Annotated in this window: 48 protein-coding genes and 2 pseudogenes (2 of these 50 cut by a window edge); 22 read left to right on the top strand and 28 right to left on the bottom strand. The window is 71.1% G+C overall.

The window, feature by feature from the left end; genetic code table 11:
- Positions 1–1,059, top strand: the 3' portion of a protein-coding gene (locus tag ACWD4J_RS06665) for an amino acid permease (RefSeq protein ID WP_451394208.1). The gene continues 516 nt to the left of window position 1, outside the view; the window shows 1,059 of its 1,575 coding nt (coding positions 517–1,575); its start codon lies beyond the left edge, outside the window; it ends in the stop codon at positions 1,057–1,059.
- 10 nt (positions 1,060–1,069) lie between these two features.
- On the opposite strand, the gene ACWD4J_RS06660 is transcribed toward ACWD4J_RS06665, so the two are convergent.
- On the bottom strand, positions 1,070–1,669 hold the full coding sequence (locus ACWD4J_RS06660) for a GNAT family N-acetyltransferase (RefSeq protein ID WP_451394207.1): 600 nt from the start codon (positions 1,667–1,669) through the stop codon (positions 1,070–1,072).
- 137 nt (positions 1,670–1,806) lie between these two features.
- Between ACWD4J_RS06660 and ACWD4J_RS06655 the strand changes: the two genes are divergently transcribed.
- Complete coding sequence (locus ACWD4J_RS06655; RefSeq protein ID WP_451394206.1) at positions 1,807–2,799, top strand: RluA family pseudouridine synthase; 993 nt, start codon at positions 1,807–1,809, stop codon at positions 2,797–2,799.
- Between the two features lie 61 nt (positions 2,800–2,860).
- On the opposite strand, the gene ACWD4J_RS06650 is transcribed toward ACWD4J_RS06655, so the two are convergent.
- The 6 genes from ACWD4J_RS06650 to ACWD4J_RS06625 form a co-directional block, all read right to left on the bottom strand.
- Positions 2,861–4,381 carry a cytochrome P450 gene (locus ACWD4J_RS06650; protein ID WP_451394205.1) on the bottom strand — a complete coding sequence of 507 codons (1,521 nt, stop codon included), beginning with the start codon at positions 4,379–4,381 and terminating at the stop codon, positions 2,861–2,863.
- A 25-nt stretch (positions 4,382–4,406) separates the two neighbouring features.
- Positions 4,407–5,021, bottom strand: a complete 615-nt coding sequence (locus ACWD4J_RS06645; RefSeq protein ID WP_451394204.1) for a GTP-binding protein — start codon at positions 5,019–5,021, stop codon at positions 4,407–4,409.
- On the bottom strand, positions 5,002–5,376 hold the full coding sequence (locus ACWD4J_RS06640; protein WP_451394203.1) for a DUF742 domain-containing protein: 375 nt from the start codon (positions 5,374–5,376) through the stop codon (positions 5,002–5,004). The genes ACWD4J_RS06645 and ACWD4J_RS06640 overlap by 20 nt, the downstream gene beginning before the upstream one ends.
- The gene (locus ACWD4J_RS06635) at positions 5,373–5,780 is read right to left on the bottom strand and encodes a roadblock/LC7 domain-containing protein (RefSeq protein WP_451394202.1); all 408 of its coding nucleotides are present in this window, start codon (positions 5,778–5,780) and stop codon (positions 5,373–5,375) included. Before ACWD4J_RS06635 ends, ACWD4J_RS06640 begins: the two co-directional genes overlap by 4 nt.
- Positions 5,781–7,400 (bottom strand): ATP-binding protein, encoded by a 1,620-nt coding sequence (locus ACWD4J_RS06630; protein ID WP_451394201.1) that lies wholly within the window; start codon positions 7,398–7,400, stop codon positions 5,781–5,783.
- Between the two features lie 369 nt (positions 7,401–7,769).
- Entirely contained in the window at positions 7,770–8,402 is a 633-nt protein-coding gene (locus tag ACWD4J_RS06625) for a TetR/AcrR family transcriptional regulator (RefSeq protein WP_451394200.1), read from the bottom strand.
- A 157-nt stretch (positions 8,403–8,559) separates the two neighbouring features.
- Here ACWD4J_RS06625 and ACWD4J_RS06620 point away from each other — a divergent pair, with 157 nt between their 5' ends.
- The 6 genes from ACWD4J_RS06620 to ACWD4J_RS06595 all read left to right on the top strand — a co-directional run bounded on the left by ACWD4J_RS06620 (position 8,560) and on the right by ACWD4J_RS06595 (position 18,496).
- Positions 8,560–9,384 carry an urea amidolyase associated protein UAAP1 gene (locus ACWD4J_RS06620; RefSeq protein ID WP_451394199.1) on the top strand — a complete coding sequence of 275 codons (825 nt, stop codon included), beginning with the start codon at positions 8,560–8,562 and terminating at the stop codon, positions 9,382–9,384.
- Positions 9,381–10,007, top strand: coding sequence for an urea amidolyase associated protein UAAP2 (locus tag ACWD4J_RS06615; protein ID WP_451394198.1), 627 nt, complete (start codon positions 9,381–9,383; stop codon positions 10,005–10,007). The genes ACWD4J_RS06620 and ACWD4J_RS06615 overlap by 4 nt, the downstream gene beginning before the upstream one ends.
- Positions 10,004–13,570, top strand: coding sequence for an urea carboxylase (uca, locus tag ACWD4J_RS06610; protein ID WP_451394197.1), 3,567 nt, complete (start codon positions 10,004–10,006; stop codon positions 13,568–13,570). Before ACWD4J_RS06615 ends, uca begins: the two co-directional genes overlap by 4 nt.
- A gap of 77 nt (positions 13,571–13,647) precedes the next feature.
- Complete coding sequence (gene atzF, locus ACWD4J_RS06605) at positions 13,648–15,312, top strand: allophanate hydrolase (protein ID WP_451394196.1); 1,665 nt, start codon at positions 13,648–13,650, stop codon at positions 15,310–15,312.
- A gap of 136 nt (positions 15,313–15,448) precedes the next feature.
- The gene (locus ACWD4J_RS06600) at positions 15,449–17,776 is read left to right on the top strand and encodes an MMPL family transporter (protein WP_451394195.1); all 2,328 of its coding nucleotides are present in this window, start codon (positions 15,449–15,451) and stop codon (positions 17,774–17,776) included.
- Positions 17,777–17,887: 111 nt separating this feature from the next.
- On the top strand, positions 17,888–18,496 hold the full coding sequence (locus tag ACWD4J_RS06595; protein ID WP_451394194.1) for a response regulator transcription factor: 609 nt from the start codon (positions 17,888–17,890) through the stop codon (positions 18,494–18,496).
- A gap of 35 nt (positions 18,497–18,531) precedes the next feature.
- Here ACWD4J_RS06595 and ACWD4J_RS06590 read toward each other — a convergent pair whose 3' ends face one another.
- On the bottom strand, positions 18,532–19,713 hold the full coding sequence (locus ACWD4J_RS06590; protein WP_451394193.1) for a sensor histidine kinase: 1,182 nt from the start codon (positions 19,711–19,713) through the stop codon (positions 18,532–18,534).
- Between the two features lie 216 nt (positions 19,714–19,929).
- On the opposite strand from ACWD4J_RS06590, the gene ACWD4J_RS06585 reads away from it, so the two are divergent.
- Complete coding sequence (locus ACWD4J_RS06585; RefSeq protein ID WP_451394192.1) at positions 19,930–20,817, top strand: AfsR/SARP family transcriptional regulator; 888 nt, start codon at positions 19,930–19,932, stop codon at positions 20,815–20,817.
- Entirely contained in the window at positions 20,814–21,647 is an 834-nt protein-coding gene (locus ACWD4J_RS06580) for a thioesterase II family protein (RefSeq protein WP_451394191.1), read from the top strand. Before ACWD4J_RS06585 ends, ACWD4J_RS06580 begins: the two co-directional genes overlap by 4 nt.
- Before the next feature lie 170 nt (positions 21,648–21,817).
- Here the strand turns inward: ACWD4J_RS06580 and ACWD4J_RS06575 are convergent, their stop codons facing one another.
- Together ACWD4J_RS06575 and ACWD4J_RS06570 are read right to left on the bottom strand one after the other, a co-directional pair.
- Entirely contained in the window at positions 21,818–22,552 is a 735-nt protein-coding gene (locus ACWD4J_RS06575) for an MFS transporter (protein WP_451394190.1), read from the bottom strand.
- A gap of 28 nt (positions 22,553–22,580) precedes the next feature.
- A complete protein-coding gene (locus ACWD4J_RS06570) occupies positions 22,581–23,834 on the bottom strand; it encodes an FAD-dependent oxidoreductase (protein WP_451394189.1) in 1,254 nt (417 codons plus the stop codon).
- 150 nt (positions 23,835–23,984) lie between these two features.
- Between ACWD4J_RS06570 and ACWD4J_RS06565 the strand changes: the two genes are divergently transcribed.
- From ACWD4J_RS06565 to ACWD4J_RS06515, 11 genes are read left to right on the top strand one after another with little or no spacing between them, the layout of a single operon-like run.
- Positions 23,985–25,919 carry an HAD-IIIC family phosphatase gene (locus tag ACWD4J_RS06565; protein ID WP_451394188.1) on the top strand — a complete coding sequence of 645 codons (1,935 nt, stop codon included), beginning with the start codon at positions 23,985–23,987 and terminating at the stop codon, positions 25,917–25,919.
- Positions 25,916–27,769 (top strand): fatty acyl-AMP ligase, encoded by a 1,854-nt coding sequence (locus ACWD4J_RS06560; protein WP_451394187.1) that lies wholly within the window; start codon positions 25,916–25,918, stop codon positions 27,767–27,769. Before ACWD4J_RS06565 ends, ACWD4J_RS06560 begins: the two co-directional genes overlap by 4 nt.
- Positions 27,766–29,565: an acyl-CoA dehydrogenase family protein gene (locus ACWD4J_RS06555; protein WP_451394186.1), complete on the top strand. Its 1,800-nt coding sequence runs from the start codon at positions 27,766–27,768 to the stop codon at positions 29,563–29,565. Before ACWD4J_RS06560 ends, ACWD4J_RS06555 begins: the two co-directional genes overlap by 4 nt.
- Positions 29,562–31,412, top strand: a complete 1,851-nt coding sequence (locus tag ACWD4J_RS06550) for an acyl-CoA dehydrogenase (protein ID WP_451394185.1) — start codon at positions 29,562–29,564, stop codon at positions 31,410–31,412. Before ACWD4J_RS06555 ends, ACWD4J_RS06550 begins: the two co-directional genes overlap by 4 nt.
- A gap of 25 nt (positions 31,413–31,437) precedes the next feature.
- On the top strand, positions 31,438–31,734 hold the full coding sequence (locus tag ACWD4J_RS06545; RefSeq protein ID WP_451394184.1) for an acyl carrier protein: 297 nt from the start codon (positions 31,438–31,440) through the stop codon (positions 31,732–31,734).
- Entirely contained in the window at positions 31,731–35,072 is a 3,342-nt protein-coding gene (locus tag ACWD4J_RS06540) for a type I polyketide synthase (protein ID WP_451394183.1), read from the top strand. Before ACWD4J_RS06545 ends, ACWD4J_RS06540 begins: the two co-directional genes overlap by 4 nt.
- Positions 35,069–36,100 carry a 3-oxoacyl-ACP synthase III family protein gene (locus ACWD4J_RS06535; protein WP_451394182.1) on the top strand — a complete coding sequence of 344 codons (1,032 nt, stop codon included), beginning with the start codon at positions 35,069–35,071 and terminating at the stop codon, positions 36,098–36,100. Before ACWD4J_RS06540 ends, ACWD4J_RS06535 begins: the two co-directional genes overlap by 4 nt.
- Position 36,101: 1 nt before the next feature.
- Positions 36,102–36,347, top strand: coding sequence for an acyl carrier protein (locus ACWD4J_RS06530; protein ID WP_451394181.1), 246 nt, complete (start codon positions 36,102–36,104; stop codon positions 36,345–36,347).
- Positions 36,344–37,360 (top strand): 2-oxo acid dehydrogenase subunit E2, encoded by a 1,017-nt coding sequence (locus ACWD4J_RS06525; RefSeq protein WP_451394180.1) that lies wholly within the window; start codon positions 36,344–36,346, stop codon positions 37,358–37,360. The genes ACWD4J_RS06530 and ACWD4J_RS06525 overlap by 4 nt, the downstream gene beginning before the upstream one ends.
- Positions 37,361–37,397: 37 nt before the next feature.
- A complete protein-coding gene (locus tag ACWD4J_RS06520; RefSeq protein WP_451394179.1) occupies positions 37,398–38,036 on the top strand; it encodes a 4'-phosphopantetheinyl transferase family protein in 639 nt (212 codons plus the stop codon).
- Positions 38,033–39,163 carry an alpha/beta fold hydrolase gene (locus tag ACWD4J_RS06515; RefSeq protein ID WP_451394178.1) on the top strand — a complete coding sequence of 377 codons (1,131 nt, stop codon included), beginning with the start codon at positions 38,033–38,035 and terminating at the stop codon, positions 39,161–39,163. Before ACWD4J_RS06520 ends, ACWD4J_RS06515 begins: the two co-directional genes overlap by 4 nt.
- 10 nt (positions 39,164–39,173) lie before the next feature.
- On the opposite strand, the pseudogene ACWD4J_RS06510 reads toward ACWD4J_RS06515, so the two are convergent.
- From ACWD4J_RS06510 to ACWD4J_RS06450, 13 genes and pseudogenes are all read right to left on the bottom strand, one after another.
- Positions 39,174–39,884, bottom strand: a pseudogene (locus ACWD4J_RS06510) (AfsR/SARP family transcriptional regulator); the annotation flags it as partial.
- Positions 39,885–40,194: 310 nt separating this feature from the next.
- The gene (locus ACWD4J_RS06505) at positions 40,195–43,008 is read right to left on the bottom strand and encodes a DEAD/DEAH box helicase (RefSeq protein WP_451394177.1); all 2,814 of its coding nucleotides are present in this window, start codon (positions 43,006–43,008) and stop codon (positions 40,195–40,197) included.
- Between the two features lie 85 nt (positions 43,009–43,093).
- Positions 43,094–43,993 (bottom strand): diacylglycerol kinase, encoded by a 900-nt coding sequence (locus tag ACWD4J_RS06500; RefSeq protein ID WP_451394176.1) that lies wholly within the window; start codon positions 43,991–43,993, stop codon positions 43,094–43,096.
- Between the two features lie 33 nt (positions 43,994–44,026).
- On the bottom strand, positions 44,027–44,980 hold the full coding sequence (gene tatC / locus ACWD4J_RS06495; protein WP_451394175.1) for a twin-arginine translocase subunit TatC: 954 nt from the start codon (positions 44,978–44,980) through the stop codon (positions 44,027–44,029).
- 47 nt (positions 44,981–45,027) lie between these two features.
- A complete protein-coding gene (tatA, locus tag ACWD4J_RS06490; RefSeq protein ID WP_451394174.1) occupies positions 45,028–45,315 on the bottom strand; it encodes a Sec-independent protein translocase subunit TatA in 288 nt (95 codons plus the stop codon).
- A gap of 242 nt (positions 45,316–45,557) precedes the next feature.
- Positions 45,558–45,749, bottom strand: a complete 192-nt coding sequence (locus tag ACWD4J_RS06485; RefSeq protein ID WP_451394173.1) for a hypothetical protein — start codon at positions 45,747–45,749, stop codon at positions 45,558–45,560.
- A gap of 10 nt (positions 45,750–45,759) precedes the next feature.
- Positions 45,760–46,002, bottom strand: a complete 243-nt coding sequence (locus tag ACWD4J_RS06480; protein ID WP_451394362.1) for a hypothetical protein — start codon at positions 46,000–46,002, stop codon at positions 45,760–45,762.
- 476 nt (positions 46,003–46,478) lie between these two features.
- Positions 46,479–47,453 (bottom strand): annotated as a pseudogene (locus ACWD4J_RS06475) (helix-turn-helix transcriptional regulator); the annotation flags it as partial.
- A gap of 17 nt (positions 47,454–47,470) precedes the next feature.
- A complete protein-coding gene (locus ACWD4J_RS06470) occupies positions 47,471–48,424 on the bottom strand; it encodes a helix-turn-helix transcriptional regulator (RefSeq protein ID WP_451394172.1) in 954 nt (317 codons plus the stop codon).
- Between the two features lie 189 nt (positions 48,425–48,613).
- The gene (locus ACWD4J_RS06465; protein WP_451394171.1) at positions 48,614–48,988 is read right to left on the bottom strand and encodes an FKBP-type peptidyl-prolyl cis-trans isomerase; all 375 of its coding nucleotides are present in this window, start codon (positions 48,986–48,988) and stop codon (positions 48,614–48,616) included.
- A 43-nt stretch (positions 48,989–49,031) separates the two neighbouring features.
- Positions 49,032–50,024 carry an FKBP-type peptidyl-prolyl cis-trans isomerase gene (locus ACWD4J_RS06460; protein WP_451394170.1) on the bottom strand — a complete coding sequence of 331 codons (993 nt, stop codon included), beginning with the start codon at positions 50,022–50,024 and terminating at the stop codon, positions 49,032–49,034.
- A gap of 115 nt (positions 50,025–50,139) precedes the next feature.
- Entirely contained in the window at positions 50,140–51,501 is a 1,362-nt protein-coding gene (gene pafA / locus ACWD4J_RS06455) for a Pup--protein ligase (protein ID WP_351290085.1), read from the bottom strand.
- A 9-nt stretch (positions 51,502–51,510) separates the two neighbouring features.
- Entirely contained in the window at positions 51,511–52,770 is a 1,260-nt protein-coding gene (locus tag ACWD4J_RS06450) for an MFS transporter (protein WP_451394169.1), read from the bottom strand.
- 206 nt (positions 52,771–52,976) lie between these two features.
- On the opposite strand from ACWD4J_RS06450, the gene ACWD4J_RS06445 reads away from it, so the two are divergent.
- Positions 52,977–53,987, top strand: coding sequence for a LacI family DNA-binding transcriptional regulator (locus ACWD4J_RS06445; protein ID WP_451394168.1), 1,011 nt, complete (start codon positions 52,977–52,979; stop codon positions 53,985–53,987).
- A 79-nt stretch (positions 53,988–54,066) separates the two neighbouring features.
- Here ACWD4J_RS06445 and prcA read toward each other — a convergent pair whose 3' ends face one another.
- The 5 genes from prcA to dop form a co-directional block, all read right to left on the bottom strand.
- Positions 54,067–54,825: a proteasome subunit alpha gene (gene prcA / locus ACWD4J_RS06440; protein ID WP_451394167.1), complete on the bottom strand. Its 759-nt coding sequence runs from the start codon at positions 54,823–54,825 to the stop codon at positions 54,067–54,069.
- A 76-nt stretch (positions 54,826–54,901) separates the two neighbouring features.
- Positions 54,902–55,747, bottom strand: a complete 846-nt coding sequence (gene prcB / locus ACWD4J_RS06435; RefSeq protein WP_451394166.1) for a proteasome subunit beta — start codon at positions 55,745–55,747, stop codon at positions 54,902–54,904.
- The gene (locus tag ACWD4J_RS06430) at positions 55,699–56,211 is read right to left on the bottom strand and encodes an endonuclease domain-containing protein (RefSeq protein ID WP_451394165.1); all 513 of its coding nucleotides are present in this window, start codon (positions 56,209–56,211) and stop codon (positions 55,699–55,701) included. Before ACWD4J_RS06430 ends, prcB begins: the two co-directional genes overlap by 49 nt.
- A gap of 128 nt (positions 56,212–56,339) precedes the next feature.
- Entirely contained in the window at positions 56,340–56,558 is a 219-nt protein-coding gene (locus ACWD4J_RS06425) for a ubiquitin-like protein Pup (protein ID WP_060902297.1), read from the bottom strand.
- Positions 56,559–56,745: 187 nt separating this feature from the next.
- Positions 56,746–57,671, bottom strand: partial view of a depupylase/deamidase Dop gene (gene dop, locus ACWD4J_RS06420; protein WP_451394164.1) — the 3' portion only. The gene runs 586 nt beyond the window's last position; only the last 926 of its 1,512 coding nucleotides appear in the window; the start codon falls outside the window, past its right edge; its stop codon occupies positions 56,746–56,748.

Here is a 57,671-nt window from a genome sequence, read left to right as displayed (position 1 = left end):
CTGCTGGCCCTGACCACCCTGGTGAACATCGTCGACAACCGCGTGATGTCCGCGGTCAACCGGATCGGCGTCACCGCCGAGATCATCGGCGCCGTCCTGATCATCGTGCTGCTGCTGACCCACTCCAAGCGCTCGCCGGGCATCACGTTCCACACGGGCGACGGCGCCCAGGGCGGCCTGCTGGGCGCGCTGCTCGTGGGCTCGTTCATGGCGGCGTACGTGATGATCGGTTTCGACAGCGCGGGCGAGATGAGCGAGGAGACCCACAACCCGCGGCGCACCGCGCCCCGCACGATCCTCACGGCGCTCGGTGCCGCGGGTCTGCTGGGCGGCCTGATCGTCCTCGGCGGTCTGCTCGCCGCGCCCAGCCTGACGAACGGACACCTGGCCGTCGACGGCCTGAGCTACGTCCTGACCAGCAGTCTGGGCGACGGCGTCGGCCGGTTCCTGCTCGCGGACGTCGTGGTGGCCATCGCGGTGGCGACCCTCGCGATCCAGACCGCGGCCTGCCGGATGCTCTTCTCGATGGCCCGCGACGGACAGCTCCCCGGCTCGAAGCTGCTCGCCAGGGTCAATCCGCGCACCGGCATGCCGAGCGCCCCCGCCCTGGTCGTCGGCGTCCTCGCCGCGGCCCTGCTGCTGCTCAACTTCGCGTCCCCGGAGGCGTTCCTGGCGATCGGCACCACGTGCATCGTGATGCTGTACCTCGCGTACGCCATGGTCACCGGGCCGATGCTGGTACGGCGTCTTCGCGGACAGTTCCCCGGTGCCGCCGCCGACGCGGTGGACGAGGAGGGCCGGCCGCTCTTCTCCCTCGGCCGCTGGGGCGTACCGGTCAACGGACTGGCGCTCGTCTACGGCCTGTTCATGACGGTCAACCTGGCATGGCCCCGCGCCGACGTGTACGACCCGGCGGGCGGGCACTGGTACTTCCAGTGGTTCACGGTGCTGTTCCTGGGCGTGACGCTCGCCGCCGGTGCGGGCTACCGGCTCTACCGGAGCCGCGTTGTCGGGCAGGCGTCCGCCGCGGAGCCTCAGCCGGCCGCCGCGGGCGCCTAGAAGGCTCCGGCTAGCGGGGCCCGGGAGCCGGGTCGCCCTGGACCCGTGCGTGCAGGTGCATGTCGTGCCAGCCGTCGGCGTGCAGCTCAGCGCTGCGCTTGGTGCCTTCCAGGGCGAAGCCCGTCTTGGTCGCGACGCGGCAGGAGGCCCCGTTGCCGGTGGCGTGGGTGAGTTCGAGGCGGTGCAGGCCCAGCTCGTCGAATGCCCAGCGGGTGAGTGCGGTGACGGCTTGAGGAGCGACGCCGCGGCCGCGGGCGGACGGCATCGTCCAGTACGCGATGTAGGCCACCCCGTCGGCGAGTTCGATGGAGCGGAGCGCGACCCGGCCCACCAACTCGTCCGAGTCCGCGTCGGCGACCGCCCAGAACGCGTCGCGCTCGCCGTGCCAGGCCTGCCGCCACTCCTCGATCCAGGCGACGGTCTCGGCCTCCGACTCTGCGGTGTGGGCGTGCCACTGGTGCATCACGGGATCCTGGAACGCCTCCAGTACGGCGGGCGCGTCGGTGTCCGCCCAGGGGCGCACGACGAGGCCGGCGTCTGTGGTCAGGGTCGGCTGCGTACGCCCGGCCAGTGTACCGGGAGCCACCACGTCAGAGATCAAGGAAGGCATGGGGCGCATCCTGCCAGCGGGTGGGATGGGCGCCCAGTGGATTTCCGGTCCGGAGGCCCCCAGCGCCCGGAGGGCCCCGGCGTCCGAGGGCCACCGACATCGGAGGACCTCCGACGCGGCGGTTACGCTCGATCGTGATGAGACGCAGGCCCCGCATTCCCCCCGCCCCGCTGCCGCAGCGCCACGGTGTCGATCCCGTGCGGGTCCGGCTGCCCCTCGGCGGCGAGTGGGCGACTGTGCGGGATCACCTCGTGGAGCGGCTGGCGGCCGGGCCCGGGGTGATCGACCGGATGCTGCACGACGGGCTGATCGTCGGGGCGGACGGCCGGGCCGTGGCGTGCGATGCGCCGTACGAGCCCGGGATGTTCGTCTGGTTCCACCGGGAGCTGGCGGCCGAGGTGCCCGTACCCTTCGCCGTCGACGTCGTGTACCGCGACGAGCACATCGTCGTGGCCGACAAGCCGCACTTCCTCGCCACCACCCCGCGCGGCAGCCATGTCTCCGAGACGGCGCTGGCACGGCTGCGGCGCGAGCTGGGCATCCCCACACTGGGCGCCGCTCACCGCCTGGACCGCCTGACGGCCGGTCTCGTGCTGTTCACGGTGCGGCCGGAGGAGCGCGGCGCGTATCAGACGCTGTTCCGCGACAAGCGGGTGCACAAGGAGTACGAGGCCGTGGCCGCGTACGATCCCGAGCTCGCGCTGCCCCGTACCGTCCGCAGCCGTATCGAGAAGGAACGCGGGGTCATGGCCGCCCGCGAGGTGGCGGGTGAGCCGAACGCCGAGAGCCGGGTCGAACTCGTGGCGCACCGGGGCAGGCTCGGGCGATACCGGCTGCTGCCGAGGACCGGGCGCACCCATCAGCTGCGAGTGCACATGAACGCGCTGGGGGTGCCGATCCTCGGCGATCCCGTCTATCCGGTGGTGGCCGACCCCGTGCCGGACGGTGATTTTCGGCGGCCGATGCAACTCCTGGCCCGGGTACTGGAGTTCACGGATCCGGTCACGAGGCGGTCGCACCGGTTCGTCAGCGAGCGTGTCCTCGGGGCATGGTCGGACTCCGACGCGTGGGGCGGCGGACCGGCTGGTCAGAACACGGGCGACAACAACGGGCCGCAGCCCAGCGGGTAAGCGCTGGGCTGCCACGGAACGACGAGCCGCCCGGTCACCGCCGGGAGGCCGGAAGCCGCCCTCAGGCGCCCCGCCACCACCGAAGCAGGCGCTGCAGCGCTCCCTTGGGCTGCTCTTGCTCGTCTGCGGGCGGGGGCGGTGGCGTCGGTAGCGGTCGCCGCTCGGACCGGTCCCCCGCCGTGGCCTGCGCCGGGATGTCGACGGCCGGGCGCCGGGCCTGGGCCGCCGGCGGCGGGGACGACACTTCCCATTCCGTGCGCGGCGAGGGCACCCTGCCCATGCTGGGCCGGAGCTTCGCGTCCTGCGGCGGGCGCGGTGTGAACGTCACCGGCAGGTCGACGAGGTGCCGGGACGTGATGGTCTGCCGGAAGCTCAGCTCCTTCTCGTCCACGGCGAGCTCCGTGTCGGGCAGGCGCATCAGCAGCGCATCGACGCCGACGTCGGCGATGGCGCGGGCGATGTCCTGACCCGGACACTCGTGGGCGCCGCCACCGAAGGCGAGATGGGCGCGGTTGCCCGCCATGCTGGCCTTGAGGTCGGGACGGACCACCGGATCGAGGTTGCCCGCCGCGGCGACGAAGATGAGCGAGTCGCCGGCCTTGATCTGCTGGCCGCCCAGCTCCGCATCCTGGATGGCGGCGAAGCCCAAATGCGCGCTGAACGGAGGCTCGTCCCACAGAGACTGCTCGATCGCCTCCGGCACGGTCATCTGCCCGCCGCTGAGCTGGGCCCGGAAACGCGGGTCGGTGAGCACCATCCGCAGCACGTTGGCGAGGAGGTTGGCGGTTCCCTCGTACGCCGCGATGAGCACGACGCGCAGGTTCTGGGCGACGTCGTCGTCGGTGAGCTGCGCGGGATGGGCGAGGAGCCGGCTGGTGAAGTCCTCCTCGGGATGGGCCCGGCGCCGGGCGGTGTGCCGGTGCAGGACCGACATGACGTACTCGTTGCTCTCGATGGCGGTCTCGGTGCCCTTGGTCATGTCGCGGCCGGCCTGGACCAGGCGCTCGTTGTACTCGTCGGGCATGCCGAGGACTTCGCACATCACCGCCATCGGCAGATGCTCGCAGAACTGGCCGACCAGTTCGGCCGTGCCCTTCTCGCAGAACTCGTTGACGAGGCGCTGGCTGCTGCGGTTGATGAAGCGCCTGAGGCCGCGGTCGTCGATGGCCGCCAGGGAGTCCATGATCGCACCGCGGAGCCGCTGGTGTTCGGCGCCGTCGACGAAGGTGATGACAGGCGCCCATGCGACCACCGGCGCCAGGGGATTGTCAGGAGCGAACGTGCCGTCCTGCATCACGCGCATGCGGCGCGGGTCACGCGTGAAGTGCGAGCGTGTGCCCAGCATGTGGAGCGCCTCGGTGTGGCCGATGACCGCCCACATCGGTACGTCGTCGTGGACCAGCACGGGCGCGACCGAACCGTGTTCGGCGCGCAGTTTCTCGTAGATGCCCGCCAGGTCGCTGTCGGCCTCGGGTCCGTACAGGCGGCGCAGGCCACCGGGGCCGAGGCCGTGGGCCGGGCAGCCCGGTGGCGGGGAGATCGGTTCGTCCGCGCCGCGATGGGAATGGGATGGGGTCGTCACGATGTCGCTTTCGGATCGGTCGGGTTCAGGCGGGGGACATGCTCAGGGAGTGCAGGTAGCGCACCAGGGTCATCAGGACGTCCCGGCTGGAGGCCCTGCGGCGGGCGTCGCACTTGATCATCGGCAGGTCCGGGGGAAGGTCGAGCGCGGTACGCAGGTCGTCCATCGGATAGCGCGGCGCGTCGGGGAAGTCGTTGACCGCGACCACGAAGGGCACGCCGCGTTCTTCCAGGCGTCCCATCACGTCGAAACTGACTTCCAGGCGCCGGGTGTCGACGAGCACGACGGCGCCCAGAGCGCCCTCGAAGAGGCCGTTCCAGAGGAACCAGAACCGCTCCTGTCCGGGTGTGCCGAACAGGTAGAGCACCAGCTCGTCCGTGATGCTGATGCGTCCGAAGTCCATGGCGACGGTGGTGGCCGTCTTGGTCTCGGAGCCGTAGTTGTCGTCGACTCCGATGCCTGCCTGGGTCATCGTCTCCTCGGTGGTGAGCGGCCGGATCTCACTGACCGACCCCACCATCGTGGTCTTGCCGACGCCGAACCCTCCGACGATCACGATCTTCACCGCTGTCGTGGCCGTGTCCGGCAGATGGTCCTCGGCGCGTGGGCCCACGATCGTGTCAGAGCTTTTGAAGTCCATGCATCACCGCTTCGAGGAGGGAACGTTCGGGGAGTTCGGAGCGGACGACCGGAGCGCGGGACTCCACCAGGTCGGCCGCCAGCAGCTCGGTCACCAGCACGGTGACCGCGCTGAACGGCAGGCCGAGATAGGCCGAGATCTCGGCGACGGACAGGGGCGTCTTGCACAGCCGCAGCAGTGAGGTCTGCTCCGGCGGAGCGGTGGGCGGCGCGTCCGACCGTGCGACGATCAGTGCCACCAGGTCGAGTGCCGCCCGCTGGCTTCCGTCGGTGCCACCCGTGATCACATAGAGCCGTCCCGGATCCTGCTCCGATCCCTGCTGGGGTGCGCGTCGTTCGCGTTGCGGAGGAGTCATACGGTCTGCCCGTCGCGCCGCGGCGGACTGGTCAGATGCGCCCCGATGCGGACGACGAGGTCGCGCATGAGGCTGCTCAGGAGCCCCGCGTCCACGGTCTCGCCGGCGAGCACCGCCAGATAGGCGCCCGGTCCGGCGGCCATCATGTAGAAGAAGCCCCCTCTGACCTCGATGATGACCATGCGCATCTGGCCGTCGCTGTCGGGGATTTCGGTGGCCACGGCGCCGGCCAGGCTCTGCAGACCGGCGCAGGCCGCCGCGAGCCGGTCGGCGGCGTCCGCGTCGCCGCCGTGGCGGGCGATGCGCAGGCCGTCCGCGGAGAGCACGACGATCTGCCGGATCCCCCCTACGCCGTCGGCCAGTTCCTTGAGCATCCAGTCGAAATTGGCCCGTTGCTGAATCACTTAGAGGTCCCCCTCGTCCTCGGTGCTGTAGTCGTCTGCCCGGGCCTTCGACTCGACTGCGCCGGGCGTGCTCTGCTGGTCACCGCCGCCCTTGAGGCCGTTCATGAACGCCTCGACCCACAGACCGGGCGCGGGCTCCTCCTTCTCCTGCTCGCGCACCGGCGCTGCCTGCCGCTGGCCGGGGATGACGGCCTTGGCCTCGGCGGCCTGTGCTTCGGCTGCCCGTGCCTTCTCGGCCCGCGCCTGGGCGTACCGCTCGGCCAGCGGGGTCTTGTTCCGGCTGCGGCGCTGCGGCAGGCCGGTGGCCGTCCACTCGGTGACGACGGGGATGTCGTCCTCCAGGGCGGAGAGAGGAGTCGGCGGACCCGAGGTCGGGCGGCGCTTCTTGGGCGCGCGCTCGAGCTCCTGGATGGGATTGCCGTCGTTGTCCACCCGGGGCACGGCGGAGGCGCCGATGCCGTGCGCGAGGGCTGGTGCGGGGGCGGTGGTCAGCATGTCGCGCGGGACGATCAGCACCGCACGGACACCGCCGTACGCGGACTGCCGCAGGGAGATCTGCATGTTGTACATCGCCGAGATGCGGCCGACGACGGCCAGGCCGAGCCTCGGGGTCTCGTTGAGGCTGTTGAGGTCCGTTCCCTCCTGTGCCTCGGCGAGCATGGTCTCGGCCCGCTTCCTGGCCTCCTCGCTGAGGCTGACGCCACCGTCCTCGATCTCGATGGCGACACCGGTCTGCACCTCGACGGCGGTGACATGGACCCGGGTCTGCGGCGGTGAGTAACGCGTGGCGTTGTCGAGCAGTTCGGCGCAGGCGTGGATGACGGGTTCGACGGAGACGCCGTTGACGGCGACCTTGGCGATCGAGTCGAGGCTGATGCGGTGGTATTCGAGGATGCGGGACATGGAGCCCCGCAGCACGCTGTACAGCGGCACCGGCTTGGGCCACTGGCGGCCCGGGCGGGAACCGCCGAGCACCGCGACACTGTCGGCGAGCCGGCCGATCAGCGCGGTGCCGTGGTCGAGGCGGAGCAGGTCGTCGAAGACCTCGGGGGTGCGCCCGTGGTCCTCCTCCATCTCGCGGAGTTCTACGGACTGCTGGTAGACGATGGCCTGGACGCGGCGCGCGATGTGGACGAAGGCGTTCGCCGTCACGTCGCGCATGGCTTCGCCGCGGTCCAGGATCTCCAGCACGGCGCGCAGCAGTTTGCGCTGCGCCTGGGGGAGGTCGCGGTAGTCGGGGTCCTGGTCGATGACGACGCGCATGGCCTCCGCGGGGGACTCGCCCTGCCGCATGCGGTAGAACGTGTCCGGCACGAGCTGCTCACCCAGGTGTTCGGTCTGCGCGTCGTACAGGGCGACGCGCCGCTCGAGGTACGCGAGCCGGTCCGTGTACTGCTGGTGCAGCCGCTTGACGGTACGGCCGCGGCGTACCGCCTCGAGGGCGACACCGAGCACCAGGAGGGCTCCGATGCCGCCGCACCAGCCGACGGCCATCCGGGCCGGTTCCGGTACGGCGGCGACGGCGGCCCCGGTCGCGGCGGCCATGAGTATGGCGGGCAGCAACAGCACGCGCGCGTAGGGGACTTCTCGGCCACCGGGAGGCGATTGAACACTCACCATGTATGCCCTCTAAGACAGTTGACTCGGGGTGATCTGTACGGACTTGCCGTGAGTTGCGGCGGATTACGAAGACGCGTGGGGGGAATTCGAACTACCAGGCATCTTTGGGAACAAGCGCACGAATACGCCGCAACTCGGTGCGCTGTGGGCGAGCTTAGTCCGACCGGATCATCGCTATGTCATATTCCGCGAGCACCTGAAACACCCTGCCGCACGGGAATACACTCGGGCCCATTTGCACGCTGGGCACCCATTCGAACACGTGCCGTAATCAGGGGTGGGTTTGCGAATTACGTACCCTCACGGAATGAAGGCGTACCGTTTCTGCAGGCCATGGGCCACATCGGGCGCCCGGCGCCCGGCCGGCGGTCAGACTCCGGCGATGCGCAGGGCCGCGTCCGCGGTCGCCTCGGCGAAGGCCGACACGGGCCGCTCGGGATCGGATCGGTGGATCAGGATGACACCTTCGATCAACCCGAAGAGCAAATCGGTGCGGAGTGCGAGCTCACTCTTTCCGAGGGTTTTCCCGACCGCCGTGGCCGCCAGCAACTGCCGGTAGGTGTCCTTGAGTTCCGCTCGCACCGCATGGAATCCGGCGAACCGTTCGGACCGCACCTCGGGCAGGAGGTAGAGCCCGCCCAGATTGTGCGGGCCGCCGCACAGCAGCTCCACGTCGGAGCGGCACAGCTCCCACAGCCGGCGTTCGGCGGGGGCCGCGTCGTCCGCGAGGAGCCGGCGGGCGAGGGTCAGCGAGGGCGTCACGGTGGACTCGAGGAGCTCGGCGAGGAGGTCCTCCTTGCCGGACACGTAGTGGTACATGGTCGCCTGGCGCATGCCCGCACGCTCCGCGACGGCGCGCGTGGTCGTGGCGGCGTACCCCCGGGTGGTGAACAACTCGGCGGCTGCGGCGAGGAGTTCGTCGCGTGCGGACAGTCCGCTGTCCGGCCGCTGAGCGGCGCGCGGCCTGCCGACCCGCCCCCGTGACCCTCCGGTGACACCCATGGCGTCGATCGTCGCACACCGCCGCACAACCGCAGGACGGGCGGTCCGAGTGAGGGATCGGTAACCGCGGCGCAACAGACGGGCAATCGCCGCGACGCCTCCCGGTCGTAATTTCTGTCGCGCGACAGAAATACAGGCCGAGCCGGAAGGTCCCGCGATGGCGACAGCGACCACTTACGGAGCCCGCGACCATGCCCGCGCCCAGGAGGGCACCCACGCCGACGCCATGCCCGTCGTGCCCGCGAGCGCCTGGCCCTCGCCGCCCTGCGAGGCCGGGCATCTGGTGTGGGCGGAGACGGTGGCGGGCGGCAACTACACCCACCGGGTGCTGGCCCGCGGCACCGAGCTGCGGCTGACGGACCAGGCGGGCGACGCCTGCGCCCACCTGCTGCTGTATGCGGCGGACCGGCCGTGGGAGCGGCTGAACGTGGCCGACACGGTCAAGGTCCAGTGGAACGCCTACCTCGGCGAGGGACAGCTGCTCCTGTCCGACCAGGGCCGCGTCCTCGCCTCGGTCATCGCGGACACCTCGGGTCGGCACGACGCGCTGTGCGGCACCTCCACGCTCGTACGGAACACCGAGCGGTACGGGGACGGGACGCCGCAGTCGGCGTCGCCCGCGGGCCGCGAGCTGTTCAAGCTGGCCGCCGCGAAGAACGGCCTGTCCGCACGGGACCTGCCGCCGTCCCTCTCCTTCTTCCAGGGCGTGGAGGTACGCGAGGACGGCGCCCTCGACTTCACGAGGTCCGCCGGCCCCGGCGCGAGCGTGACGCTCCGCGCCGAGCAGGACGTGACCGTGCTGATCGCGAACGTGCCGCACCCCGTCGACCCGCGCGAGACGTACACCAGCACCCCGCTGGAGGTGCTCGCCTGGCGGGCCGGCCCGACACGGCCGGGCGACCCGCTGTGGGACGCGACACCCGAGGGCCGCCGCGCCTTCCTCAACACCACCGAATTCCTTGCCGCGAGGGGGCTCGCATGACGCACAGCACCGTTGTCCCGGCCCGGTCCGCCTGGTCGGCCGTGCTCGCCCCGGGCGAGACGCTCACCATCACCGATCTGCACGGCAACCAGGCAGTGGACTTCCTCGTCTACGACGCGAAGGACACGAGCGTGCGCTACAGCGCCCCCGACACCATCCACGCGCAGGGCAACATCTTCCTGACCACGGGCAGCGTGCTGATGTCGAACGAGCACACGCCGCTGATGACGGTCGTCGACGACGAGGTCGGCCGGCACGACACGGTCGGCGGCGCCTGCTCCAAGGAGTCCAACACCCTGCGGTACGGGCACCACACGTGGTCCCAGCACGCGTGCGTGGAGAACTTCCTGGCCGAGGGCCACAAGTACGGCCTCGGCAAGCGCGATCTGGTCTCCAACATCAACTGGTACATGAACGTGCCGGTGGAGAAGGACGGCACCCTCGGCATCGTCGACGGCATCTCGGCACCCGGCCTGAAGCTGACGCTGCGCGCCGAGCGCGAGGTGATCGTGCTGGTCTCCAACTGCCCGCAGATCAACAACCCCTGCAACGGCTTCGACCCGACAGCGGTCGAGATGACGATCGGTGACTCGGCAAGCCCCGACGGGGCGGGCGCCGCATGAGCTTCGACACGCTGCTGGTCGCCAACCGCGGCGAGATCGCGGTGCGCATCATCCGCACGGCCGGGGAGCTGGGCCTGCGTACGGTCGCGGTCTACTCCGACGCGGACCGCGCCGCGCCCCACGTACGGCTCGCCGACGAGGCCGTACGGCTCGGCCCGGCGCCCGCCAAGGAGTCGTACCTCGACGCGGACCTCGTCCTGAAGGCGGCCAAGGACTCGGGCGCGGGCGCGATCCATCCCGGTTACGGATTCCTCTCCGAGGACGCGGAGTTCGCGCGGCGCTGCGAGGACGCCGGGATCGCGTTCGTCGGTCCGACGCCCGCGCAGCTGGAGCTGTTCGGCGCCAAGCACACCGCGCGGGCGGCGGCCGAGGCGGCCGGCGTGCCGCTGGCGCCCGGCACGGGCCTGCTCGCGGATCTCGCGGAGGCGCTGGAGGCGGCCGAGCGCATCGGCTACCCGGTCATGCTGAAGGCGACCGGAGGCGGTGGCGGCATCGGCATGTCGGCCTGCCGCTCGGCCGCCGAGCTGACCGACGCCTGGGAGCGGGTGCAGCGGGTCGCCTCGGCCTCGTTCTCGTCCGCGGGAGTGTTCCTGGAGCGGCTCGTCGAGCACGCACGCCATGTCGAGGTGCAGGTCTTCGGCGACGGCGAGGGCCGCGTGGTCACCTTCGGCGACCGGGACTGCTCACTGCAGCGCCGCAACCAGAAGGTCCTGGAGGAGGCGCCGGCCCCGGGCCTACCCGACCGGATACGCGACCAACTGGCCGCCTCAGCAAGCGACTTGTGTGCAAGCGTCGGCTACCGCTCCGCTGGAACCGTGGAGTTCGTCTACGACGCGGCGCGCGAGGAGGCGTACTTCCTGGAGGTCAACACGCGCCTCCAGGTCGAACACCCGGTCACCGAGGAGATCTACGGCGTCGACCTGGTGGCCTGGATGCTGCGCCTCGCGCAGGGCGAGACGGGCGTGGTCCGGGACCCGGGCCCGCCGCGCGGCCACGCCGTGGAGGCCCGCGTGTACGCCGAGGACCCCTCGCGCGACCACCGGCCGAGCGCAGGGCTGCTCACGCGCGTGTCGTTCCCCGAGGACGTCCGTGTGGACGGCTGGGTCGAGACGGGCACGGAGGTCACCACCTCGTACGACCCGATGCTGGCCAAGGTCATCGCGTACGGCGCCGATCGCGCGGACGCCCTCGCGAAGCTGGACGCCGCGCTCGCCGAGACCCGGGTCGACGGCATCGAGACCAATCTGGGGCTGGTACGGGCGGCTCTGGCCGACGACTCGTTCCGGTCCGCCGCGCACTCGACGTCGACGCTGGCGGGCGTGAGCGACCCGACGCCGCGTGTCGAGGTCGTGTCCGGCGGCACGCTCACGACCGTCCAGGACTGGCCGGGCCGCACCGGCTACTGGCAGGTGGGTGTGCCCCCGTGCGGCCCGATGGACGATCTGTCGTTCCGGCTGGGCAACCGGGCGCTGGGCAACGAGGAGGGCGCGCCGGGTCTGGAGTGCACGCTGCAGGGGCCCTCGCTGCGGTTCACGCACCCGGCGACGGTGTGCGTCACGGGCGCACCGGCACCGGTGACCGTGGACGGCGAGCCGGTCGCGCAGTGGGAGCCGGTGACCGTGCCGGGCGGGGCCCTCCTTGAGATCGGGGCGCCGACGGAGCACGGCCTGCGGACATACGTACTGTTCGCGGGCGGCGGCCTGGACGTTCCCGACTTCCTCGACAGCGCCTCCACGTTCACACTGGGCCGGTTCGGCGGGCACGGCGGCCGGGCGCTGCGCACGGGCGATGTGCTGCACGGCGGCACCATCACCGACTCCGGCGCCCCGGTGGCGTCGGCCGACCGCCCGGTGTTCGGGGCCGAGTGGCACATCGGCGCCGTGGAGGGCCCGCATGCCGCGCCCGAGTTCTTCACCGAGGAGGACATCCGCGACTTCTACGCCGCCGACTGGAAGGTCCACTTCAACTCGGCGCGCACCGGCGTACGGCTGGTCGGCCCGAAGCCGCGCTGGGCCCGGACGGACGGCGGCGAGGCGGGCCTGCACCCGTCCAACATCCATGACACGCCCTACTCGGTCGGAGCCGTCGACTACACCGGCGACATGCCGGTGCTGCTCGGCCCCGACGGCCCGTCCCTCGGCGGCTTCGTCTGCCCGGCGACGGTGGCGAAGGGACAGCGCTGGAAGCTGGGCCAGCTCCGGCCCGGGGACGTGGCGCGCTTCGTGCCGGTGACGGTCGAGACGGCGGCACGCCTCCGCCGGACGCCTGCGCTCGCCCCGGTCGCGGACCGGGCGGAGATCACCGACGGCGGCGTCCTGGCCCGGCACGGCGACGTGACGTACCGCCGCAGCGGCGACGACAACCTGCTCGTCGAGTTCGGCCCGATGCAGCTGGACCTGGCGCTGCGCATGCGGGTGCACGCGCTGATGGAGGCCGTGGTGGCGGCCGGTCTGCCGGGCATCACGGACATCACACCCGGCATCCGCTCGCTCCAGATCCAGACGGACCCGGATGTGCTGCCGCAGCACGAACTCCTCGAGGCGGTGAGGGAGATCGAGTCCGGTCTGCCGCCCGCCGACGAGCTGGTCGTCCCGTCCCGGACCGTCCACCTCCCCCTCTCCTGGGACGATCCGGCGACCCGCGAGGCCATCGCCCGCTACATGGCGGGCGTGCGCGACGACGCCCCCTGGTGCCCGTGGAACATCGAGTTCATCCGCCGGGTCAACGGCCTCGACTCGGTCGACGACGTGTACCGGACCGTCTTCGACGCCGAGTACCTGGTGATGGGTCTGGGTGACGTGTACCTGGGCGCACCGGTCGCGACCCCGCTGGACCCGCGCCACCGCCTGGTCACGACCAAGTACAACCCGGCCCGCACCTGGACGGCCGAGAATTCGGTGGGCATCGGCGGCGCCTACCTGTGCATCTACGGCATGGAGGGGCCGGGCGGCTACCAGTTCGTGGGCCGTACGACGCAGGTGTGGTCGGGCTGGCAGCAGCGCGGCGCCTTCGAGCCCGGCTCGCCGTGGCTGCTGCGCTTCTTCGACCGCATCAAGTGGTATCCGGTCGAGGCGGACGAGCTGCTCGAACTCCGTGCGGACATCGCCTCCGGCCGTTTCGTACCGAAGATCGAGGAGGGCGTCTTCTCCCTCGCGGAGTACGAGCGGTTCCTCGCCGACAACGCCGACTCGATCGCCGAGTTCCGCACCCGCCAGGGCGCCGCCTTCGCCGCGGAACGGGACGCCTGGGAGGCGGCGGGCGAGTTCACCCGCGCAGAGGCGGCAGCGGCCCCGGCTGCGGCACCCGCAGAAGTGACGGTCCCCGAGGGCGGCCGCCTCGTTGAGGCCGAATTCGCCGCGTCGGTATGGCAGGTGCACGTACAGCCGGGCGACGAGGTGACAACCGGACAGCCCCTGCTCGCCCTGGAGGCCATGAAGATGGAATCCCGCGTGCACTCCCCCATGGACGGCGTGATCCTGGAGCTGCTGGCAAAGCCGGGAGACCAGGTGGAGGCGGGAACGGCCTTGGTGGTCATAGGCCCAGCGAGCTCAACGGTGACCTGACGACGTGAGCTGACGACGGCCTCGGTTTGTGCCCACGGCCCGCACCCGACGAACCCACCCCAGCACAAGGAGCACAGATGTCGTCCCCAACGGTTACCAGGGTCCGAGCTGCGTACGCCCGCGTAGGGGCGGTAGACCGCCCGGAGGTGTGGATCGACCTGCGCCCCCAGGCGGAGGTCGAGCAGGAAGCCGAGGCGCTGGACGCCCGAGCCGCCGCAGGCGAACACCTCCCCCTCGCCGGGAGGCTGTTCGCGGTGAAGGGCAACATAGACGTGGCGGGCCTCCCCACCACGGCAGGCTGCCCCTCGTACGCGTACGAACCGACCACCGACGCCCCGGTGGTAGCCCGCCTCCGCGCAGCAGGCGCGATCGTCCTGGGCACGACGAACCTGGACCAGTTCGCCACGGGCCTGGTAGGCACCCGCTCCCCCTACGGAGCGGTGAGAAACGCCCACGACCCGTCCAGGGTCAGCGGCGGCTCCAGCGCCGGCTCAGCCGTAGCGGTAGCGCTCGGCATAGCGGACTTCGCCCTCGGCACGGACACCGCCGGCTCCGGCCGCGTCCCCGCGGCCTTCAACGGCATCGTCGGCCTCAAGCCGACCCACGGCCTCGTCCCCACCGACGGCGTCGTCCCGGCCTGCGCCTCGCTCGACTGCGTCACGGTCTTCGCCCGTACCCTCCCGGAGGCCGAACAGGCCCTGTCGTACATGGCATCGCCCAGCGCCCGCGAACTGCCTGCCCTCCCCCGACGCGACCCGGGCCCGTGGCGCATAGCCGTCCCCGACCGCGCCCAACTCGGCGAGCTGGACCCGGGCTGGGCCGAGGCATACGAAGCCGCAGTCGCCCAACTCGCCGCAGCCGGAGCTGAGCTGCGTCCCGTCGACCTCGCCCCGTTCACCGAGGCGGCCGCAATGCTCTACGAAGGCGCCTTCGTAGCCGAGCGCTACACGGCCGTCGGGAGCTTTATCGACAAGTCCATAGACGCGGGAGCGGACGACCTGGACCCCACGGTCGCGGGCATCATCACCCGCGCCCGCGACATCCCCGCCCACCGCCTCTACGCCGACCAGGAGCGGCTCGCAGCGCTGCGCGCGAAGGCGCTGGCATCCGTCGGCGACGCCGACGTCTTGCTTCTGCCCACGACTCCAGGCCACCCGACCCTCGCCGATGTGGCTGCGGACCCCCTCGGCTCCAACGTCCGCCTGGGCCGGTTCACCAACTCCACGAACCTCTTCGACCTGGCGGCCGTCGCGGTTCCGGCCGGTGAGGTGGACGGCCTGCCGTTCGGTGTCATGCTGATCGGCCCGGCGTTCACGGACGAACGGCTGGCGCGGATCGCGCGCCTGCTCACTCCGCCGACGCGTATCGCGGTGGTCGGCGCACACCTGTCGGGCCAGCCGCTCAATCCTCAACTCCTCGCGCTGGGTGCCCGGTTGGAGCGTACGACCACGACGGCACCCGTCTACCGGTTGCACGCCCTGCGGACCACCCCGCCCAAGCCTGGCCTCGTCCACGTCGGCGAGGGCGGCGCCCCCATCGAGACGGAGGTGTGGCGGTTGCCCGCCGAAGGGCTCGGACGACTGCTCGCCGCCCTGCCCCGGCCCATGACCCTGGGCCGCGTGGAACTCGCCGACGGCACCTCCGTACCGGGCTTCCTGTGTGAACCCGGCGCGCTCGACGGGGCATCGGACATCACGGAACACGGCGGCTGGCGAGCGTACCTTTCGGGTGCCGCCGACTGACACGGACGCAGAAACAGCCGGCTCCTGGTCAGGCGCCGAAAGGACCGAGGCACCTGTCGGCGCAGCCGCCGCTTTAGCCACCTCCCCCACGATCGTTCCCGGTTCGCGAACCGTGCCGTCAGGGAGGACAGGTCCGATGACAGCGCCGAACACCTCAGCGCCGCAGACATCGACGTCACCAGCACATGCGGAATCACCACCACACGGGGAGGGGGAACCGCGCACCCGGGGGCGCTGGGCCCGGGTCGTCACATCACGGCCGCGGCTGACGCTCCTGTTCGTCCTGCTGCTGACGGCGGCCGCCGTCCTGCTCGGCAGCGGCGTCGCCGACCGCATGAGCAGCGGCGGCTCCCAGATCCCGGGTTCCGAATCGTCTTACGCCACAAAGGAGTTGGAGAAGCGATGGCCCGCCTCGCAGCCGAATCTGCTGCTCCTGGTGTCGACATCGAAGGCGTCGGGACCGTCGGACGGTGAGCGGTCCCGGAGCATCGACGACCCCGCGGTCGCGGCCGAGGCCCGTGCACTCGCCCGGCGGCTGGCGGACGAGTCCACCGTGCGGGGCGTCGTGTCGTACTGGGACACCAGGGATGCGGCGCTGCGCGCGCGGGACGGGCACGAGGCGCTGATCACCGCGCACATCCGGGGCGACGAGGACGCCGTGGATGCGGCACTGGAGCGGCTGGAGCGCAAGTACCGGGGCGAACACGGCACCATCGACGTGCGGCTCGGCGGTCCCGCCGCCGTGCGGCACGCCTCGCAGCAGGTGATCGCCGACGACCTGGTGCGCGCTGAGGCCATCGCGCTGCCGGTGACGCTCGTGCTGCTCGTCGTCGTCTTCGGCAGTGCCGTCGCCGCGCTGCTGCCGCTGCTGGTGGGCATCGTCGCGATCGTCGGTACGAACGCGGTGCTGCGAGTGATCACCGAGTTCACCGATGTGTCGGTGTACGCGCAGAACCTGACGACGGCACTGGGCCTCGGACTCGCCATCGACTACGCCCTGTTCATCGTGCGCCGCCACCGCGAGGAGCTCGCCGCGGGCCGGGAGCCGCGGGCCGCCGTCGCGGCGACGTTGCGTACGGCGGGGCGCACGGTGCTCTTCTCGGCGCTCACCGTCGCGGTGTCCCTGGCGTCGATGTTCGTGTTCGAGCAGTACTTCCTGCGGTCGTTCGCGTACGCCGGAATCGCCGTCGTACTCATTGCGGCCGCGGCCTCGCTGATCGCGCTGCCCGCCGCCCTCGTCCTGCTCGGTCATCGGGTCGACGCGCTGCGGCTGCCCCTGCGCAGGCGCGACGGCACCGCAAGGGACCCGGGCGCGGGCTGGGCGCGCCTCGCCGGTGTGGTGATGCGGCGCGCACCGCTGTTCGTGGTGGGCACCGTGACGGTACTGGTCGCTCTTGGACTGCCCTTCAAGGACGTGCAGTTCGGCACGGCGGACGACCGTCAGCTGCCCGCCTCGGCCGAGCCGCGGGTGGTGCAGCAGCACCTGCGCGACGAGTTCCCCGGCAGCCCGGGCAGCTCGCTCGCCGTGCTCGTCGAGGGCCGGGCGACACGGCAGGAGCTGGCCGCGTACAGCGGGTCCGTGTCGAGGCTTCCGCACGTCGTCCAGGTCACCGGGCCCGCCGGACGGTACGTGCACGGGCAGCGGGTCGGCGCGGGGATGCCGGCCGGGGCGAGCTATCTCACCGTGCTCCACTCCGGCGAGTCCACGTCACGCTCGAGCCTGGACCTGGTGAGCGGAATCCGGTCACTGTCGGCCCCCTTCCACACATCCGTCACAGGACCCGCCGCCGTGCTCGCCGACACCCAGCACGGCACGGCACAACGCCTGCCGTGGGCGCTGGGCATCATCGCGGGAGCCACACTCGTACTGGTCTTCCTGTTCACCGGAAGTGTGCTGCTGCCGGTCCTCGCGGTGCTGGTCAACGCCCTGAGCCTGACCGCGATGTTCGGTGCGATGGTGTGGGTCTTCCAGGAGGGCCATCTCGCCGGCGTGCTGGGCTTCACACCCACCGGTGACATCGAGACGGCCCTGCCCGTGCTGATGTTCTGCGTCGCGTTCGGACTGTCCATGGACTACGGGGTGTTCCTGATATCCCGCATCAAGGAGGAGTACGAGCGCAGCGGCGACCACCGCGCCGCGGTCGTGCTCGGCATCCGGCGCACGGGCGGACTGATCACCGCGGCCGCCCTCATCCTGGCGGTGGTGATGGCGGCGATCGGTACGTCACGGGTCACGAACATCAAGATGCTCGGCCTCGGCGTGGGGCTCGCGGTGCTGATGGACGCCATGGTCGTGCGCAGCCTGCTGGTGCCTGCGGTACTGCGGCTCACCGGGCGTGCGACGTGGTGGGCGCCGGGTCCGCTACGACGGCTGCAGCAGCGAGCGGGTCTGCACGAGGCCCGGCCGGACTCCTCGTTCCAGCCATCGCCTCGCACCGAACGCCCGGTCAGTGGCCGAACATGATCGCTCGGTGACGCTCCGCCACACACTCATCACATTTGAGTCATTTGACGTGGCTACACTCCCGCCACATGGAACGGCGGATCTTCGGTCCGTGTGAAGTGTGGGGGCGGATTGATACGGATTCTGCTGGCCGAGGACGTCTCGATGGTCCGCGGCGCGCTCGTGGCGCTGCTCAACCTCGAGGACGACCTCGAGGTTGTGGCTGAGGTGGCCAGCGGGGACGCGATCGTGACGGCAGCGCTCGACCTCCGGCCGGACGTCGCGATCATCGACATCGACCTTCCCCGTATGGACGGGATCACCGCCGCCGCCGAGCTGCGCGAGCGGATGCCCGAGTGCCGCACCGTGATCCTCACCAGCCTCGGCAGCCCTGGCACGTTACGGCGGGCGCTGGCACACCAGGTCACCTGCTTCGTACTGAAGGACTCGCCCGCGGCCCACCTCGCCGAGGTGGTGCGCAGGGCCGCCGCGGGCGAGCGGGTCATCGACCAGCAACTGGCCCTGGCGGCGTTCGCGGACGGCGGTTCACCGCTCACCGACCGCGAGACGGACATCCTCCGGCGCGCGGCCCTGGGCGCGGACGCGACGGAGATCGCCGAGGCGCTGCATCTGTCGGTCGGCACCGTGCGGAACTATCTGACCTCCGTCGTCACGAAGTTGAACGCTCGCAACCGGGTGGACGCGGTACGGATCGCGAAGGAGTCCGGCTGGCTGGCCTGAGGACAGCCGGCAGGGGCGCGGCACGCGCCTCGCGGTCAGCTCGGAGGGTCCGGGGCCTCGGCCACCACGCGGAACCAGCCTCGTTCGTCCCTGTCGACGGTGAGGCGGCCGCCCACCGCTTCCATGCGTTCGGCGAGGTTGACCAGGCCCGCGCCCCCGCCCTGGCAGAGCCTCGGCCGCTCTGTGCGGATGCCGTCGTTGGCCAGGGTGAGCCGGACGAAGCCTCCTTCCGCGCGGCGGATCTCGATGCGGCACTCGGTGGCCTTGCTGTGCCGGATCAGATTCGTGACGCCTTCCCGGAGCACCGTGGCAAGCACGGTGCCGACCGAGGCCGAGCACTCGTGGCGTATGTCGACGACCGCGCGGACGTCGGCGGCGGCCAGCACGGAGCGGGCAGACTCCGCCTCGGCGGTGAACGACAGTTCGCGGTAGCCGCGTGCCACCGCTCGTACGTCCGTGAGCGCTGCCCGGGCGACGGTGAGCAGGCCGTCGAGCTCCTCACGGGTCCGCTCGGGATGGACGCGCACCAGCCGCCGCGCGAGATCGCCCTTGAGCGAGATCGCGGAGAGGCTGTAGCCGAGCAGGTCGTGCAGGTCGCGGGCGTATCGACGACGCTCCTGGTCGACCGCCTTCCAGGCGAGGGTCTCCCGCTGATGGTGGGCACGCGTCACGAGCTCGGCGAGACGCGCGACCCCGTACACGGCGAGCGCCATCACACCGGTGGCGCCGCCCGCGTACAGCGAGCGCGTCCACGAGTCGCCGCGCGCGAGCCCCGTCGTGCTCACCCCGGCCGCGGTGAGGGCGGCCAGCATCCGGCCACCCGTACCGCGCACCATCAGCAGCAGCGAACCGGCGAAGTAGCCCGCCATACCCGGCCAGACGATCCCCGCCACGGGCACGGGCAGGAACCCGAGTGCGCCCTGCGCGGCGAGCGTCCACCCGCGCCAGCGCTCCCGCGCCCGCCCCAGCGCCGGAAGGCTGTGCAGCACGTGCAGCCCAAAGGTGCCGAGGAACGCGCCGGCCGACGTTGCCGCAGCCATCGGGCGCGGGTGCTCGGCAGCGATCGCGACCACACCCAGCGGTACGAAGCCGACGGTGACCGCGACCGCGATCCCGACGGCACGCCGCGTGACCGGCATGGCGTCGGAGGTCTGGTCGGCAACGCCGTTGAACTGGCGTGCCCACAACAGGGACTGCTGCTCTTCCACACCGGACATCGAACCCCCCAGTACTCCTCGGTGCCGGTTCCCGGATGCTAGGCGCTGGCGGACCGCCGCGGACAGAGGGCCTTGGCGGGCGGTGTCCGGGACAGACCGCCGGATGCCGGACGTGACGGATTCATATCGACTTCGTGGCCGCATCACTGGTGCCCGCGCACCTCGGGCTGTCAGGGTCGTCACGGATTCAAGCACCGCACCGGCAGGGGGCAAGTGATGGAGATTGCCGTACTCGGGCCGCTGAGCGCACGGGTGGGGCAGGCATCCGTGGTGCCCAGCGCCGCCAAACCGCGGCAGGTTCTGGCGCTGCTGGCGCTCAACTGCGGTCACCCCGTGAGCGTTTCGTCGCTGGTGGACGAGTTGTGGGGGGACAGGCCACCACGGTCCGCCGAGGCCACGCTGCACACCTACGTCAAACAACTACGCCGGATGATCGGGGCCGCGCTGGCCCCGGATGATCCTCGGGGCCCGCGCGACGTGCTGCGCAGGGTCCACACCGGCTACCGGCTGGACGACGCGGCAGGCGGTACGGACGCCGCGCAGTTCGAACGGCTCGCCCTGGCGGGCCGTTCGGCGCTGGAACGGGGCGCCGAAGCCGCCGCCTCGACCCTGTTGATCCGTGCGCTGGGGCTGTGGCGCGGCCCGGTCCTCGCCGACGTCGCGCTGGGTCCCGTGCTGCGCGCCGAAGCGTTACGGCTTGAGGAGCTGCGCCTCATGGCTCTGGAGGAACGTTTCGGCGCGGAGCTTCGGCGCGGCCGCCACCGGACGCTCATCGGCGAACTGGCCGCGCTCACCTCACGGTTCCCGCTGCACGAGAATCTGCACGCCCAGCTGATGCTGGCGCTGTACCGCAGCGGCCGGACCGGGCAGGCCCTCGAGGTGTACCGCCGGCTGCGTCACGTCCTGGCCGACGAGCTCGGCCTCGAACCGTCCACCCAGGTACGCCGACTGCACGAGGCCCTACTGCGCGGGGACCCGGTCCTGGACAGCCCGGCGGCCGCCCCCCGGGGTGACCTCGTGCCACCGGCCGGGCCCGGGCGAGGACGGGGGGATGTGCCCATGCAGACCGTGCCGGGCTCGCCCCTTCCGGTGGCCGCCCGATGACGGCGTATCTGCCGCGGCCGCCGCACCCGGGCGCCCGGGTCCGCCTGGTGTGCTTCCCGTACGCCGGCGGGGGCGCTTCGGCGTACGCGCGCTGGCAGCGCGGGCTCACCGACCGGGGTGCCGCGGTGGACGTCCTGCCGGTACGGCTCCCGGGCCGTGAGGGTCGCGCCGGCGAACCGCGGTTCACCGATCTCACCGCACTCACAGCGGAGCTGGACGAGAACCTGAGCGAGGTACTCGACCGGCCGTACCTGCTGTACGGACACAGCATGGGGGCGCTCATCGCGTACGAGCTGATGCGCAGCCGTCAGACGCGCGGCGCCCGGCTGCCCCGGGCGGCGCTGCTGGCGGCCTACCGCGCACCGCACCTGCCACCGCCCCGCATCGGCGCGGCGGTCGCCGGGGACGTGGACGGAGGCGGGAACACGGACGCGGAACTGGCTCAGGCGCTGGCAGACCTCGGCGGGCTGCCACCGCTTCTGCTCGACCATCCGGAGTGGCTGCGGGCCCTGCTGCCCGTGGTGCGGGACGACCTGGCGCTCTGCGCTGGCGCCGTGACCCGCCCAGTCCCTGTGTCCGTGCCGCTGCACCTGTTCGCCGGGCGGCACGACGAGTTGGCCGGGGAGGCGGAGGTCGCGGCCTGGCACAGATACGGCGCCCGCGACTGTGAGCTGCACACCGTGCCGGGCGGCCACTTCTTCCTGCGCACGCACGAGGAGGAGCTGCTGGACGAGGTGGCGCGGGTGGTACGCCGCTACGAGGCCGAGGAGCACACAGCGCACCCGAGCCACACGGCGCCGCGAAGCGTACCCGCCGCGACGCGGGCGTAGGCGAAGGCTGCACTCCCGGCCTCACCACCGGCCAGCGTGAACCCCTGGCCCGCCCGACTCGTCGGGCGGGCCCGTCTGCCGGCGCAGGAGGCGCGGCACAATCGGTCGCTCTGCGACGCTCGCTGCGCCCCGGCTCCTCGGGGCACGCCGCCGCGTCCCGCGGCTCCGGGTCACGCGGTACCGGTCCGGGAACGGTCTGGCGGCTTCCGTAGGTGCGTGTGCCGCTGGGCGCGCAGCAGGCGCACCGTTGTGAGGCCGCCGGCGGCCGTCGGCGGAATGGCGGCCCACAGCGCCCAGCGCCAGTCGGGGCCCGTGAGGACGGTCCCGGCCGTCAGACCCGCGCCGAGTCCGGCGAGAACGACCGCGTCCCAGCCGAGGAGCAGTCGGTCCGAGCGCACGGGGACGAGTGCGAGGGCCACGGCGGTGAGTGCGGCGCCGCCTGTGCCCTGCACGCCGCGCAGGACCAGGAAAGTGACCTGACCATGGACGACGGTGCAGGCCACCGAAGCCTGCACGAACAGCCACAGTCCTGCGATGAGCACCGCGAGCGGACCCGTACGACGGATCAGCCGCCGCAGCGCCGGCGCGAGGCCGCCCAGTGGAAGCAGGTAGGCCAGAACTGCCCACGGCAGCCATGCGGGTGGCAGCCCGTGGGCGGCGCGCAGCGCGGGCCCCATCGGGGCCACGACGCCTGCGGCCGCCGCCACGGCGAACTGGTTCAGGCCCACCGCGCCGAGCAGGAGGCGCGGCACCTCGCCCGGCGCGCTGCCGCGCGGGCCACCGCGCCGCAGGGGCTCCCCCGGACTGCCGCCCTGCCGACTTTCCCGCAGATCGCCATCCTCCAGAGGGTCCCGCAGACCACCGTCCTGCCGAGGCTCCGGCAGACCTCCATCATGCAAAGCCACCCGCGGAGCACCCTCTCCACCCATGCCGTCAATCCCGCGCATCCCGCTGCACCTCGGCCACCCGCTCCCCCGGCTGCTGAAGCTGGAAGTACGCCCCGGCCAGCACCCGCTGGGTGAGGAACTCGCTGCGGTTCACCGCGCGATAGAGCGTCCTGCGCCAGGACCCGCCCACGCGGCCGCCGAGGGCGAACAGCCGCTCCTGGCGCAGTTGGAGGGCGCGGGAGCGAGCCACGGAGGGTTCGCGGGTGCGTTGGAACTCCGCGGTCGCGGCCCCCAGCGCGGACGTGCCGCCGCCGTCGCGCAGCGCCTGCTCGACGAGCGGCGCCAGGGTCACGGCGTCGATGATCGCGTGGTTGACGCCCTGCCCGAGTATCGGCGTGAGGGTGTGCGCGGCGTCCCCGATCAGGACGAGGCCGGGCGCCGACCAGCGCGGCACGACGGTCGTGAAGATGTCCAGCATCGAGGTGTCGGCCCAGCCCCGGACATGCTCGCGCACGGTCTTGGACAGCTCGGGGGCAAGCTGGTCGAGGCGCTCGTACAGCAGGGGCAGACCCTGGCTGCGCATCTCCTTGAGTCCGCCCTTGGGGATGTTGAACCCGACGCGGACGCTGTCGGGGCGGGTCGGGATGAACAGCCCGTGCTGGTCGCCGCGGATCCGGATGCGATACGTCCGGTCGTCCCAGTCGGCATACGGGAAGGGCAGCTTGAGCCAGATGACGTCCCGGTTCAGGGGCAGTGTCCGGTACGGCAGTCCCGACATCTCGCGGACCTTGCTGAACCGCCCGTCGGCGGCGACGGTGAGCGCGGCGCGGATCTCCTGCTCTCCTTCGGCGGTACGGACCCGCACCCCCGTCACCTGGCCCGTGTCGTCGCGCAGCAGACCGGTGGCGGAAGCGCCCTGGAGCAGCGTGAAGCCGGGGTACTGAGCGCCGGTTTCGGCGAGCGCGGACAGCAGGGCGGGCTGCGGCAGTTCGACCGGGAAGGGGTGCGGATAGCGGAACCGGTCGAAGTCGGCGGCCAGCACGGTGTGTCCCGAGTCGTTGATCTCCATCCGGTGCATCTGGACGCATTCACCGTCCAGCCGCTGCAGCAGGCCGAGCCGGTCGAGGAGCCATACCGAGTCCGGCGAGACGGACTCACCGCGGAACGACCGGTTGAAGTGGCGGCTCGCCTCCACCACGACCACCCGCACGGATCGCCGGGCGAGTTCCACGGCGAGGGTGAGCCCCGCCGGTCCGCCGCCCACCACACACACCTGGGTCGATACGTCGGGAACGTCCATCGTCCTGCCTCCCGGGCACTGGCACAGAGGGGCCCGCACGCACAGCTGTCCGCACGGTCGTCCCAGGCTCTGAGCGTGTCCTTAAGCGCGGCTTGCGGCGGTGCGGGCCGCACAAGCGACCGTTAAGGCGGCTGCCACACGCTGCCCGTCATGACCACCGAGACGACGGCGGCGTCCGGTCCACTCGACCGGCTGCGCCTGATGCACTCCGACGGCACCCTGGCGGAGCAGTGGCCCGCACTGCCGGGGCTGCTGGCCGAGCTCACCGCGGGCGACAACCCCTTGTCCGCGCTGCAGACGGCAGGGCGGCTGCTGACCCGGATCGATCCCGGGGCGCTCCCGGGCGCCGAGCAGGTCACCGTCGCGGTGTGCGGCAGCTCCACCCTGGACGGGCTGGTGCCCTCGCTCACCGCGGAGCTGGCCCGGCACCGTCTGCTGCTGCGCCCGCGCATGGCCGACTTCGGTGCCTGGGAGCGCGAGCTGCTGGACACGAACAGCCTGGTGTACGCGTCCGGGACGCGGCTCGCCCTCTGTGTGCTCGACGCCTCGGTGGTCTTCGACGCCCTGTCCCCGCCGTGGACGGTCGCGGACGCCGGGGACGCCGCGGACGCGCTGCTCGCCCGTCTCGACCGGCTCGCCGCGCACCACGCCGAGCACGGCCACGCCACGCTCGTACTGAACACGCTCCCGCTGCTGCGCGAGCACACGCACCAGCTCGTGGACCACCGCTCACGCACCGAACTGGGCGCTCTGTGGCGGGACTTCAACGCCCGGCTGCTGCGGCTCGGGCTGCGCCATCCGCGCACTCACGTCGTCGACCTGGAGCCGCTCGTCGCGGCCGGCGGCCCGGTGCACGACGCGCGCCTCGCCGCCTACGCCCAGGCCCGCCTGGGCACGGGACTGCTGGCGGCGTACGCACGCGAGGTGGCCCATCTGACCCGCACCCTGCACGGACGTACGAAGAAGGTGCTGGTCCTGGACGCCGACAACACCTTGTGGGACGGGGTGCTCGGCGACCTGGGCGCCGAGGGCGTCGCCGCGGCGTCCACGTACCGAGGTGAGGCCTTCGGGCGCTTCCAGCGCGTCGTCAAGCAGCTGGGCGCGCAGGGCGTGCTGCTCGCGGTGTGCTCCAAGAACGATCCCGAGCCGCTGCTCGACGTGTTGCGCACACACCCCGACATGGCGCTGCGCGAGGAGGACTTCGTCGCTGTGCACGCCGGCTGGGGCCCGAAGGACGCCGCGCTGCGGGACCTCGCGAAGCGGCTGGACCTGGGCGAGGACAGCTTCGTCTTCGCCGACGACTCGTCGTTCGAGCGTGCTCAGGTGGCCGGGGCACTGCCCGGCGTGGACCTGGTGGCGCTGGACGACGAACCGGCGCTGCACGGCGAACGGCTGCTGGCCGAGGGCTGGTTCGACGTGCCGGAGCTGACGGACGCGGACCGGCGGCGGGCCGCCCAGTACCGCAGCGAGGGCGAGCGCAGGCAGCTTCGGGAGAGCGCCGAGTCGTACGAGGAGTTCCTCGCAGGGCTGGACGTCACGGTGGAGCTCGCCCCGGCACGACCGCACGAAATGGCGCGGGTCGCCCAACTCACCCAGCGGACCAACCAGTTCAACCTCACCACGCGCCGTATGTCGGCCGACGAGGTGCGTCAGGCCGCCGACCGGGGCCTGGTGCTGACGGTCGCAGTACGCGACAGGTTCGGCGACAGCGGCCTGGTGGGCGCGGTGTTCGTGAGGGCCGACGACACGGACTGGCACATCGACAACGCGCTGCTGAGCTGCCGCGTCTTCGGGCGCGGCATCGAGCAGGCGGTGTTCGCGGCGCTGCTGGCGGGCGCCCGCGGCACGGGCAGCGGGGCGGTGCACGGCCGCTTCCGGCCGACGGCGAAGAACCAGCGGTTCCGGGACCTCTATCCGTCGCTGGGCTTCGAGCGTACGCAGGCCCTGCCCGACGGGTCGGTGGCGTACCGGCACCTGCTGCGCGGCCTGCCGGAGTCACCGGCGCACATCACGGTCACCGGCGGCCCCGGTGCCATCGACAGCAGCGGCCCCGCCGCGGGAACTCTCACAGGGGGACGGCCTTGACCAGCGCACTCGCCAAGACCCGCACCGGCACCTTCACGGAGGTCGTCCTGGAGCGCACCGCGGCGCACGCGGAGCGGGACGCGTTCGTGTTCCTTCCGGACGACTCGGCCGGTTCGGCACCCGTGCACCTGACGTACGCGGGGCTCGACTCCCGGGCCCGGCGCATCGCGTCCTGGCTCCAGGAGCACGGCGCGGCCGGACGGCCCGTGCTCCTGCTGCATCCGCCGGGCACCGCGTTCGTCGCCGCCTTCGCGGGCTGTCTGTACGCGGGCGCGGTGGCTGTGCCCGCGCCGCTGCCCACCGATCAGGGGGAGCAACTGGCGCGCGTGGCCGGCATCCTGCGGGACTCGCAGGCGGTGGCCGTACTCACCACCACGGACCATGTGCCGCCCCTCGAGGCCTGGCTGGACTCCGTCTCGTTGCCCCAGGTGCGCTGTCTGGCCACGGACCGCGACGACTTCGGTGACCCCGCACAGTGGCGTCCGCCCGCCACAGGCCCGGACGACCTGGCATTTCTCCAGTACACCTCGGGTTCGACGAGCGAGCCCAAGGGCGTCATGGTGACCCATGCCAACCTCGTCGCGAACGAGGCCGCGATCCAGCGCTGGGCTGGCACCACCGAGGGCATGGTGGTGGGCGGCTGGCTGCCGCACTACCACGACCTGGGGCTCATCGGGCATGTGCTGCACCCCTTGTACGTCGGCGGGGTCGCGGTGCAGATGTCCCCGCTGTCGTTCCTGAAGCGGCCGCGCCGCTGGCTGGAGATGATCGGCACCTACCGGGTCGAGGGCTCGGGGGCGCCCGACTTCGCCTTCGACCTGTGCACGCGTCGCATCACCGACGAGCAGCTGGCGCAGCTCGACCTGTCCAGCTGGCGGGTCGCGCCGAACGGCGCCGAGCCGGTGCGGGCCGACACCCTGCGCGCCTTCGCCGAGCGGTTCGCCCCGGCGGGGTTCCGCGCGGAGGCGTTCACCCCCTGCTACGGCCTCGCGGAGACGACACTGCTGGTGACCGGCTCGGACGCGGCGGCCCCGCCCACCGTGCGCAGCGTCGACGCCGACGCCCTGGAACAGGGCACGCTGGCGCCGCCGTCCACGGCGGAGGGTGCCCGGACGCTGGCGGGCAGCGGCACCGTCCGGGACACCGAGGTACGGATCAGCGACCCCGGAACGGGTGACGCGCTGCCGGACGGACGGGTCGGCGAGGTCTGGGTGCGCGGGCCGAGCGTGGCGCTCGGCTACTACGGCAACCCGACGGCCACCGCCGCGTGCTTCCGGCCCGACGGATGGCTGCGCACCGGGGACCTGGGCGTGCTGGACGGCGGCGAACTCTTCGTCACCGGGCGGATCAAGGAGGTGGTCGTCCTGGCCGGGCGCAATCTCTACCCCCACGACGTGGAGCAGGCGGCACAGTCCGCCGACCCGTCGCTCACCCGGGGCGCCGGTGCCGCGTTCGCCGTGCAGACGGACCGCGAACACCTGGTGCTCGTCCAGGAGGTGCGGCCGGCCGCCGTGCGCGACGGCGACCTGCGGGCGGTGGCGACGGCGGCCCAGCGGGAGATCGGGCGCCGGTTCGCGGTGCCCGCGGGCAATGTGGTCCTGGTCCGTCCCGGCACCGTGCGGCGCACGACGAGCGGCAAGGTCCGGCGGACCACGATGCGCGATCTGTTCCTGAAGGGCGCGGTGACCCCGCTGTACGAGGCTCTGGAACCGGCAGTAAGGGCGCTGGTGAGTGAGGCGGCGGACCGAGCAGCGGACGCGGACGGCAGGGGCGCTCCGGTGGCAGTTCCGGCCCAGGCACCGGCCGCACCGGCATCGTCTCCCGCTCCGGAAGGGACGGCGCCCCGATGACCACGGAACACTCCCCCTACCGGCTCGCCGAAGAGCTCGAGCACGCGCTCGGCGACCCCGCGGACGCCCGCACCCCCTTCTCGTACGCGGCCTGTCTGGAGCTCGATGCGCGCGAGGAGTTTCCGGCCGCTGTCTGCCGGATTCTCGACGACTGGGGCCTGCCCGACTACTACGTGCCGGTGCGGCACGGCGGGCGGCTGCGTGACTACGAGCACGCGCTGCATCTCGTACGGACGGTGGCCCGGCGCGACCTGACGGTCGCGGTGGCGCACGGCAAGACGTATCTGGGCGGCGTGTGCGTGTGGGTCGCGGGCACCGCGGAGCAGGCGGCGCGGCTGGGTTCGGACATCCGGGCCGGTGTGCCGGTGGCGCTGGCCCTCACGGAACGGGCGCACGGCAGCGACCTGCTCGCGGGCGAGGTCGAGGCGGTACCGGACACCGGCGGTGCAGCCGCCGGATCCCCCGGCTTCCTCCTCAGCGGCGAGAAGTGGCTGATCAACAACGCCACGCGGGGTGCCGTCCTGTCGCTGCTGGCCCGCACCGACCCGGCGGGCGGCCCGCGCGCCTTCTCCGTGCTGCTGACCGACAAACGGGAGCTGGCGCCAGGGAGTTGGCGCCCCCTGCCCAAAGTGCCGACGCACGGCATCCGCGGCGCCGACATCTCCGGGATCGCCCTCGACAGCGCCCGGGTGCCGCGTTCGGCGCTCGTCGGACCGGAGGGCTCCGGCATCGAGACGGTGCTCAAGGCGCTGCAGCTCACCCGCACGATGTGCGCCGCGCTCTCGCTGGGCGCCGCCGACCACGGGCTGCGCATCGCACTGGACTTCGCGTGGGAGAGGCGGTTGTACGGGCGTCGGCTCGCCGAGCTGCCGCAGGCGCGCCGGATCCTGGCGGAGGCGGCAGCGGATGCACTGACGCACGAGGCGCTGGCGCTCGTGGCCTCCCGGATGGTGCACACGGCCACGGATGAACTGTCGGTCGTCGCGGCCGTCACCAAGTATCTCCTGCCGACGGGCACCGAGGCCGTGCTCGACGCTCTCGCCGGGCTGCTGGGGGCTCGGGCCTTCCTCGTGGCGGGGCAGGGCGTGGGCGCGTACGGGATGTTCCAGAAGGTGGAACGCGACCACCGGATCGTGGGGCTCTTCGACGGCAACACGCTGGTGAACCTGAACTCGCTGATCATCCAGTTCCGTTCGCTGGTCCGGCACTGGCGTCGCGGCCGTACGGACACGGCGGGGGCGCGAGCGGCCTGCGATCTTGCGGAGCCGCTGCAGGAGTTCGCGCCGGAGCGGCTGTCGCTGGTCGCCCGGCACGGCAGCTCCCTCACCGCCGCCCTGCCGGAGTGGACGGCGGCCGTGCGGGCCCATGCCGACACGGACCCGGCGCTGAAGGGCGCCGCGGAGGCGGCGGAACGGCTGCTGGCCGTGACCGGGCGGGTGCACGAGGAGATGGCGGGTTTCGCCGACGTCGTCGCGGACGTTCCGGAGGACGCGTTCGACGTGGCGCGCCGCTACTGCCTGTGCTGCGCGGGTGCGGCCTGTCTGGGCCTGTGGGTACAGGCCCGCGCCGGGTCGGTCGAGGGCTTGTGGCGGGACGGGCTGTGGCTGCGCGCCGCCCTGGACCGCCTGCTGGAGCGGCTCGGCGAGCCGTCCGCGGGCGATGCCTACGAGGAGCTGCTGGAGGAGGCGTTCGCGCTGCGCGAGCAGGGGCGGTTGTTCTCGCTGCTGCGGCTCGATCTGGCACGAAGCGACGACCTGGCAGGAAGCAGCGACGCGAGGGAGGGGGGACCACGATGACACGGGCGCGGACGGCCGTGACGGACAGCGATATGACCGGAGCAGGCGGCACGCCGTCAGGCGGTGTCCGGGCAGGTGGCGCGCGAGCCTGGGCTGAGGGGCCGGACGCGGCACAGGCAGAGGCGGCGCAGGCGGGCTCGGCGCGGCCCGGCACCATACAGCCCAGCTCGCCGACCGACGCCGCCGCCCGGGCCGCCGAACTCTCCCGCGCCTTCAGCGCCCCGGACGACCCCGACAACCCCCTGGGCTCCGCCCGGCTGCTGGAAGCCGACGAGCGCGGCGTCCTCAGCGCGGACGGAGAGGCGCTGCTGGACGGATTCGGGCTGGGCGCCGAGTACGTCCCGGCCGAGCTGGGTGGGCGACTGACGCGCCTGGACGACCTGGTGCGCGTCGCCCGCGAGGTGTTCCGCCGGGACGTGGGACTTGGGCTGGGGCACGGCATCACGTCGTTCATGGCAGCGGTCAACGTGTGGACGGCGGGCTCCGTCGCACAGCGCCGGCGTCTGGCGGACATCCTGCTGGACGGGGGCAAGGTCTCGGTCGCGTACCACGAACTGGCACACGGGAACGACTTCCTGCGCAACGAGTTCGCGGCCCACGCGGCGCCCGGCGGCTATCGGCTCGACGGCGCCAAGCACGTCATCAACAACGCCGACCGGGCCCGCGCCTGGGTGCTGTTCGCGCGCACGGACCCCGGCCCGGGCAGCCGCAGCCACTCCGTCCTGCTGGCCGCCCCCGGCGACGTACCAGCCGACCGCTGGCAGCCGCTGCCCCGCTATCGCACAGTGGGAGTGCGCGGCTGCCGCCTCACCGGCCTCGCCTTCCACGACTGCCCCCTGCCCGCGTCGTCGCTCGTCGGCACGGAGGGGCGGGGCGGCGAGGTGGCACTGCGGTCGTTCCAGGTGACGCGCAGCGCGCTGCCCGGCATGGCGGTCGGCACGGTGGACCACTGCCTTCGTACGGTTCTGCGCTTCGCGCTGGGGCGGCGGCTGTACCGGCGCCAGGTCGTGGAACTGCCGCATGCGGCAGCCGTGCTGACCGGTGCGTTCGCCGATCTGCTGCTGTGCGACAGCATGTCGCTCGCGGCCGCACGCACCGTGCAGATCCTGCCCGAGCAGGCGAGTGTGACAGCGGCCGCCGTCAAGTACCTGGTGCCCCGGCTGCTCACACAGAGTGTGCGCGAGCAGTCCGTGGTGCTGGGCGCCCGCTTCTACGTACGCGAGGGCGACCACGCCGTCTTCGGCAAGCATCTGCGGGACCTGCCGGTGCTCAGCCTCGGCCATGCCGGCCCGACGGCCTGCCTGGCCACGCTGGTGCCGCAGCTACGGCGGCTGTCGTCCGCGCATCGACTTCCGCCGCCTCACGACCTCTTCACACCCGAGGCGGACGCCCTGCCGGATCTGGCGCTCGACCGGCTGACGCTCGCCGCGACAGCGGACCCGCTGAGTGGTGCGCTCACCGAGGCGGCGGCCCGTGCGAAGGACGTCCCCGATCCCCTCCTGGGCTCCCTGTTGCGCGATCTCGCCGCCGACCTCGAGGACGTACGCCGCCGGGGCCGCACCCTGCCGCCCGCCGACCGCACGCCACTGGCCTCCCCGGGCGCCTTCGCGCTCGCCGGGCGGTACGCGCAGCTGCTGGCCGCGTCGGCGGCCGTCGGAGTGTGGCGGTCCGCGGCCGGCGGTTTCCTCGCCGACCCGGCGTGGCTGGTCGCCGCCCTGCACCGCACCGCACGCCGCCTGGGCCTGCGCACGACCGGGATTCCGGAACCGTATGCGACCCGGCTGGGCACCGAACTGCTCGCCCGCTACGAGGAGTCGCGCCCCTTCGACCTGTACGGCCACGTGTAAGACCGCGAGAGAGACAGGAACCGACATGTCCGTGCCGACCGTCCCCACCGAACAGTCGCTGACCGCCTGGCTCACCGACCGCGTCGCCGAGTACCTGAGGCGTCCGGCATCCGACATCGACCCGGGCGTGCCCCTCGCCGAGTACGGGCTGGACTCGGTGGCCGCACTGAGCCTGTGCGGCGATGTCGAGGACCACTTCGGCCTGCCCGTCGATCCGACAGCCGCGTGGGACTTCCCCACCGTGCGGGCGCTGGCCGGGCATCTGCTCACCGAGCTGGCCGCGCAGCCGCCCATAACCGAGAACCGGGAGGGTGAGGCGTGAGTACGGACGCGGTCGCCATCACGGGACTCGACTGCCGGTTCCCTGCCGCCCGGGACGCACACGGGTTCTGGGAGCTGCTGACGCGGTCCGGGGACGGCATCCGTCCCGTACCGCCGCAGCGCTGGGACCCTCACGTCTCGGGCGGCCCCGCCGAAGGGGGATTCCTCGCGGACGCGGACGCCTTCGACAACGGCTTCTTCACCGTCTCTCCGCGCGAGGCCGCCTCGATGGACCCGCAGCAGCGGCTGATGCTCCAGTCCGCGTGGCGGGCCGTCGAGGACTCGGGCACCGCGCCGCACCGCCTCGCCGGGTCGGCGACGGGCGTGTTCGTCGGGGTGATGGGCAGCGAATGGGCCCAGCTGACGATGACGGATCTGCCCGGAATCACCCCGCAGATCGGCTCGGGCAACGGCTACTGCATGATCGCCAACCGGATCTCGTACCACCTCGATCTCAAGGGTCCGTGCCTGGCCGTCGACACGGCGTGCTCGTCGTCGCTGGTCGCCGTGCATCTGGCAGCGAACGCGCTGCTGTCGGGCGAATGCGACCGGGCGATCGCGGGCGGCGTCAACATCGCGCTGACGCCGGCGCTCGGCTTGTTCTACGAGCGGGCCGGTCTGGCCGCGCCGGACGGGCGCTGCAAGCCGTTCAGCGCGGGCGCCGACGGGATCGGGCGCGGCGAAGGCGTGGGCACGGTCGTGCTGCGGCGCCTCGCGGACGCGGTCGCGGAGGGTGAGCCGGTGTACGCGGTGATCCGGGGCACGGCGGTCAACCAGGACGGCCGCAGCAACGGCATCACGGCTCCCAGCCGCTGGTCTCAGCAGGAGGTGCTGGCGGCGGCGTACCGCAGGGCCGGTGTCGAGCCGTTCGACGTGGCCTTCACGGAGGGGCACGGCACCGGCACGGCACTGGGCGACATGATCGAGGTCAAGGCGCTGGGCCGGCTGCACGCCGGCCGGGCCCGGCCCATGGCCCTCGGATCCGTCAAGGGCAACATCGGCCACACGGAGGGCGCGGCCGGCATCGCGGGCCTGATCAAGGTGGCGTTGTCCCTGCATCACCGGACGGTCCCGGTGAGCCGCTTCGCCGCCCGTGAGAACGTCCGGCTCCGCCTCGCCGAGCACGGCGTGAGACTCCTCAAAGCCCCGCTGCGGCTGCCTGCCGGGCAGCCGGTGCTCGCCGGCCTGAGCAGCTTCGGCATGGGTGGCACGAACGCCCACGCGGTACTGGAGTCGGCACCCGCACGCCGGCCGTCGGACCGGCGCACTTCACGTCCGGCCGACGCCACGTCACGTCCGGTCGATGTCAGTTCACATCCCTCCGATGTCACTCCACATCCGGTCGACGCCACGTCGGACCCCGGCTTCCCGGGGACCGGCCTCGGTGCCCCCGTCTTCGTCCTCACCGCACCCGACGGGCCTGCTCTGCGCCGCAACCTGCTCGCCCAGGCCGAGGCGATCGGGCGGCGCCCGCTGCCCATAGGTCCGCTGTGCCGGGCCTCGCACCGTGTGAAGGACGGGCACGCACACCGCGGCGCGATCGTCGCCGCCGACAGCGCGGAGCTGGCCGCGCGCCTTCGGGAGGAGGCGGCACGCCTTTCCCGGACAGCTGTGTCACCGGCAGATCTCTCGCCGACAGGTGCGCCGCAAGTGGAGCTGCCGCAGACAGGTATGCCGCAGGTGGATCTCCAGACCGGTACGCCGCAGGTGGAGCTGGAGCAGACGGTTCTCTCCGAGGCCGAGGCGGCCAAGGGCCCCGCGGCGCCCCGCTCCGGGGCGCCGGGCGAAGCGCAAGTCACCGCCTGGCTGTTCACCGGCCAGGGCTCCCAGTACCCGAAGATGGGCGCACGCCTGTACCGCGAGTCGTCGCTGTTCCGCCGCCACCTGGACGCCGCCGATGCGGCTCTGGCCCCCCACACCGGGGGCTCCGTGGTCGACCTGCTGTTCGGCGGCGACTCGGCCGTCCATCGGACCGGCTGGGCCCAGCCGGCCCTGTTCGCCGTGGGCCACGCGCTGGGCGCCACGCTGACCGAAGTCGGTATACGTCCCGGGCTGCTGCTCGGCCACAGCGTGGGCGAGTACGCGGCCGCGGTGCTGGCTGGCGCGCTGACCCTGGAGAATGCGGCGCGCCTGGTCGCCGCGCGCGGGGCGTTGATGGAACAACTCCCGGACGGCGGCGGCATGCTCGCCGTCCAGGCACCGGCGGCCCGCCTGCGGGAGCTGGTCGAGCGGGAGCCCCTGGTCGGCTTCGCCGCGCTCAACGGCCCCGAGGCCACAGTGCTCTCGGGAGATCTGGGCGCCCTGGAACGCATCGCCGCATCCCCCGCGCTCGACGGCATACGCACACGCCGGCTGCCGGTGTCCCACGCCTTCCACTCGCCGCTCATGCAGCCCGTGCTGGAACCGTTCCGGCGCATCGCCGAGGAGTGCGCCGGCCATGCACCCACCCTGCCGTTCTACTCGACACTGCGTGGCAAGCGGCTGGAGTCCGAGCCGCTGGACGCCGCGTACTGGACGGAACACATCAGCGCCCCGGTGCTGTTCGCCGACGCCGCGGCCCAGCTGCTGGACGAGCGGCCCGGACAGCTGCTGGAGCTGGGGCCAGGCCCGGTCCTGACCGGGCTCGTCCGGCGCCTCGGCGACCGGCCGACCGGCGCCGAAGCCCTGCACCCGCTGCCGGGTGAACACGGTGGCGGGCGTGAGCTGGCAGAGGTGGTGGCCGCCCTCTACCGCTCGGGTGCCGAGGTCCACTGGGCGGCCGCCCACCCGGCAGACGACGCCCCCGCCGTGCGGCTCGCCCCGTACGCCTTCTCGACCGAGACCCGCTACTGGCGCAGCGGCGCCCCGCGGCCCTCGGCGGCGGATCCGCGGACTGCCGAATCGGCCTCTGCCACACGGCGCGCCCGACGAGCAACGCAGGACACGGAACCCGTCCCACCGGCAGTCCAGGACCGCGACGCGCCACCTCTCGTACCGGAGACGGGGCCTCTTGCTGCTTCTCGGCCCGCGGACCGTGCCGAGCCCGAAGCCACGGACGGGCCCGGCCTCGGCCTCGCCCCGGGCTCCGGCCCCCCCGACCCCGACCCCGGGCAGGATGCGGTGTCGTCCGCCGTCCTGGAAGCCGTCGCCCACATCGGAGGCTTCGCAGCCGGCGACCTGTCCGAGCGATCCCGGTTCCACGAGGATCTCGGCCTCGACTCGGTGGCGCTGATCGAGCTCAAGGCCCGCCTGGAGGAGCGTCTACCGGCCCTGGCCCATGTGCCGGTGCAGGACCTGCTCCCGCGCCTGACGTCCGTCGGCGAACTCATCAGTTATCTGCGGCAGGAGACAGCCCTGTGAACGTCCCCGTGAGCGCACCCGTCCATGTCACCGCCGCCGGATCCGCGCTGCCCGGCGAACCGGTCGACAACGCGACGCTGTCCCACGCCCTCGGAGTCAACGCGGAGTGGATCGACGTCTTCATCGGCACCCGCACCCGCCACTTCGCCCGCGATCTGACGACCGGCGAAGTGCGCTGGTCCCTGGCCGATCTGTGCGCCCAGGCCGCGGCGGACGCGCTGGAAGCCGGTGGGACCGATCCGGCCGAGGTGGAGTTCCTGGTGCTCGGCACCGCCACCCCCGACCACTTGATGCCGGCCACCGTGAACCAGGTCGCCGACCGGCTCGGCCTCGACCATCTGCCCACGTACCAGCTGCAGTCCGGCTGCGCGGGCGCCGTCCAGGCACTGTCGGTGGCTCGGCATCTGATCGGCAGTGGCGAGTTCACCACCGGCCTCGCGATCGGCGGCGACGTGTGCACCAAACACCTGGATCTGCGCCGCAACCTCGCCGAGGCGGCGCCCGGCGACCTCGTCAACTGCGTGCTGTTCGGAGACGGTGCGGGCGCCGCCGTCCTCAGCTCGCAGCCGCGCGAGGAGGCCGTGGCGCTGCGCAGCGTCCTCAACCGGTGCACGGGGCTGGGCCGCGAACCGGGCCAGATCATCGACTGGTTCGGGCTCGCCGACCGCCACGAACCGCGCCAGGCCCTCACAGAGGACTACAAGGCCATCGAGGAATCAGTGCCGGTGATGGCCGTGGAGATCCTTTGGGAGCTGCTCGACGACCTGCGCTGGTCGCCGGACGACCTGGACTATCTGCTGCCCCCGCAGCTGTCGGGACGTATGACACAGCTGATCACCGAGCAGTTGGGGGTGCCTGGCGCTCGCGAGATCTCCTGCGTGGCGGACACCGGCAACAACGGCAACGCTCTGCCGTTCCTCCAGATCGAGCAGTTGCTCAAGGAGATGACGAGCGGGCAGAAGGCGCTCGCCGTCGCGGTCGAGTCCAGTAAGTGGATCAAAGCCGGTTTCGCACTGGAGAGGCTCTGACATGCTCCAAGACACCTTCCCCCTCACCGAGTTCGCGCGACTGGTCAGGGACGAGACCGGCCTGCCGCTCCCGGACGGCACGGCCCACCTCGACACGGACTTCGACGATCTCCCGGAGTGGGACTCGCTGTACCTCCTGAAGCTGGTGACCGCACTGGAGCAGGCACTCGGCCGCCCGGTGCCCGTCGGCCGGGTGCTGGAGGCACGCAGCCTGCGGCAGATCTACGACCTGGTGGTGCGCCCGTGACCGGCACAAGCACCGACACCGGCACCGGCACACAGCCCGTACGCGACCGTCGTCACACCCTGTACTTCCTGGAGTACGCCGCCCGCCAGCGGCCCGTCCACCTGGACACCGAGATCGACATGAGCGCCATCCACGCTCATCGGGAATTGGCTGGTGGTGACAGTGCCCGCCGCTACTCCACGGTGACGTACGTCCTCCACGCCGCGGGCCGCGTACTGCACCGCCATCCGGAGGCGAACGCCGTCCTGGCGCGAGGATGGCCGCGCCTGCTGCGGCGGCCCCGGATCGTGCGGTTCCCCTCGGTCACCGGCAAGCTGGCGCTGGACGCGACAGGAGCGCGTGGACAGCGGATCGTGCTGTCTGCCCTCGTACCGGAGCTGGAGACGGCGTCGCTGGACGACATCCAGGATCAGGTGGACCGCTACCGCACCCGAAGCGGAGCCGACGCCGCGAGCGGTCAACACGGCTCGGCCCCGCCTTCCGTCGCCGGACTCCCCGAGTTCCGGGGTGTCCGTATGCTCACCCGGCTCCCCGTCTGGCTGGGCCGCCTCGCGTTCGCCGCCGCGCTGCGCGACGCCCGGCGCCGACCCTCAGTGCTCGGCACGGTGTCCGTCAGTTCGCTCGGCCACCGGCCCGTCGACGGGTTCCACTCCGTCGGCGGCACCGCCGTCACGCTCACCTGCGGACGCACCGTGCCGCGCCCCGTCGTGCGCGAGGACGGCCGGATCGAGGCGGCCCCACTGATGCGGCTCGGCCTGACCTTCGACCATCGCGTCCTGGACGGCGCGGCGGCGGCAGACGTGCTCGGCGACCTCAAGTACGCGCTGGAGCAATGGTGTTGGAACGACGAGACGGATCGGCCGGACGACGAGGCGGGGCAGGCGGACCATCAGGATGGCAACGCATATGACGACACCACCACCGGCGCGGGCGCCGACACAACCGGCGCGAAGCTGTGGCGCACCCCTCCGGATCGACGGACCGTCCGGCCCGTGGCCGCTGATCAGGGATGAGCTCGCGGCACACGGCGCCGTGCTGGTGCACTCCCGCGTGCCGGACTGGCCGTGCGAGGCCGCCGCCGGCCCCGGCGCGCTGCCGGATCTGCTGGGCGAGGACGCGGCGCGGTACGAGGGGCTCGTCCACCCCGCTGCGCGGGCCCGGTTCGCCGCGTCACGCGCGCTCCTCAAGTACACGATCGCGGCCGCCCTCGGCCCCGCCGTAGCGCCGCACCGTGTCGAACTCGGCTACCGGCGCGGCGGCCGCCCCTTCGTGCGGGGGCCCGGCGGACGCTACACGGTCAGCCTCAGTCACACCGAGAACGAGCTGCTGGTCGGGGTCTGCGAACGGGGCGCTGACGGGCAGGTGATCGGCGTCGACGTGGAGCGCGCCGACCGCGAGCTGTACGGCGCGGGGCTGGCCCGCCTGATGTGTGCACCCGGCGAGCTGGCACGGCTCGAGCGCGCGGCGCCCGCGTCCCGCAATCCGCTGCTGGTGCGCTGGTGGACGCGCAAGGAGGCGTACAGCAAGGCGATCGGGCAGGGGCTGGGACTGCGCTTCACCGGGTTCGACGCGGACGCGCCCGCGCACACCGGCTGGTTCTGCCGCACGTTCACGCTCACGGACCACCCGGGAGCCCCCACGTACACCGCCGCCGTGGCGATCGGCGTCGATCAGGAAGGCACACCATGACACAGAACCACCCGCACCAGCTGAACGGCCGGGACCGCCCCGCTCGTCCCGGCCCTCCGGATCAGCCGCACCCCGTGGACCGCCTGGCCGAGTTGAAGGAGTACGCCCGGCTGCACGCACGCAACCAGGGCCTGAGTGCCCGCGACACCGCGCACGTCCTGGGCCGGATCGGCAGCGACACGCCGGACGCCGACGACTCCTGGGCGCGAGTCTGGGCGCTGCGCGGGGACCGACTTGCCGGACGTGGCAAGCTCCTGGACGCCTGCCGCCACTACACGCTGGCCCGCTTCCCGTACCCGGCGGACGCCCCTCGGCAGCGTGCCCAGGAGGCCGCTGTTGCAGTGTTCGACCGCTGGCGCCGGGGGCACGGCGGCATCGACCGGCTCGAACTCGCCCACTCCGACGGCGCGTTCCGTTGCTGGGCTGCCGGGCTCGACCGGGATCGCCCGCTTCTGGTGGTGATGGGCGGCATCATCAGCGTCAAGGAGCAGTGGGCACCGCTGCTGCCCAGGCTCGCCCGCCTCGGCCACGCCATCGTGGTCACCGAGCTGCCCGGCGTCGGCGAGAACACGCAGCGCTACACGGCCGAGTCCTGGCGGCTGATCCCCTGGCTCCTCGACGAGCTGTCCGGCCGGGCCCGCACCGATGCGGCCTCCCTGCTGTGCCTGAGCTTCAGCGGACACATGGCGCTGCGTGCCGCCGCCGAGGATTCGCGGATACGCCGGGTGCTGACGGTCGGCGCGCCCGTCGCCGACTTCTTCACGGACCCCCGGTGGTGGGAAGGCCTGCCAGGCATCACCACGGACACGCTGCGCCGCCTGACAGGAACCGCCGACGACTCCGAACTCCGAGCAGTGCTCAAGGACTTCGCCCTCTCCCCCGACCAGTTGCGCGCGATCCGGGCCGGCGTGCGCTGTGTGGCGAGCGCCCGCGACGAGATCATCCCGCCGGGCGACCCCGAACTGCTGCGCAGCGCCGTACCGGACGTCCGCGTCAAGCTGATCGACGATGTGCACGGCTCGCCAGGGCATCCGGGGACGGTGCGGCGCTGGCTCGCCTGGAATCTGCGCGGTCATCCCCTCGGGGGCGTACGGGGCGGGGCCGGGCGGCGGGCGGCTGCCCGCTGAGTATGCGGGTGTGGACGCGGGCGATGGCCGGGCCCGGCACGACGCCGAGCTCGTCGTGGAGCGAACTGCGTACGGCGCGGTAGGCACGCAGCGCGTCCGCGGTCCGCCCGGCGCGGCGCAGCGCCTCCATGAGGTGACCGTGCAGTTGCTCGCGCAACGGGTGCGCGCGTGCCAGCTCCATCAGTTCACCGGTGACCTCCTGGTGCCGGCCGAGCCGCAGATCGGCCTCGATGCGCAGCTCCAGCGCTTCGAGGCGCAGTTCGTCGAGGCGTACGGCGGTCGCCGCCAGTACCTCGCCGTGTTCGACCCCGGACAGCGCGGGTCCCGTCCACAGATCGAGGGCCTGGCTCAGCAGCGCGGATGCGGAGGGGAAATCGCCCTGTGCGCAGGCCGCGCGGCCCTGCCCGTGCAGCTCGTCGAAGACGTGCATGTCGAGTTCACCGTCGGGCACCTGCAGCAGGTAGCCGGGCGACAGGGTCACCAGCGGCGCCGCCTGCCCGGCGCCCCCTTCGGCGAGCGCCTTGCGCAGATGCGACACGTACACCTGCAGGGTGGTCGGCGCGGTGCGTGGCGGCCCGTCGGGCCACAGTTCGTCGTAGAGCGTGGACGCGGGCACGACTGTCCCCGCGCGGACGAGCAAGGTGGCCAGCACAGCGCGCTGTTTGGATGCCGAGGGCGTACGGGGTGCGAGGCGGACGGGACCGAGTAGACGGAAGCGCATGACGGCAGCAACTCCTCTCACTCACCTGTGGCCCGTAAGAGTGCCGCAGCACGTGGGTGCGCGACGGGAGGACCGCTGCGGCAGCACGGGACAGCGCCTGGAGCGGCAGGGAACGGTCCCTGACTTCGCACTGGAGCCCCACTGGAGCCGGTGCGCGGAGGAGCGGCCCGAGCAAGACCGGCTCCCCCGACCGCCGGCGTTGAACGCCGCCACTCGCTCTCCACGCCTGTGCCTTGCTCTCGCCAACGGCACATGCGACGACGCCGACACGTACGACAACCCCGGGAGGGTCGAAGCCAGGGACCGGGCGTCACCCCACCGACGAGTACGCCACCACACCCCGCAACAACGCGTCCACGGCCTTGCGCGCGTTCTTCGGCACCGTCGAGCCCTCGACCGGTGCGGCGGCCGAGATCTGTCCCAGGACGTCGATGACCTGCTTGCACCAGCGCACGAAGTCGCCGGCGGGCATCTCCGCCTCCCTCAGCACCTCGTCGAGGCCCTTGCCGGAGGCCCACATGTACGCGGCCCAGGCGAAGCCGAGGTCGGGCTCGCGCTGGCCGACTCCCTCGGTCTGGTTGATCCGGAAGTCCTCTTCCAGGGCGTCGAGCCGGCCCCAGATGCGGACCATCTCGCCGAGCGCCGCCTTGGCCTTGCCCGACGGCAGCTTGGGTGCGAGAGCGTCGTCCCCGACCCGCGCCTCGTAGACCAACGCCGACACGCATGCGGCCAGTTCGGCCGGGTTCAGTCCCTCCCACACGCCTGCGCGCAGGCATTCGCTCGCCAGCAGGTCCAACTCGCCGTAGAGCCGTGCGAGGCGCTTGCCGTGCTCGGTGACCTCGTTGCCCCGCAGGTAGTCGAGTTCGGTGAGCAGGGCGACGATGCGGTCGAAGGTCCGCGCGATCGTGTTCGTACGGCCCTCTATCCGCCGCTCCAGCTGCTTGGTGTCCCGCAGCAGCCGGTGGTAGCGCTCGGCCCAGCGGGCGTGGTCCTCGCGCTCGTCGCAGCCGTGGCAGGGGTGTGCGCGGAGCTCGGTGCGCAGGCGGGCTATTTCCCGGTCGTCCGCGGCCGCCCCCCGCCTCTTGCGGTGCCGGTCCGGGACGATGTGCCCGGCCTTGGTGCGCAGTGCCGAGGCGAGGTCGCGGCGGGACTGGGGGCTGCGCGGGTTGAACGACTTGGGGATGCGCATCCGCTCCAGCGGCTCCACGGGCACCGGGAAGTCCATCGAAGCGAGCCGCTTGACCTGGCGCTCGGCGGTGAGCACGAGCGGGCGCGGCCCGTCGTGGTGCTCGAAGCCGCGGTGGCCGTTGGTCCGCCCGGCAGGCAGGCCCGGGTCCAGGACGAGCGCCAGACCGGCGAACTTGCCGGTCGGCACGTGGATGACGTCGCCCGGCTTGAGCTTCTCCAGCGCGACCGCCGCCTCCGCCCGGCGCTGGGTGGCGCCCTGCTTGGCCAGCTCGTTCTCGCGGTCCTTCAGCTCGCGGCGCAGGCGCGCGTACTCGTCGAAGTCGCCCAGGTGGCAGGTCATCGAGTCCTTGTAGCCCTGCAGCCCCTCCTCGTTGCGCTGCACCTGGCGGGAGATGCCGACGACCGACTTGTCGGCCTGGAACTGCGCGAACGACGTCTCGAGGAGCTCGCGCGAGGTGTGCCGGCCGAACTGCTCGACCAGGTTGACCGCCATGTTGTACGACGGCTTGAAGCTGGACCGCAGCGGGTACGTGCGCGTGCCGGCCAGGCCCGCGACCTGCTCGGGGTTCATGCCGCGTTGCCACAGCACCACGGCGTGGCCCTCGACGTCGATGCCGCGGCGTCCCGCACGGCCCGTCAGCTGCGTGTACTCGCCGGGTGTGATGTCGGCGTGCTGCTCGCCGTTCCACTTGACGAGCTTCTCCAACACCACGGACCTGGCGGGCATGTTGATGCCGAGGGCGAGGGTCTCCGTGGCGAACACGGCCTTCACCAGGCCGCGTACGAACAGCTCCTCGACGACCTCCTTGAAGGTGGGCAGCATGCCCGCGTGGTGCGCCGCGATACCGCGCTCCAGGCCCTCCAGCCACTCGTAGTAGCCCAGGACGTGCAGGTCCTCGCTCGGGATCGAGGCGGTGCGCTCCTCGACGATCTCACGGACCTTGGCGCGCGCCTCCTCGTCGTTGAGCCTGAGGCCCGCGTACAGGCACTGCTGGACGGCCGCCTCGCAGGCGGCGCGGCTGAAGATGAAGGTGATGGCGGGCAGCAGCCCTTCGGCGTCGAGCCGTTCGATGACCTCGGGCCGGCCCGGCGTCCAGATCCGCGACCGCTGCCGCCGCTCACGCTCGCGATCGGCCTCGCGCATGTTGTTCCGCCCGCGGCGCCGGTCACGTCCGAAGGACTGGCGGCTGTCCTCCATGCGCGCCATGCGCGTCAAGTCGGGGTTGACGGCCTTCTTGTGGCCCTCGCCCTCCTCGAAGAGGTCGTACATCCGGCGGCCGGCCAGGACGTGCTGGAACAGCGGCACGGGACGGTGCTCGGAGACGATCACCTCGGTGTCGCCGCGCACGGTGTCGAGCCAGTCGCCGAACTCCTCCGCGTTGGACACGGTGGCCGACAGTGACACCAGCGTCACCGACTCGGGGAGGTGGATGATCACTTCCTCCCAGACGGCGCCGCGGAAGCGGTCGGAGAGGTAGTGCACCTCGTCCATCACGACATAGCCGAGGCCGCGGAGGGTCTGGGAGCCCGAGTACAGCATGTTGCGCAGCACCTCGGTGGTCATGACCACGATCGGCGCGTCGGAGTTGATGCTGTTGTCGCCGGTCAGCAGGCCGACCTTGCCCGGGCCGTAGCGCTTGGTCAGGTCGGTGTACTTCTGGTTGGAGAGCGCCTTGATGGGCGTCGTGTAGAAGCACTTCTTGCCCTGCTGCAGGGCAAGGTGGACGGCGAACTCGCCGACGACCGTCTTGCCGGAGCCGGTGGGCGCGGCCACCAGCACGCCCTTGCCCGCCTCGAGCGCCTGGCAGGCCTCTATCTGGTAGGGGTCCAGGCCGAAGTCGTACATCTCGCGGAAGGAGGCGAGCGCGGTGGCCTGCTCGGCAGCGCGCCTACGTGCTGCCGCGTACCGCTCGGCCGGTGAGAGGTCCTCTGTCATCGTGCTTTCGAGACTACCGGGACCCACTGACAACTGACGATCATTAACCGTATCGTCACGTAACCGCTGGTCAGCGCGTGGACCTTCACGGTCCGAGGATGCGAACGGCTCCGGGCACGCATTCGGCGACACATGGCAGCGGACCCAGCGGCTCCCCGTCGGCGTATCCCGTGACCCCGTCCGCCGCCAGCTCGACCCGCGCGGCCCGGTGCACTGTGACCTTGGGATGCTCGAGGTGCGTGCCCTTGTACACGCGCGGAAAGACCCGCAGCAGCGTCCTGCGGCTGCAGTCCCCCACCACCGTGACGTCAAAGAGGCCGTCGGCCAGGTCGGCCCCGGCGCAGATCTTCATGCCACCGCCGTACGAGGATCCGTTCCCGACGGCGACGAGGGTCGCCTCGACCTCGTGGACGGCCCCGCCGTCCAGCGTGATCTTGTACGGGACGGGCCGGAAGGCGGCGAGTTCGGCGACCATCGCGAGGTCGTACTTGAAGCGCCCGGCCGGCAGCCGCATCCGGTTGCCGCGGTCGTTCACGCGCGAGTCGAAGCCGGAGGCGAGCACGGTGCCGAACCAGGTTCCGTCGACCCGCCCCAGGTCGATGTCGCGCACCCGGTCGTCCTTGAGTGCCTCCGCCACGGTCCGGCCCGCCGCCGCGGGGTCGCGCACAGGCAGGCCCAGGGCGCGGGCGAAGTCGTTGCCCGTGCCCACGGCCACGATCCCGAGCGGCGTCCGTGTGCCGGCGACGGCCTGCAGGGCGAGGCTCGCCATACCGTCGCCGCCGACGGCTATCAGCGCGCCGGTACCGCCTTCGACGGCTTCCCGGGCTCTGCGCAGCCCGTCGGCGGCGTCCGCGCCGAGGATCGTACGTACGGAGAAACCGGCCGCACGCAAAACAGAAGCGGCCGGCTGCGCCGCATGGGCGCCCCGGCCGCGTCCCGCGGTGGGGTTGACGAAGAGGGTGATCTCGCTGATCTCGCTGGTCACCGGGGGACCTTACAGCGAGCCACCCTCATTACGTCAGGTCACGTCGTCGAACCCGTTGATCCGGTCCCGGTCCGAGCTCGCCTGCTCGGGCAGCGCGGGGCTGGCGGAGACGGTCTCGATCTCGCCGATGTCCTCGGGCGTCAGGTCCAGATCGGAGGCCTCGTCGTCGGCGGGCCCCGCGGCCTCGATCCTCGCCCGGCGCCGGTCGTTCATGATCGCAACGCCAGTCGCAACGAAGTACAGCACGGAGATCGGCGCCGCCAGCGCCAGCATCGAGACCGGGTCGGTGCTGGGGGTGGCGATCGCCGCGAAGAGCGTGATGCCCATGACCATGCCGCGCCACCAGCTGAGCATCTTCGCCCCGGAGACGATGCCTCCGAAGTTCAGCACCACGAGCAGCAGTGGCAGCTCGAAAGCCAGGCCGAAGATGATGATCATGCGCATGATGAGCTGGATCAGTTCGTCCAGCGGCAGCTGGTTGTCGCTGCCGATGATGGAGAACTGGAGCATCACCTCCGCCATCTTCGGGAGTGACCAGTACGCGAAGTAGGCACCCAGCAGGAACAGCGGAAAACCGGCACCGACTATGCCCAGCGAGTACTTCTTCTCGTTCTTGTGCAGACCAGGAGCGATGAAGCCCCACAGCTGGTACAGCCAGACCGGCGATGCGAGCACCAGGCCAGATGTGAAGGAGACGGAGAGCGCAAGCGTGAACGGGCTGAGCAGACCGTTCTGCACGATGCGTGCGCAGGTGGTGGTGCCGGTCTCCTGCAACTCCTCGAGGCTCAGCTTGCATCCCACGGCCTGAAGAATCGGATCCGTGAAGAACTGGAGGATGTCCTTGTAGAAAAAGAACGCGAAGACCGTGGTCACGACGACGGCCAGCAGGCTCTTGGCTAGCCGGTTGCGCAACTCACGCAGGTGTTCCGCAAGGGGCATCCGCCCCTCGGGGTCCTTCTCCGTCGTCTTGCGGGCAGACTTGAGCAACCCACGTCCTCATCTCGTGCGGCAGGCCGACTGTCGCCGGCCTTGTGTCAGCGCTGGGTCGAGTCCGTCGGCTCGGTGACCGGCCGGGAGCTGGTCACATCGCCGGGCGCGGCCTGAATGGTGCGCTGAGCCTGGGGCTGCTCGCCGGTGTTCGGCGGGCCGGCCGGAGCGGGCGTGCTGTTGCCCTCCTCCTTCATCGCCTTGGCCTCGCTCTTGAGGATGCGCGCGGACTTGCCGAGCGAGCGCGCCATGTCCGGAAGCTTCTTCGCGCCGAACAGCAGGACGATGACGACGAGGATGAGAATGATCTCGGGTGCGCCGAGCCTTCCGAACATAAGTCTTTACCTTCTCACCGAGGCGGCAGGGGCGGGGTTGCTGCCCGACTGGTCGGACTGCTGTCCGACCACCGTGCTGGCAGCGATCGTAACGCTCAGGGGTGAACGCGGGGCAATCCCTGTGCGTACTCCCAGTCGCGGGCCCGTGCCTCGTTCTCCGGGCCGCGATTCAGCAGCGTACCTGGCGAACCTGGGAAGTAGACAGGGAGCAACTACCCGAGAAGCTTTCGAAAATTCAAAGATTATCCCAGGTCGTGCGCGCGGCACCCGACCGCCGCGCGCTCCAGGTCCTCTGCGGCCCGATGGATACGGCTAGCGGAATCGGTGACCTGACGCCCCAGCCGCTGGGCCTCCACGAAGACCCGGACGGCCAGCACTCCGAGGACAGCAAGTCCACAGAAACCCACAGCGATCGCCAACATCGGCCAGAACATGTCCGTCAGCCTAGACGGTCGAGTGGAGGCGCAGGGTCCGCACTCCGCCGCCGGTGAGGAGTTCCACGATGCGTTCGCCTGCGGGCTTGCGCACGGCGGCGCCGCACTCAGGGCAGGTGAACGAATAGAAGGTGGTGCGGCGGCTGCCGCCGATGGCGAGGCGCAGCGCGCCGGCGGCGAGCTCGAAGCGGGCGCGGCAATCGGGGCAGGCGGCCCTGAATACCACAGGGGCCTGACCGGGCACCTCGGCTATGGCTGCCGGTGCCTCCTGCGTACCGGACGTCGCCGTACCGCTCACAGCGCTTGCTCCCGCCTGTCGGATGGCCGGACCCCGGAGGCTGGGGGCTCTGCCTCAACGGCAGCGGGCGCCTCGGCCTGCTCGGCCGAATCCTGGGCCTCGGCTCCGCCCTTGCCGTACGGCCCGTCGGCCGGTGCGTGTGTGGGCGCTCCGCCCCGCGCACCGGGCACGCCGCTCGGACCACCGGCCGACTGCCCGCCCGGTGCGCTCGCCCGGTCCTCCCCGGCCGGTACGCCCACCGGACCGCCCTGCCTGCCGACGGCGACCTCGGCCGCCGGGCCGGCATCGCCTCCATACCGTCCGCCGGGCGCCTGGTCACCCGGCGTGTCGGCCGGCTCGCCGGCTGGGGTGCCGGTGCCGGTGTGCCCGGCGCGGGGCGCTTCCGGCCGTCCGCCGGTGGGCTCGCCGGCAGGCGGACGCGGCTGGTGGAGGCCGGTGCCGACCGGCTCGTCATAGGCGGCGAGCGCCTCGCGTGCCGCGCGCTGGGCGCTGTCGGCGAGGTCCTGCGGAGAGACGATCCGCCCGTCCCGCCCGAGGCGCAGGGCGAGCCTGCGCAGGCTGGCGGGGTCGGGCGTGCGCAGCGTGATCCGCAGGCCGCCGTCCGGCAGCTCCTCGGCACTGTCGTGCGGGTAGTACTCGGCGACCCAGCGGCCGCCGGGCCCCACCTCGACGACCACCTCGGGATCCTCGGCGGCGGGCTGGACCAGTCCTTCGGAGAGGTCGCGCAGCTCGACCTCGGGCGGGGCGGACGGCTCGTCGAGGATTCTGATCTCCGCGACCCGGTCGAGCCGGAAGGTCCGCCGGGCCTCCGAGCGGCGGCACCAGGCCTCCACATACGTGTGGCCGACGCTCACCAGCCGGATCGGGTCGATCTCACGCTCGGTGAGCTCGTCGCGTGCGGGCGAGTAGTAGCGGATCCACAGTCTGCGCCGCTCGGAGATCGCCCGGTCGACGTCCGCGAAGACGCCGCCCTCGGACTCGAAGGTGACGGACAGCCGGGAGCTGGCGCCGGCCGCCTCGCCTGCCGCGGCCTCCAGCTTCGCCGTGGCGCGCAACAGCGCCTGACGGTCGCTTTCGCGCAGCCCCGGCAGGGTCGCGACGGCACGGGCGGCGACCAGCAGTGCGGTGGCCTCGTCGGCGGCGATCCGCAGCGGCTCGGCAGCCTCTGCGGCGAGGGCGCCTGGGTTGCGCCACCAGATCCGCTCGCCGTCGGTGTCGATGTCGAGCAGGTCTCCGCCGCGGAAGCTCGTCCCGCACAGCGGCAGTACGTCCAGGTCGGAGATCAGCTCGTCCTCGGTGATCCCGAACGCGCGGGCGACGTCGGCGACACGCGCGCCGGGGCGCTCGCGCAGATACGTCACCAGGGAGAGCATCCGCCGGGTCTGGTCGATGGCGTTGGCTGCCATTGCTCAGTACGTCCCTCTCAGCCCTTGGCCACGGCGCGCAGCCGGTCCACGACGTCCGCCCGCAGCTCGGCGGGTTCGAGGACCACCACATCGGGCCCGAACTCCACCAGCCAGGCGTCCAGGCCGTGACCGTACGGAATCTCCAACTCGTCCCAGCCGTCGCCGAGTTCCCTTACGGTGACGGCCTTGGCGCGCAGCGGGTAGCCCGCGCCGGCGCGCAGCCTGATCAGAGCGCTGCGGTCTGCCGTCTCGCCCGCCCAGCTCGCGACGGTCTCCCGGACCGTGACGACGTCCGGCACGGCGGCGGTGAACTTCCCCGGGCGGTTGCGCACCTTTCCGGTGATCCGGGAGAGGCGGAAGACACGCTCGGCGCAGCGCTCGCGGTCCCAGCCGGCCAGGTACCAGTGGCCGCGCCAGCACTCCAGCGCCCAGGGTTCGACCTGGCGCAGTTCGGGTCGGGCCGCGGTGGCCTTGCGGTACTCGAAGGCGACGGGGCGGCGGTCGCGGCAGGCGAGCATCAGCGGTTCGAAGGCCGCCTCGTGCACGGGGATGTGCGGCTCGAGGGCGCCATGGGCCTCGTAGGGGTCGACGTTCTCGGGGAGGCCGGCGGCGCGCAGCTTCTGCAGGGCGCCGCTGGCGGCTCCGGCGAGCCTCGCCTGCTGCCAGACCTTGGCGGCGAGGCCGAGGGCGGCTGCCTCCTCGGCGTCGAGCGTGACGGGCGGCAGCCGGTTGCTGTCGCGGCGGGCCAGGTAGCCGATCTCGCCGTCGAGGTTCTCCACCGTCTCGATGACCAGGCCGAGCTCACGCAGATCGTCCTTGTCCCGCTCGAACATGCGGTTGAAGGAGTCGTCGGAGCCGGCTTCCAGATAGGCCTCGATGGAGCCGCGCAGCTCGCGCTTGCTGAGCGGCCGCCGCGTCCCGAGCAGACACAGCGCCAGATTCATCAGCCGCTCGGCCTTGGAGATGGCCATCGACGCCCTTCCCTATGATGCTTCGATCGTCGACCGTACCGCTCAGCGGTGTCGTGGCAAAAGCCGAGGGCCCATGCCAGAAGGCATGGGCCCCACTCCTGACCGGATGTGATCAAGGCTGCTGACCGGATGTGATCAGCATCGCTGACCGACCGGATCTGATCAGGCAGCTGATCCGAACAGACCGGCTCAGACCGCGACCAGGTCGCAGACGAAGATCAGCGTCTCGCCCGGCTTGATGCGGCCGCCGCCGGCGCCGCGGTCGCCGTAGGCGAGGTGCGCCGGAATGGTCAGCTGGCGGCGCCCGCCGACCTTCATGCCCTGCACGCCCCGGTCCCATCCGGCGATGACCTGGCCGACGCCCAGCTGGAACTGCAGCGGCGTGCCGCGGTTCCAGGACGCGTCGAACTCCTCACCGGTGGAGAAGGCCACGCCCACGTAGTGGACGGAGACGGTGTCGCCCGCCTTGGCCTGCGGGCCGTCGCCCTCCCAGATGTCCTTGATCTCGAGGTCCGCCGGCGGCTCGCCGCCCGGGAAGTCGATCTCGGGCTTCTCGATGCTCACGTGAAATGCTCCTGCTTGGTACGGATGGGCAACGCGGACAGTCTTACATCTTCGCCAGGATGTCGACGGAGAAGACCAGCGTGGAGTCCTTCTTGATGCCGCTGCCGCTCGGCGGGTTGTCGCCGTAGCCCAGGGCCGGCGGGACGACGACGAGAACACGGCTGCCGACCTTCTTGCCGGTCAGGCCCTGCGACCAGCCCTTGACGACCTGCTGCAGCGAGAACGAGGCGAGCTGGCTGCGCGAGTACGTGGAGTCGAACTCCTTCCCACCGTCCCACAGCACCCCCTTGTACTGCACGAGGAGGCTGTCGGTGTCCTTCACCTCCTCGCCGTCGCCCTCGATCACGTAGTTCGCCACGAGGTCCTTCGGGGCGTCCTTCTTCGGCACGTCGATGGACGGGGCCTTGCCGTCGGTGTTCGTGCCGACCTTCGGCAGGTCGGCGTTGTCCTGCGCGACGACCTTGCCCTTCGCGGAGCTCTTGGGGCCGAAGGCGTTCACGATGTCGACGACGAAGACAAGGGTGTCGGTCCCCTTGATACCCGCCTGCGAGTTGCCCTCCGAGCCGTAGCCCATGGACGGCGGAATGGCCAGCTCCACACGGCTGCCGACCTTCTTGCCTACCAGCGCCTGGTCCCATCCGGGAATGACCTGCCCCGCCCCGATCGGGAACACCGAGGGCGCACCGCGGTCGTAGGAGTTGTCGAAGACCTTGGCCGTGCTCCAGATCTGGCCGAGGTAGTGGGCCTGCAGATAGTCGCCCTTGGCAACCTCCGCACCCGAGCCCTCGATCAGGACCTTCACCGCGAGGTCCTTCGACGGCTCACCCGAGCCCTTGGCGACGGTCGGCTTCTCGCCGAACGCCGTACCCGCCGTGACCGCGGGCACCGGCCCGGACACGATCTTCGCGGTGGGCTCCGCCGAGGCGGAAGCGGACGGGCTCTCGGTGGACTTGGCCTTGTCGGCCTTGTCGTCACCACAGCCGGCAAGCGTGAGCAGGCCGGCCGGAACGGCAAGGAGCAGGGAACGTCGGCGCACGGTAAGGGCCTCGTATCGGTCGATCTTGTAGTTGACGTGCGCGCAACTCTACGGGCACACGAGGGCGCCGTACGAGGAACGTACGGCGCCCCGCGTTGCGTACTGCTGTTCCCCGTCACATACCGGCGATCAGCTTCTCCACCCTGTCGTCGACCGAACGGAACGGGTCCTTGCACAGCACGGTGCGCTGCGCCTGGTCGTTGAGCTTGAGGTGCACCCAGTCCACCGTGAAGTCCCGGCGCTGCTCCTGGGCGCGGCGGATGAAGTCACCGCGCAGCCGGGCACGAGTCGTCTGCGGAGGCACCGACTTGCCCTCGAAAATCTTCAAGTCGTTGCAGATACGGGCCGCTTGTCCCTTCTTCTCCAGCAGGTAGTACAGCCCGCGACGGCGGTGGATGTCGTGATAGGCGAGGTCTATCTGCGCGACCCGCGGATGCGACATCGTCATGTTGTGCTTGGCCCGGTACCGCTCGATGAGCTTGTACTTCATCACCCAGTCGATCTCGGTGCCGATCCGGTCGAGGTCCTCCTGCTCGATCGCGTCCAGCGTGCGGCCCCACAGCTCCAGGACCTGCGCGACCGTGCCCGTACGGATACCGCGGCGCTCGCAGAAGTCCAGCGCCTTCTCGTAGTACTCCCGCTGCACCTCGAGCGCGGAGGCCTCCCGGCCGCTGGCCAGCCGCACCTTGCGGCGGCCCGTGATGTCATGACTGACCTCACGGATCGCCCGAATGGGGTTCTCCAGCGTCAGGTCACGCATGACCGTGCCCGCCTCGATCATGCGCAGCACCAGGTCGGTCGCGCCGACCTTCAGCAGCATCGTCGTCTCCGACATGTTCGAGTCGCCGACGATGACGTGCAGCCTGCGGTAACGCTCGGCGTCCGCGTGCGGCTCGTCGCGGGTGTTGATGATGGGCCGGGAGCGGGTCGTGGCGGAGCTGACGCCCTCCCAGATGTGCTCCGCCCGCTGACTCACGCAGTACACGGCGCCGCGCGGCGTCTGCAGCACCTTGCCCGCACCGCACAGCAGCTGCCTGGTGACCAGGAACGGAATGAGAATGTCCGCGAGCCGCGAGAACTCCCCGTGCCGCGCCACCAGATAGTTCTCATGGCAGCCGTAGGAGTTACCCGCCGAGTCGGTGTTGTTCTTGAAGAGATAGACGTCGCCCGCGATTCCCTCCTCGTGCAGGCGGCGTTCGGCGTCCACGAGCAGGCCTTCCAGAATGCGCTCGCCCGCCTTGTCGTGCGTGACAAGCTCGGTCACATTGTCACATTCAGGAGTTGCATATTCCGGATGTGACCCGACGTCCAGATAGAGGCGGGCCCCGTTGCGCAGAAACACATTGCTGCTACGGCCCCATGACACGACACGGCGGAAGAGGTACCGCGCCACCTCGTCGGGAGACAGACGACGCTGTCCCCTGAACGTACACGTGACGCCGTACTCGTTCTCCAGCCCGAAAATGCGGCGGTCCATGACTGAACATTACGCCTGATGCCCAGCCGTGAAACCGGGTTCGACAGCACCGTTTCGATCATTTTCCGATCCGCCCGCCAACTTCCCCGTACCGCCGGGAGCTGCGAGGACCCGCCCACCGGCCAGCAGAACAAGCAGCGCGGCGCCCGCAACGGCCCCCGGAACCGCGAACCCCCACACCGCTCCGCCCCACTCCACCACCGGCCCCACGGCAGCCGTACCCACCGACGCCCCCACCGTGAACGTCGTCACCAGCCACGAGAACGCCTCCGTCACCGTGCCGCTCGGCGCATGCCGGTCCACGATGATGAACGCACACGCGATACACGGCGCCAGAAACACGCCCGCAAGGGCCGTCAACGCCGTCATCCCGACAGCACCCGGCATCAGCATCAGCGGCAGATAGCAGAGCGCGAGCAGCGTCACCAGACCGCGCAACCGCCGCTCCGGCGCACCACTCCACTGCCGCGCCCCGTACACGGCACCACCGGCGAGGGCACCCATCCCGAGCGCGGCCATCAGCCAGCCGTACACCGCATCACCCCCGTGCCCATCGGCGTACGACACCCCGGCCACCGTGATGGACCCGAGCGCCATGCCGATGAACAGGAACGATCCCAGCAGCGCCAGCAGCCCCGGGGAACGCAGCGCGCCCAGCCAGTGCGCCTCCCGGGGCGCCGAGCGCCACGTACGCGACGGCTCCGACACCACCACGGACAGCGCGCCCAGCAGCCCGACGGCATTGATGATCAGCAACGCGGCCTGCGCCGACCACAGCGACACACACAACGTGAGGAGCAGTGGGCCGACCGTGAACATGACCTCCTGCGCCACGGCATCCATCGCGTACGCCGTATGCACCTGGTCCTCACGACGCAGGATCTTCGGCCACAGGGCCCGCAGGCCGCCCTCCAGCGGCGGCGCGAACAGGCCCGCGACGATCACCGAGGCATGCGCCGACCAGAGCCGGTCGGTGCCGACGAAGGAGAAGACCGCGGCACCCAGAGCCGACACGAGAGCCGCGGGCAGCTGCACCCGCGGCTGCCCGTACAGGTCCACGAGCCGCCCCAGCACCGGCTGGCCCACAGCGTTCGCCACCCCGTAGACCGCCGCCAGCGCACCGGCCAGACTGTACGAACCGCCCTCCGCCCGCACGAACAGCACGATCGCGATCGCCGCGGTGGCATTCGGCAGACGTCCCACCAGCGTGCCCACGAGCAGCCGCGCCGCATGCCTCGTCCGGAGAATCTCCGCATATCCCGCGGCCATGCCCTGCCCCGCCCTCTCCCCCGCACCATGGCGCCCGCCGCCCTGCACGAGGTGATCGAAGTTTTACGTATAACGTCGCCGCCATACGTACCATGACCCCAGTTCACAGGTCCACTTCATTGCGCCGGAACCCGCCTCATCGCGCCAGACCCCACCGGACCGGCACGACCCCAAAAGCACACCGCACAGCACGGAAGGAGCCCCCCGTGGCGCGGACCACGAGCAAGGACGTGGCCCGGGCGGCCGGAGTCTCCCAGGCCGCCGTCTCCCTCGTCCTCGGCGACAAATGGCGTGGCCGCGTCTCCGAACCCACCGCCGAACGCGTACGCGACGCCGCCCGGCAACTCGGCTACCGGCCCAACCTCGCCGCCCGCAACCTCCGCCTCGGCCGCACCCGCACCGCACTCCTCGTCGTACCGGCCCTGACCAACGAATTCTTCGCCCGCGTCTACACCGGCGCCGCCCGCATCGCCACCGAACACGGCTTCGGCGTCGTCCTCTACCCCTCACCCGAAGGCACCGGCCCCGCCCGCGACCCCTTCGACTCCGCAGCCGCCGCCCTCGACGGCGTCATCGCCTCCTCCATGGCCGCCGACGCCCTCGCCGCCATCCGCGGCGACGAACTCCCCCTCGTCATGCTCGACAGCAACCCCGAGGACAGCCCCGGCGCCGCCACCGTGAACCTCGACCTCGCCGACGGCATGCGCCAGATCACCGACCACCTCCTCACCCTCGGCCACCGGCACTTCCTGCACATCGCCTCCGCCGTCACCTCCTGGACCTTCGAAGTACGCGCCCAAGCCCTCACCGCCGCGCTCAGGGACGTACCCGGCGCCGACCTGCGCACCATGACCACCGAGCTGAGCATCGACGCCTCACGGGCGGCCACCGAAGCCGCGCTCACCGCCCCGGGCCCCCGGCCCACCGCCCTCATCTGCGACGACGACTTCCTCGCCGTCGGCGCCTGCAAAGCCGCGCGACGACTCGGCCTACGAGTCCCGGACGACGTCTCGGTCGCCGGCTTCGACGACCTCACCCTCGCCACCGCCGTCGACCCGGAACTCACCACCGTCCGCCTACCCGCAGAACACGTCGGCGAGCGAGGCATGACCGCACTCCTCGCCATACTCGACGGGCGGCCCGTAGGCGCCGAGGACCTGCCGGTCCAGCTCGTCGTACGCGACTCGACAGCGCCCCCGCCTGCCGTACAGCCATGACGTGCGGCTGGACCACACACGACCGCGCCCCCGGCCGAATGGCAACGGGGGCGCGACGTACAAGCAGGGCCAGCGAGGGCTACTCGTCCTCGGAATCCTCAACATCGTCCGGCGACACCTTCGTGACCGCCGACGAGCCATCCCCCTCAAGCAGACGCGACAACTGCCGCCCCACAATCCGCCTGAACTTCCGCTTCTGCGGACGCGTACGATCCAGAACCGCCACCTCAAGCCGCTCCGCGGGAATCTCCCGCTCACTGCCATTGGTATCCCGCGACAACGCCTGCACAGCCAGCTTCAAAGCCTCCGCCAGCGTCATACCATCCCGATGACGCTGATCCAGATAACTGCTGATCTGCTCCGCATTACCACCGACCGCGACCGAACCATGCTCGTCCACGATGGACCCGTCATGCGGCAGACGATAGATCTGGTCACCATCGGGAGTCTCCCCCACCTCCGCGACCACCAGCTCCACCTCGTACGGCTTCTCCGCCGCACTCGAGAAGATCGTGCCCAGCGTCTGCGCATACACATTCGCCAGACCACGCGCCGTCACATCATCACGGTCATAGGTGTAACCACGCAGATCGGCATAGCGCACACCGCCGATCCGCAGATTCTCGTACTCGTTGTACTTACCGGCGGCCGCAAAACCGATCCGGTCATAGATCTCGCTGAACTTGTGCAGCGCACGGGACGGGTTCTCACCGACGAACACGATGCCGTCGGTGTACTGCAGCACGACCAGGCTGCGACCGCGGGCAATACCCTTCCGGGCATACTCGGCCCGGTCGGCCATCGCCTGCTGGGGTGAGACATAGAACGGCGTCGACACCGGCTGTCCGTCCCTTTCTGTCAGTGGTTCTGTCAGTCACACAAAAGGACCCGCAAACGGATCCGACAGATACGGATCAAAGCAGAGCGGCCCGCGGACCGTCAGGCTGCTCCAGGCGCCGCTCCAGAATCGACCGCGCGATCTGAGAGGACTCATCGTCGGTCAGCTTCCGGAACCCGTCATCGGTGATCACAGTGACAATCGGATAAATCCGGCGAGCAACATCCGGACCACCGGTCGCCGAATCGTCATCAGCCGCGTCATACAGAGCCTGCACCACAAGCGTCGTGGCCTGCTCCTCGGTCAGATCCTCGCGGTACAGCTTCTTCATCGCCCCACGCGCGAAGAGCGAACCCGAACCCGTGGCCGCATAGCCATGCTCCTCGGAACGGCCACCCGTCACGTCGTACGAGAAGATCCGCCCCTTCTCACGATCCACGTCATACCCAGCGAAGAGCGGAACCACCGCCAGCCCCTGCATGGCCATACCGAGGTTCGAGCGGATCATCGTGGAGAGCCGGTTCGCCTTGCCCTCCAGCGAGAGCTGCGTCCCCTCCACCTTCTCGAAATGCTCCAGCTCCAGCTGGAACAGCTTCACCATCTCCACAGCCAGACCGGCCGTACCGGCGATACCCACCGCCGAATACTCATCGGCCGGGAACACCTTCTCGATGTCCCGCTGCGCGATGACATTGCCCATCGTCGCCCGCCGGTCACCGGCGAGCACCACACCCCCGGGGAACGACACAGCGACGATCGTCGTGCCGTGCGGCGCCTCGATCACACCCTGCACGGGCGGCAGCGACCGCTTGCCCGGCAGCATCTCCGGCTGGTGCTCGGACAGGAAGTCCATGAAGGACGAGGACCCAGGCGTCAGGAAGGCAGCTGGTAGACGCCCGGTGCTACGAGTGTTGGCTTCCACGGGTTCCCTTCCACATAAGCAGCGGCCCGCCTCATGGCGTCCGGTTGATCCTTGAACTGTCCCAGAGCCGCGTTGCAGCTGAAGCACAGTACGCCACGGACCTTACCCGTCTCATGGCAGTGATCCACATGCTCAGGCCGAGCCGACAAACAGATCACGCAGACCCCGCCTTGCCCAGCGATCAAGCCCTCCAACTCGTCCGGCGTCAAGCCGTACTTGCGCCTGAAGTAGCTCACGCGATTTCGCTGCGCGCGGCACTCGCGGCAGTAGCTTGCCCAGCCATCAGATGAGGACTTGTTGCGCTCCCACTGATCATGCGGCTTCACCTCACCACATTGCGGGCAGCGCTTGAACCCTTCAGGAACCGACACCTTAGGCCGGACCCTCTTTCCCTTGGCCTCTTGACGCTGCCGGTAATACTCCGCAGAGCACTCCCGGCAGTACACCTGGAGACCATCACCCATGGACTTGTTACTGGCGAACGCTGCCCGCGGCTTGCTCTCGCTGCACCGCGAGCAGCGTTTCATCCCCGGTTCTTCGGACACTTCTTCGGCCGCCCCCACCCAACCTTTGATTCGAAGGTCAAAAGACTCTACTGGCCGCCTTTTTGCACGAAGGACCTCACGAAATCCTCAGCATTCTCTTCGAGCACATCATCGATTTCGTCGAGAACGGAGTCCACGTCGTCGCTGAGCTTCTCCTGCCGCTCCTTGAGGTCATCCGAGACCTGCGCGTCCTGCGCCTGCTCCTCGACCTCCTCCGTGGAGCGCGTCGCCTTCTGCTGGCCGCCGCCGGTGTCCTTGGTCGCCATAACCCTCACCCCGCTCGATTCGCCCGACTCGGTTCGATCGGTCAAGATCAGACCCTACAAGCAGGGTCCGACATCGGCCCCGCCGTTGTTACAACGTCCGGGGACCACCTCGATGATTCCCGGACGCGGTCCTTTTCAGCCGCGGCAGCCCCGGTTCGTTGCGGGGCTGCCGGCACGGTCTGCCCTGTCAGCCGCCGGAGAGGACCCTGACCAGATCCTCCGCCGTGCGGCACCGGTCAAGGAGCTCCTTGACGTGATTACGCGTTCCGCGAAGCGGTTCCAGGGTGGGTACCCGTTGGAGTGAGTCGCGGCCCGGGAGGTCGAAGATCACGGAGTCCCAGGAGGCGGCGGCGACGTCGTCGGCGTACTGCTCGAGGCAGCGGCCGCGGAAGTAGGCGCGGGTGTCCTCCGGGGGCTTCGCCTCGGCCCGTTCGACGGTCTCCTCGTCCAGGAGCCGCTTCATCTTGCCGCGGGCGACGAGACGGTTGTAGAGGCCCTTGTCGGGGCGTACGTCGGCGTACTGCAGGTCGATGAGCTGCAGGCGTGCGGCGTCCCAGTCGATGTTGTCGCGGCGTCGGTAGCCTTCCATGAGTTCTCGTTTGGTGACCCAGTCGAGTTCGCCGGAGAGGCTCATGGGGTTGTGTTCGAGGCGGTTGAGGACGTCTTCCCAGCGGGTGAGGACGTCTTTGGTCTGGTCGTCGGCGTCGGCGCCGTAGCGTTCTTCGACGTATTTGCGGGCGAGCTCGTAGTACTCCATCTGGAGCTGGACGGCGGTGAGTGTGCGTCCGCTGCGGAGAGTGACGAGACGCTGCAGGGTGGGGTCGTGGGAGACCTGGTGCAGGGTGCGTACCGGCTGGTCGACGGCGAGGTCGACGGCGATGAAGCCGTCTTCGATCATGGAGAGGACCAGTGCGGTGGTGCCCAGTTTGAGGTAGGTGGAGATTTCGGAGAGGTTGGCGTCTCCGATGATGACGTGGAGCCTGCGGTATTTCTCGGCGTCGGCGTGGGGTTCGTCGCGGGTGTTGATGATGGGGCGTTTGAGGGTGGTTTCGAGGCCGACTTCGACTTCGAAGTAGTCGGCTCGTTGGCTGATCTGGAAGCCGTGTTCGTGGC

It is taken from the genome of Streptomyces sp. NPDC002577, from assembly GCF_053594815.1.
The sequence above is the reverse complement of the archived record's forward strand: the minus strand, read 5'-3'. Positions and strand labels throughout refer to the sequence as shown.

Bases quoted from the DNA above. Each gene is read 5' to 3' on its own strand.
- ACWD4J_RS06555 (WP_451394186.1), top strand. From the start codon at position 27,766: ATGACCACGGAACACTCCCCCTACCGGCTCGCCGAAGAGCTCGAGCAC.
- ACWD4J_RS06600 (WP_451394195.1), top strand. From the start codon at position 15,449: ATGACAGCGCCGAACACCTCAGCGCCGCAGACATCGACGTCACCAGCA.
- ACWD4J_RS06580 (WP_451394191.1), top strand. From the start codon at position 20,814: ATGACGGCGTATCTGCCGCGGCCGCCGCACCCGGGCGCCCGGGTCCGC.
- ACWD4J_RS06550 (WP_451394185.1), top strand. From the start codon at position 29,562: ATGACACGGGCGCGGACGGCCGTGACGGACAGCGATATGACCGGAGCA.
- ACWD4J_RS06530 (WP_451394181.1), top strand. From the start codon at position 36,102: ATGCTCCAAGACACCTTCCCCCTCACCGAGTTCGCGCGACTGGTCAGG.
- ACWD4J_RS06625 (WP_451394200.1), bottom strand. From the start codon at position 8,402: ATGGGTGTCACCGGAGGGTCACGGGGGCGGGTCGGCAGGCCGCGCGCC.
- ACWD4J_RS06545 (WP_451394184.1), top strand. From the start codon at position 31,438: ATGTCCGTGCCGACCGTCCCCACCGAACAGTCGCTGACCGCCTGGCTC.
- ACWD4J_RS06515 (WP_451394178.1), top strand. From the start codon at position 38,033: ATGACACAGAACCACCCGCACCAGCTGAACGGCCGGGACCGCCCCGCT.
- ACWD4J_RS06645 (WP_451394204.1), bottom strand. From the start codon at position 5,021: ATGGACTTCAAAAGCTCTGACACGATCGTGGGCCCACGCGCCGAGGAC.
- ACWD4J_RS06450 (WP_451394169.1), bottom strand. From the start codon at position 52,770: ATGGCCGCGGGATATGCGGAGATTCTCCGGACGAGGCATGCGGCGCGG.
- ACWD4J_RS06425 (WP_060902297.1), bottom strand. From the start codon at position 56,558: ATGGCGACCAAGGACACCGGCGGCGGCCAGCAGAAGGCGACGCGCTCC.
- pafA (WP_351290085.1), bottom strand. From the start codon at position 51,501: ATGGACCGCCGCATTTTCGGGCTGGAGAACGAGTACGGCGTCACGTGT.
- ACWD4J_RS06430 (WP_451394165.1), bottom strand. From the start codon at position 56,211: ATGGGTGATGGTCTCCAGGTGTACTGCCGGGAGTGCTCTGCGGAGTAT.
- ACWD4J_RS06505 (WP_451394177.1), bottom strand. From the start codon at position 43,008: ATGACAGAGGACCTCTCACCGGCCGAGCGGTACGCGGCAGCACGTAGG.
- ACWD4J_RS06565 (WP_451394188.1), top strand. From the start codon at position 23,985: ATGACCACCGAGACGACGGCGGCGTCCGGTCCACTCGACCGGCTGCGC.
- ACWD4J_RS06570 (WP_451394189.1), bottom strand. From the start codon at position 23,834: ATGGACGTTCCCGACGTATCGACCCAGGTGTGTGTGGTGGGCGGCGGA.
- uca (WP_451394197.1), top strand. From the start codon at position 10,004: ATGAGCTTCGACACGCTGCTGGTCGCCAACCGCGGCGAGATCGCGGTG.
- ACWD4J_RS06485 (WP_451394173.1), bottom strand. From the start codon at position 45,749: ATGTTCTGGCCGATGTTGGCGATCGCTGTGGGTTTCTGTGGACTTGCT.
- ACWD4J_RS06640 (WP_451394203.1), bottom strand. From the start codon at position 5,376: ATGACTCCTCCGCAACGCGAACGACGCGCACCCCAGCAGGGATCGGAG.
- atzF (WP_451394196.1), top strand. From the start codon at position 13,648: ATGTCGTCCCCAACGGTTACCAGGGTCCGAGCTGCGTACGCCCGCGTA.
- ACWD4J_RS06655 (WP_451394206.1), top strand. From the start codon at position 1,807: ATGAGACGCAGGCCCCGCATTCCCCCCGCCCCGCTGCCGCAGCGCCAC.
- ACWD4J_RS06620 (WP_451394199.1), top strand. From the start codon at position 8,560: ATGGCGACAGCGACCACTTACGGAGCCCGCGACCATGCCCGCGCCCAG.
- ACWD4J_RS06660 (WP_451394207.1), bottom strand. From the start codon at position 1,669: ATGCCTTCCTTGATCTCTGACGTGGTGGCTCCCGGTACACTGGCCGGG.
- tatA (WP_451394174.1), bottom strand. From the start codon at position 45,315: ATGTTCGGAAGGCTCGGCGCACCCGAGATCATTCTCATCCTCGTCGTC.
- ACWD4J_RS06585 (WP_451394192.1), top strand. From the start codon at position 19,930: ATGGAGATTGCCGTACTCGGGCCGCTGAGCGCACGGGTGGGGCAGGCA.
- ACWD4J_RS06590 (WP_451394193.1), bottom strand. From the start codon at position 19,713: ATGTCCGGTGTGGAAGAGCAGCAGTCCCTGTTGTGGGCACGCCAGTTC.
- ACWD4J_RS06470 (WP_451394172.1), bottom strand. From the start codon at position 48,424: ATGGCCATCTCCAAGGCCGAGCGGCTGATGAATCTGGCGCTGTGTCTG.
- ACWD4J_RS06630 (WP_451394201.1), bottom strand. From the start codon at position 7,400: ATGGTGAGTGTTCAATCGCCTCCCGGTGGCCGAGAAGTCCCCTACGCG.
- ACWD4J_RS06615 (WP_451394198.1), top strand. From the start codon at position 9,381: ATGACGCACAGCACCGTTGTCCCGGCCCGGTCCGCCTGGTCGGCCGTG.